57 protein-coding genes, 1 tRNA gene and 1 pseudogene (2 of these 59 only partly in view) are annotated in these 54,590 nt (G+C 66.0%); 26 read left to right on the top strand and 33 right to left on the bottom strand.

From position 1 onward, the window contains the following. The 4 genes from EH209_RS01125 to EH209_RS01110 form a co-directional block, all read right to left on the bottom strand. Positions 1–590: the 5' portion of a potassium channel family protein gene (locus tag EH209_RS01125; protein ID WP_126661162.1), read on the bottom strand. The gene continues 82 nt to the left of window position 1, outside the view; only the first 590 of its 672 coding nucleotides appear in the window; it begins with the start codon at positions 588–590; its stop codon lies beyond the left edge, outside the window. 8 nt (positions 591–598) lie between these two features. After that, a complete protein-coding gene (locus EH209_RS24360) occupies positions 599–877 on the bottom strand; it encodes a hypothetical protein (protein WP_204747529.1) in 279 nt (92 codons plus the stop codon). A gap of 315 nt (positions 878–1,192) precedes the next feature. Then, positions 1,193–2,740, bottom strand: a complete 1,548-nt coding sequence (locus EH209_RS01115) for a TrkH family potassium uptake protein (protein ID WP_126661161.1) — start codon at positions 2,738–2,740, stop codon at positions 1,193–1,195. Continuing rightward, positions 2,737–3,408 carry a potassium channel family protein gene (locus EH209_RS01110; RefSeq protein ID WP_126661160.1) on the bottom strand — a complete coding sequence of 224 codons (672 nt, stop codon included), beginning with the start codon at positions 3,406–3,408 and terminating at the stop codon, positions 2,737–2,739. The genes EH209_RS01115 and EH209_RS01110 overlap by 4 nt, the downstream gene beginning before the upstream one ends. A 299-nt stretch (positions 3,409–3,707) precedes the next feature. Between EH209_RS01110 and EH209_RS01105 the strand changes: the two genes are divergently transcribed. After that, positions 3,708–4,451, top strand: a complete 744-nt coding sequence (locus EH209_RS01105) for an Lrp/AsnC family transcriptional regulator (RefSeq protein WP_126661159.1) — start codon at positions 3,708–3,710, stop codon at positions 4,449–4,451. Positions 4,452–4,504: 53 nt separating this feature from the next. Here EH209_RS01105 and EH209_RS01100 read toward each other — a convergent pair whose 3' ends face one another. Further along, on the bottom strand, positions 4,505–4,744 hold the full coding sequence (locus EH209_RS01100) for a hypothetical protein (RefSeq protein WP_126661158.1): 240 nt from the start codon (positions 4,742–4,744) through the stop codon (positions 4,505–4,507). A 197-nt stretch (positions 4,745–4,941) separates the two neighbouring features. On the opposite strand from EH209_RS01100, the gene EH209_RS01095 reads away from it, so the two are divergent. Further along, the gene (locus EH209_RS01095; protein ID WP_126661157.1) at positions 4,942–6,480 is read left to right on the top strand and encodes a TrkH family potassium uptake protein; all 1,539 of its coding nucleotides are present in this window, start codon (positions 4,942–4,944) and stop codon (positions 6,478–6,480) included. 22 nt (positions 6,481–6,502) lie between these two features. Here EH209_RS01095 and EH209_RS01090 read toward each other — a convergent pair whose 3' ends face one another. The 3 genes from EH209_RS01090 to EH209_RS01080 form a co-directional block, all read right to left on the bottom strand. Continuing rightward, a complete protein-coding gene (locus tag EH209_RS01090) occupies positions 6,503–7,447 on the bottom strand; it encodes a glycoside hydrolase family 43 protein (protein ID WP_126661156.1) in 945 nt (314 codons plus the stop codon). Positions 7,448–7,533: 86 nt separating this feature from the next. After that, positions 7,534–8,658, bottom strand: coding sequence for a DUF63 family protein (locus tag EH209_RS01085; protein WP_126661155.1), 1,125 nt, complete (start codon positions 8,656–8,658; stop codon positions 7,534–7,536). A 76-nt stretch (positions 8,659–8,734) separates the two neighbouring features. Beyond that, entirely contained in the window at positions 8,735–9,547 is an 813-nt protein-coding gene (locus EH209_RS01080; RefSeq protein ID WP_126661154.1) for an inositol monophosphatase family protein, read from the bottom strand. A 180-nt stretch (positions 9,548–9,727) separates the two neighbouring features. Here EH209_RS01080 and EH209_RS01075 point away from each other — a divergent pair. Next, a pseudogene (locus EH209_RS01075) lies at positions 9,728–10,687 on the top strand (formate/nitrite transporter family protein); the annotation flags it as partial. 135 nt (positions 10,688–10,822) lie between these two features. Here the strand turns inward: EH209_RS01075 and EH209_RS01070 are convergent. From EH209_RS01070 to EH209_RS01055, 4 genes are all read right to left on the bottom strand, one after another. Then, a complete protein-coding gene (locus EH209_RS01070) occupies positions 10,823–11,038 on the bottom strand; it encodes a dodecin family protein (protein WP_126661152.1) in 216 nt (71 codons plus the stop codon). A gap of 257 nt (positions 11,039–11,295) precedes the next feature. Beyond that, complete coding sequence (locus EH209_RS01065) at positions 11,296–12,645, bottom strand: ribonuclease J (protein ID WP_126661151.1); 1,350 nt, start codon at positions 12,643–12,645, stop codon at positions 11,296–11,298. Between the two features lie 200 nt (positions 12,646–12,845). After that, positions 12,846–13,256 (bottom strand): universal stress protein, encoded by a 411-nt coding sequence (locus EH209_RS01060; protein ID WP_126661150.1) that lies wholly within the window; start codon positions 13,254–13,256, stop codon positions 12,846–12,848. 170 nt (positions 13,257–13,426) lie between these two features. After that, positions 13,427–13,509, bottom strand: a tRNA-Leu gene (locus EH209_RS01055). A 105-nt stretch (positions 13,510–13,614) separates the two neighbouring features. On the opposite strand from EH209_RS01055, the gene EH209_RS01050 reads away from it, so the two are divergent. Next, positions 13,615–13,842: a DUF5795 family protein gene (locus EH209_RS01050; protein WP_126661149.1), complete on the top strand. Its 228-nt coding sequence runs from the start codon at positions 13,615–13,617 to the stop codon at positions 13,840–13,842. 133 nt (positions 13,843–13,975) lie between these two features. On the opposite strand, the gene EH209_RS01045 is transcribed toward EH209_RS01050, so the two are convergent. The 3 genes from EH209_RS01045 to EH209_RS01035 all read right to left on the bottom strand — a co-directional run bounded on the left by EH209_RS01045 (position 13,976) and on the right by EH209_RS01035 (position 15,792). After that, positions 13,976–14,437, bottom strand: a complete 462-nt coding sequence (locus EH209_RS01045) for a hypothetical protein (RefSeq protein WP_249038723.1) — start codon at positions 14,435–14,437, stop codon at positions 13,976–13,978. A 130-nt stretch (positions 14,438–14,567) separates the two neighbouring features. Next, positions 14,568–14,879: a DUF4242 domain-containing protein gene (locus tag EH209_RS01040; RefSeq protein WP_126661148.1), complete on the bottom strand. Its 312-nt coding sequence runs from the start codon at positions 14,877–14,879 to the stop codon at positions 14,568–14,570. Between the two features lie 79 nt (positions 14,880–14,958). After that, complete coding sequence (locus EH209_RS01035; protein WP_249038722.1) at positions 14,959–15,792, bottom strand: UbiA family prenyltransferase; 834 nt, start codon at positions 15,790–15,792, stop codon at positions 14,959–14,961. A 210-nt stretch (positions 15,793–16,002) separates the two neighbouring features. Between EH209_RS01035 and EH209_RS01030 the strand changes: the two genes are divergently transcribed. The 3 genes from EH209_RS01030 (at position 16,003) to sucD (ending at position 18,829) form a co-directional block, all read left to right on the top strand. After that, positions 16,003–16,587: an Rrf2 family transcriptional regulator gene (locus EH209_RS01030; RefSeq protein WP_126661146.1), complete on the top strand. Its 585-nt coding sequence runs from the start codon at positions 16,003–16,005 to the stop codon at positions 16,585–16,587. 221 nt (positions 16,588–16,808) lie between these two features. After that, entirely contained in the window at positions 16,809–17,957 is a 1,149-nt protein-coding gene (gene sucC / locus EH209_RS01025; protein ID WP_008895037.1) for an ADP-forming succinate--CoA ligase subunit beta, read from the top strand. Beyond that, positions 17,957–18,829 (top strand): succinate--CoA ligase subunit alpha, encoded by an 873-nt coding sequence (gene sucD, locus EH209_RS01020; protein WP_126661145.1) that lies wholly within the window; start codon positions 17,957–17,959, stop codon positions 18,827–18,829. The genes sucC and sucD overlap by 1 nt, the downstream gene beginning before the upstream one ends. Positions 18,830–19,320: 491 nt before the next feature. On the opposite strand, the gene EH209_RS01015 is transcribed toward sucD, so the two are convergent. Then, on the bottom strand, positions 19,321–20,178 hold the full coding sequence (locus tag EH209_RS01015) for a hypothetical protein (RefSeq protein ID WP_126661144.1): 858 nt from the start codon (positions 20,176–20,178) through the stop codon (positions 19,321–19,323). Positions 20,179–20,543: 365 nt separating this feature from the next. After that, on the bottom strand, positions 20,544–21,233 hold the full coding sequence (locus tag EH209_RS01010) for a J domain-containing protein (protein WP_126661143.1): 690 nt from the start codon (positions 21,231–21,233) through the stop codon (positions 20,544–20,546). A gap of 186 nt (positions 21,234–21,419) precedes the next feature. Here EH209_RS01010 and EH209_RS01005 point away from each other — a divergent pair, with 186 nt between their 5' ends. Together EH209_RS01005 and EH209_RS01000 are read left to right on the top strand one after the other, a co-directional pair. Continuing rightward, positions 21,420–21,851, top strand: a complete 432-nt coding sequence (locus EH209_RS01005) for a DUF3054 domain-containing protein (protein WP_126661142.1) — start codon at positions 21,420–21,422, stop codon at positions 21,849–21,851. 117 nt (positions 21,852–21,968) lie between these two features. Then, the gene (locus EH209_RS01000; protein WP_126661141.1) at positions 21,969–22,679 is read left to right on the top strand and encodes a helix-turn-helix domain-containing protein; all 711 of its coding nucleotides are present in this window, start codon (positions 21,969–21,971) and stop codon (positions 22,677–22,679) included. Positions 22,680–22,762: 83 nt separating this feature from the next. Here the strand turns inward: EH209_RS01000 and gcvH are convergent, their stop codons facing one another. Together gcvH and gcvT are read right to left on the bottom strand one after the other, a co-directional pair. Further along, on the bottom strand, positions 22,763–23,146 hold the full coding sequence (gcvH, locus tag EH209_RS00995; RefSeq protein ID WP_126661140.1) for a glycine cleavage system protein GcvH: 384 nt from the start codon (positions 23,144–23,146) through the stop codon (positions 22,763–22,765). A 2-nt stretch (positions 23,147–23,148) separates the two neighbouring features. Beyond that, a complete protein-coding gene (gene gcvT, locus EH209_RS00990; protein WP_126661139.1) occupies positions 23,149–24,273 on the bottom strand; it encodes a glycine cleavage system aminomethyltransferase GcvT in 1,125 nt (374 codons plus the stop codon). A gap of 466 nt (positions 24,274–24,739) precedes the next feature. Between gcvT and EH209_RS00985 the strand changes: the two genes are divergently transcribed. Beyond that, on the top strand, positions 24,740–25,684 hold the full coding sequence (locus tag EH209_RS00985) for a DMT family transporter (RefSeq protein WP_164721979.1): 945 nt from the start codon (positions 24,740–24,742) through the stop codon (positions 25,682–25,684). Between the two features lie 126 nt (positions 25,685–25,810). On the opposite strand, the gene EH209_RS00980 is transcribed toward EH209_RS00985, so the two are convergent. After that, positions 25,811–27,430 (bottom strand): S8 family serine peptidase, encoded by a 1,620-nt coding sequence (locus EH209_RS00980; RefSeq protein WP_126661137.1) that lies wholly within the window; start codon positions 27,428–27,430, stop codon positions 25,811–25,813. Positions 27,431–27,711: 281 nt separating this feature from the next. Further along, positions 27,712–28,983: a S8 family serine peptidase gene (locus EH209_RS00975; protein ID WP_126661136.1), complete on the bottom strand. Its 1,272-nt coding sequence runs from the start codon at positions 28,981–28,983 to the stop codon at positions 27,712–27,714. Positions 28,984–29,237: 254 nt separating this feature from the next. Between EH209_RS00975 and EH209_RS00970 the strand changes: the two genes are divergently transcribed. The 6 genes from EH209_RS00970 to EH209_RS00945 all read left to right on the top strand — a co-directional run bounded on the left by EH209_RS00970 (position 29,238) and on the right by EH209_RS00945 (position 34,614). Continuing rightward, positions 29,238–29,708 carry an NYN domain-containing protein gene (locus EH209_RS00970; protein WP_126661135.1) on the top strand — a complete coding sequence of 157 codons (471 nt, stop codon included), beginning with the start codon at positions 29,238–29,240 and terminating at the stop codon, positions 29,706–29,708. A gap of 74 nt (positions 29,709–29,782) precedes the next feature. After that, complete coding sequence (locus EH209_RS00965; protein WP_126661134.1) at positions 29,783–31,267, top strand: sensor histidine kinase; 1,485 nt, start codon at positions 29,783–29,785, stop codon at positions 31,265–31,267. Positions 31,268–31,364: 97 nt separating this feature from the next. After that, on the top strand, positions 31,365–31,586 hold the full coding sequence (locus EH209_RS00960; RefSeq protein WP_126661133.1) for a hypothetical protein: 222 nt from the start codon (positions 31,365–31,367) through the stop codon (positions 31,584–31,586). Between the two features lie 68 nt (positions 31,587–31,654). Next, entirely contained in the window at positions 31,655–32,506 is an 852-nt protein-coding gene (locus EH209_RS00955) for a TatD family hydrolase (RefSeq protein ID WP_126661132.1), read from the top strand. A 74-nt stretch (positions 32,507–32,580) separates the two neighbouring features. Continuing rightward, positions 32,581–33,162: a DUF2150 family protein gene (locus EH209_RS00950; protein WP_008895054.1), complete on the top strand. Its 582-nt coding sequence runs from the start codon at positions 32,581–32,583 to the stop codon at positions 33,160–33,162. A 480-nt stretch (positions 33,163–33,642) separates the two neighbouring features. Beyond that, positions 33,643–34,614 (top strand): phosphoadenosine phosphosulfate reductase family protein, encoded by a 972-nt coding sequence (locus tag EH209_RS00945; protein ID WP_126661131.1) that lies wholly within the window; start codon positions 33,643–33,645, stop codon positions 34,612–34,614. 137 nt (positions 34,615–34,751) lie between these two features. Here EH209_RS00945 and EH209_RS00940 read toward each other — a convergent pair whose 3' ends face one another. The 3 genes from EH209_RS00940 to EH209_RS00930 form a co-directional block, all read right to left on the bottom strand. Then, positions 34,752–34,946 carry a DUF7333 family protein gene (locus EH209_RS00940; protein ID WP_126661130.1) on the bottom strand — a complete coding sequence of 65 codons (195 nt, stop codon included), beginning with the start codon at positions 34,944–34,946 and terminating at the stop codon, positions 34,752–34,754. A gap of 81 nt (positions 34,947–35,027) precedes the next feature. Next, complete coding sequence (locus EH209_RS00935) at positions 35,028–35,798, bottom strand: hypothetical protein (protein ID WP_126661129.1); 771 nt, start codon at positions 35,796–35,798, stop codon at positions 35,028–35,030. 124 nt (positions 35,799–35,922) lie between these two features. After that, the gene (locus EH209_RS00930) at positions 35,923–36,765 is read right to left on the bottom strand and encodes an aldo/keto reductase (RefSeq protein ID WP_126661128.1); all 843 of its coding nucleotides are present in this window, start codon (positions 36,763–36,765) and stop codon (positions 35,923–35,925) included. 195 nt (positions 36,766–36,960) lie between these two features. Between EH209_RS00930 and EH209_RS00925 the strand changes: the two genes are divergently transcribed. The 4 genes from EH209_RS00925 to EH209_RS00910 are packed head-to-tail and all read left to right on the top strand — an operon-like array spanning position 36,961 to position 40,553. After that, positions 36,961–37,935, top strand: a complete 975-nt coding sequence (locus tag EH209_RS00925; protein WP_126661127.1) for a DUF4129 domain-containing protein — start codon at positions 36,961–36,963, stop codon at positions 37,933–37,935. 10 nt (positions 37,936–37,945) lie between these two features. Continuing rightward, complete coding sequence (locus tag EH209_RS00920) at positions 37,946–38,494, top strand: DUF7269 family protein (RefSeq protein WP_126661126.1); 549 nt, start codon at positions 37,946–37,948, stop codon at positions 38,492–38,494. Beyond that, entirely contained in the window at positions 38,491–40,041 is a 1,551-nt protein-coding gene (locus EH209_RS00915) for a DUF58 domain-containing protein (RefSeq protein ID WP_126661125.1), read from the top strand. Before EH209_RS00920 ends, EH209_RS00915 begins: the two co-directional genes overlap by 4 nt. Beyond that, the gene (locus EH209_RS00910; RefSeq protein WP_249038721.1) at positions 40,038–40,553 is read left to right on the top strand and encodes a DUF7519 family protein; all 516 of its coding nucleotides are present in this window, start codon (positions 40,038–40,040) and stop codon (positions 40,551–40,553) included. Before EH209_RS00915 ends, EH209_RS00910 begins: the two co-directional genes overlap by 4 nt. A gap of 59 nt (positions 40,554–40,612) precedes the next feature. Here EH209_RS00910 and EH209_RS00905 read toward each other — a convergent pair whose 3' ends face one another. Then, on the bottom strand, positions 40,613–41,563 hold the full coding sequence (locus EH209_RS00905; RefSeq protein ID WP_126661123.1) for an AAA family ATPase: 951 nt from the start codon (positions 41,561–41,563) through the stop codon (positions 40,613–40,615). 415 nt (positions 41,564–41,978) lie between these two features. On the opposite strand from EH209_RS00905, the gene EH209_RS00900 reads away from it, so the two are divergent. Next, positions 41,979–42,746 (top strand): class I SAM-dependent methyltransferase, encoded by a 768-nt coding sequence (locus tag EH209_RS00900; protein WP_126661122.1) that lies wholly within the window; start codon positions 41,979–41,981, stop codon positions 42,744–42,746. Positions 42,747–42,772: 26 nt separating this feature from the next. On the opposite strand, the gene ric is transcribed toward EH209_RS00900, so the two are convergent. From ric to EH209_RS00885, 3 genes are all read right to left on the bottom strand, one after another. Further along, positions 42,773–43,489 carry an iron-sulfur cluster repair di-iron protein gene (ric, locus tag EH209_RS00895; RefSeq protein ID WP_126661121.1) on the bottom strand — a complete coding sequence of 239 codons (717 nt, stop codon included), beginning with the start codon at positions 43,487–43,489 and terminating at the stop codon, positions 42,773–42,775. Between the two features lie 320 nt (positions 43,490–43,809). Then, the gene (locus EH209_RS00890; RefSeq protein ID WP_126661120.1) at positions 43,810–44,556 is read right to left on the bottom strand and encodes a proteasome assembly chaperone family protein; all 747 of its coding nucleotides are present in this window, start codon (positions 44,554–44,556) and stop codon (positions 43,810–43,812) included. Between the two features lie 64 nt (positions 44,557–44,620). Continuing rightward, complete coding sequence (locus EH209_RS00885) at positions 44,621–45,328, bottom strand: hypothetical protein (protein ID WP_126661119.1); 708 nt, start codon at positions 45,326–45,328, stop codon at positions 44,621–44,623. A gap of 149 nt (positions 45,329–45,477) precedes the next feature. Here EH209_RS00885 and EH209_RS00880 point away from each other — a divergent pair, with 149 nt between their 5' ends. From EH209_RS00880 to EH209_RS00865, 4 genes are all read left to right on the top strand, one after another. Next, positions 45,478–46,386: an RsmB/NOP family class I SAM-dependent RNA methyltransferase gene (locus EH209_RS00880; protein ID WP_126661118.1), complete on the top strand. Its 909-nt coding sequence runs from the start codon at positions 45,478–45,480 to the stop codon at positions 46,384–46,386. Continuing rightward, on the top strand, positions 46,386–46,916 hold the full coding sequence (locus EH209_RS00875; RefSeq protein ID WP_126661117.1) for a DUF7122 family protein: 531 nt from the start codon (positions 46,386–46,388) through the stop codon (positions 46,914–46,916). The genes EH209_RS00880 and EH209_RS00875 overlap by 1 nt, the downstream gene beginning before the upstream one ends. Positions 46,917–47,004: 88 nt before the next feature. After that, a complete protein-coding gene (locus tag EH209_RS00870) occupies positions 47,005–48,045 on the top strand; it encodes a hypothetical protein (RefSeq protein WP_126661116.1) in 1,041 nt (346 codons plus the stop codon). Between the two features lie 310 nt (positions 48,046–48,355). Further along, positions 48,356–49,378 (top strand): DMT family transporter, encoded by a 1,023-nt coding sequence (locus EH209_RS00865; protein WP_126661115.1) that lies wholly within the window; start codon positions 48,356–48,358, stop codon positions 49,376–49,378. Between the two features lie 24 nt (positions 49,379–49,402). On the opposite strand, the gene EH209_RS00860 is transcribed toward EH209_RS00865, so the two are convergent. From EH209_RS00860 to EH209_RS00840, 5 genes are all read right to left on the bottom strand, one after another. Continuing rightward, a complete protein-coding gene (locus EH209_RS00860) occupies positions 49,403–50,251 on the bottom strand; it encodes an alpha/beta fold hydrolase (RefSeq protein ID WP_126661114.1) in 849 nt (282 codons plus the stop codon). 181 nt (positions 50,252–50,432) lie between these two features. Next, positions 50,433–50,639: an HVO_0649 family zinc finger protein gene (locus EH209_RS25005; protein ID WP_126661113.1), complete on the bottom strand. Its 207-nt coding sequence runs from the start codon at positions 50,637–50,639 to the stop codon at positions 50,433–50,435. Positions 50,640–50,719: 80 nt separating this feature from the next. Continuing rightward, positions 50,720–51,646, bottom strand: a complete 927-nt coding sequence (locus tag EH209_RS00850) for a VOC family protein (protein WP_126661112.1) — start codon at positions 51,644–51,646, stop codon at positions 50,720–50,722. Between the two features lie 86 nt (positions 51,647–51,732). Then, on the bottom strand, positions 51,733–52,185 hold the full coding sequence (locus EH209_RS00845; protein WP_204747566.1) for a response regulator: 453 nt from the start codon (positions 52,183–52,185) through the stop codon (positions 51,733–51,735). A 284-nt stretch (positions 52,186–52,469) separates the two neighbouring features. Then, positions 52,470–54,056: a DUF790 family protein gene (locus EH209_RS00840; protein ID WP_126661111.1), complete on the bottom strand. Its 1,587-nt coding sequence runs from the start codon at positions 54,054–54,056 to the stop codon at positions 52,470–52,472. Between the two features lie 111 nt (positions 54,057–54,167). Here EH209_RS00840 and EH209_RS00835 point away from each other — a divergent pair, with 111 nt between their 5' ends. Then, a protein-coding gene (locus EH209_RS00835; protein WP_126661110.1) for a diadenylate cyclase crosses the window boundary here: on the top strand, positions 54,168–54,590 show its 5' portion. It continues 150 nt past the right edge of the window; the window shows 423 of its 573 coding nt (coding positions 1–423); its start codon is at positions 54,168–54,170; the stop codon falls past the right edge of the window.

The raw sequence follows: 54,590 nt of genomic DNA, 5'->3' as shown, positions 1-54,590 counted from the left end.
CGGACGGTCGTCCCGCCGCGAGGCGCGCGAATGTCGCCGTCGCGCTGGAGGGCGACGACGAGACAGCCCTCGGGGAGCGCGCCGGCTTCCTTCGCCGAGGAGAGCGGTTGGCCGGCCATCGGGGCATTCTCGGTGACGGTGAGTTCGACGAGTTCGGTGTGATCGTCGAGGTCGATGAAGTCGGTGACGCCCGGATACCGCACGGAGTGATAGAGGTAGTCGGCGATCAGCCGCTGGGGGTTCTCGATTAAGTTGACGCCGATCTTCTCGAAGACGGGCAGGTTTTCGGGGTCGTGGACGACGCTGACGAGGTTCGGGACGTCGTGTTCCTGGGCGAGCAACATCACCATGATGTTGACCGCGTCGACGTCGGTCGTCGAGATGACCGCGTCCGCCCGGTCGATGTCCGCGTCTCGGAGCGTGTCGTGGTTGGTCGCGTCGTCGTTGAGTACGAGACAGTCGTACGTCGAAGCCACGTCGTTCGCTCGCTGTTCGTCGGTCTCGATGACGACGACGTCGTTGCCGTCGCGGACCGCGAGATCGATCAGGTTCGAACCGATACTTCCGGCGCCGATAATGACAATATACATCGTTGAATCTAGGTCTCCTGCGAACCCGGTCGCGAGAAAACGACGACCGGACGTTCGCTCTCGGTGAACAGTCTGTACGAATCGGATCCCGACAGCAGTCGGCGGCGGTGACCGCCGGGCCGTGGTCGAATCCCGACGGCCGCGGCGACGCTTTCGTCGACGGCGTCCTCGAGCGCGAGAACGTCCGCGTGCCTCGTGCTCGAGTCAGTCGTCGGGTCACCGCCGCGACCGGACCGGGCGCCCGCGGCGCCGCAGTCCCGTCGTCGCTGTCGACATCGGTGCATCATTGACCTCGTTTCGGATTCGATAATATAAACCTAGCACATTTACGCATTCCGGACCTGGGTTAAGAGCATGAATTTCGATGAGCGTCCCCGGCGTCGACCGTCGCCTCGAGCGTCCACACTCCGCCGGTCGCGGTCGACGGACCCGCCGCTCGTCGCGTTCGTGATGGGCCAGATCGATCGAATTCCGCCAAACGCGGCCGACGACGATACCGCACGACGCAGGAATGAGCGGCCGTCGGCGGGGTCTCCCCTCGGCTCGAGGGCGAGTGTCCGTCGACATCGTCGACCGGTCGATTCGAAGACGACCGGATGCTGCTACCGGTAGAGATCGAGTTGCTGGAAGAACGCACCCAGCAACACGGCGACGGGGATGATCTCGAGGCGGCCGATCCACATGTTGAAGATCAGTACCGTCTTGGCGGCGATCGGCATCGCCGGGCCGGTAATTCCCGCGTCCAAACCGACGGTACTCTGTGCGCTCATCACCTCGAAAATGACGTACTCGAGGGGGTACTCGGGCGGCAGCGTCCAGAGAAAGACCGCGACACCGACCGCGAGGCCGACGATCCAGAGAACGAAGACGACGGTCGCCTCGGTGTACTCGCGCTGGGCCTGGGACTGATCGAGGCTCCGCTCGCCGATCCGGAGCCGTCGGATCGCGCTGGCGGGCGTAAAGACGCTCCGGATCTGCCAGACCGTCCCCTTGATGAGCGTGATGACGCGGATGATCTTGAGCCCGCCGACGGTCGACCCGGCCGCGGCGCCGGTAAGCATACCCACACAGAGCAACAGCGTCGGGCCGGCCGTCCAGACGCGTTCGGTACCGCTTCCGATCGCCACCGTACCGAACCCGGCGTTGGACGTCGCGGAGACGAACTGGAACAGCGCGACTCGGAACGTCTCCTCGAGCGCCTCGTACTGGTCTCCAATCAAGAGCAGCGCCATCAGGACGAGCGAGCCGACGGCAAACCAGATGAACACCCAGCGGGTCTGGACGTCTTTGTAGAAGTTCTTGAGTTCCCCTTTGAGTAGCAGGTAGTGAACGGGGAAGGCGATGCTGCCCGCGACCATCATCGGGATGACTGCGTACTCGATAACGGGACTGCCGTAGTGGCCGATCGAGTCGGCGTGGACGGAGAACCCACCGGTCGCGATGGCCGTCATCGCGTGGTTGATCGCGTCCCACAGGGGCATCCCGGCGAGGAGGAACAGGACGATGCCGGCGAGGGTGAATCCGACGTAGATCTTCCAGATCTCCATCACCGTCGAGACGATACTGGGGTGGATCTTCTCCGACCGGGCCTCGCTCTTATAGAGAGTGAGCGAGCCGCTGCCCGGCCGCGCCAGGATGGCGACCGTCAACACGATGACGCCGACGCCGCCGATCCACTCGGTAAAGGAGCGCCACCAGTGCAGCGACCGGGGCAGTTGCTCCTCGACGACGGCCATCGTCAGTCCGGTGCTGGTGAAGCCGCTCACGCTCTCGAAGATTCCGTTCAACGGATACCGGAAGACGGCGACTGTTTCGGACATCTCGGGCGTGTTCGCCCATGCCGGATACGGGTCGACCGCGATCGTCCACGCGATCAGCAGGAAGGGGAGGCTGCCGAACACGCCGACAGTCCCCCACGCGGCCGCGGCCGTGACCATCGCCTCGAGTCGACCGGTGTCGGACACGTCCTGGTATCGCCGCGTGAGACCGAGCCCGATTCCGCCCATCAGAAGGGCGGAGCCGACGAAGGCGGGGATCGCGTAGAACTCGCGGTGAATGGCGGCGATCGGGATCGAGACGAGCAACATCAGGGAGACGACCTGCACGATTCGGCCGAGGTCTCGCCCCACCGCCGAATACCGGACTCTCATGGATGGTCGCCGGTGAACGCCGCGACCGCGTCGGCCAGCGTGGCGTCGTCGGTGAACACCGTCACCTTGTCGCCGGCTCGGATCGTCGTCTCGCCCCTCGGGGCCCGGATCTCACCGTTCCGCTGGAGGGCGACGACGAGACAGCCCTCGGGAAGCGTGCCGGCTTCCTTCGCCGTCGAAAGCAGTTGGTTGTGCATCGGGGCGTCCTTAGTGACGGTGAGTTCGACGAGTTCGGTCTCGTCGTCGAGGTCGATGAAGTCGCTGACGTCGGGGTATCGCACGGAGTGATAGAGGTAGTCGGCGATCAGCCGCTGGGGGTTCTCGATTAAGTTGACGCCAATCTTCTCGAAGACGGGCAGGTTTTCGGGATCGTGGACGACGCTGACGAGGTTCGGGACGTCGTGTTCCTGGGCGAGCAACATCACCATGATGTTGACCGCGTCAATGTCGGTCGTCGAGATGACCGCGTCCGCTCGGTCGATGTCCGCGTCTCGGAGCGTGTCGTGGTTGGTCGCGTCGGCGTTGAGAACGAGACAGTCGTACGTCGAAGCCACGTCGTTCGCTCGCTGTTCGTCGGTCTCGATAACGACGACGTCGTTGCCGTCGCGGACCGCGAGATCGATCAGATTCGAGCCGATGCTTCCGGCGCCGATGATGACGATATACATCTTCAGTATCCCTCGGGGAATCGTTCGTGACGCAATTCGAGAGTATGACAACAGCTTGTTCGTTCTCGGTTATAGTCTGTCCGACTCGGTTCCGAACAGAGCCCGGCCGACTCGAGCGGTTTGTCCTTCACCAGTGCAGTGTTCACGGACACCACGGGGCCGCCGGCGATCAGGGATCGGACGGTCCCCCTCGATAGCGCTACCTCCCGACTCGGCCGGAGTGCAGTCACGTCACTAGTAGTGTCCGGGCGAGCGATCAAAAAGCAGGAGCCTTCAGTCCCGTGGCCGTAGTCGGGGGTATGAGCGTTCGTCTCGACGAAGTGAACAAACGGATCATCCACGCGCTGATGGACGACGCGCGGAACACGTCCGCCCCGATGATCGCCGAGGAGGTGGGCGTCTCGCCGGCGACGATTCGAAACCGGATCAATCAGCTCGAGGACGCCGGAATCATCAGCGGCTATCACGCGAACGTGAACTTCGACGCCGCCGACGGCATGCTCACGACGCTGTACGTGGCGACGGCGCCCGTCGAAGAGCGCGCACGCCTCGCCCAGCAGTCGCGGACGATCGCCGGCGTCGTCAACGTTCGGGAGTTCGTCGCCGGCCAGGAGAACCTCCACGTCCTCGCCGTCGGCGACGACGTCGACGCGATCAACGACGTCGGCCGGGAGCTCGCGGCTCTGGGCCTCGAGATCGACGACGAGAAGATGGTCCGAACGGACCAGTTTCAGTCCTACCAGCCCTTCGGCCCGGCCGAGACTCACCAGCAGTTCTCGGACTACGTCAGCCTCACCGGCGGCAACGAGGTCGTCGAACTGACCGTCGACGACGACGCGCCGGTCGCCGGCATGACCCTGGAACGCGCTGGGGAGGAGGACGTCCTCGAGGACGGCGTGCTCGTCGTCTCGATCGAACGCGACGACGCCGTGCTGACGCCGACCGGCGAAAGCGAGATCCGGGCCGGCGACATCCTGACCGTCCTCTCTCGAGGCGAGTTCACCGATTCCACGTTCGACGCGTTCGAAACCGATCGCCGCTAACGGGGACGGAGCGAGCGCTTCGCCATCGAGCAGCACCGGCGCGTCACGGATCGTTACCGTCTCCAGTTGCGTCGCCGATCCCGCTGGGAACTGTGGACCGATTCCTCGAGGATCCGGTTGATGGCCCAGGCGACCCAGCCGAAGACGAGCACGGTGAAGACGGCCATCTCCGTGCGGACGAACGTCCCGTGCCAGACCGTCAGCACCGCGGCGACGACGACGATCGATACGGCGGTAACGGTAAAGACGTCGAAGAACGAGACCGGGTGCCGGATGCTTGGAAGTCGAGACATGCCGGGTGAACCTACGCGACCCGTGCATATAGATGGTCGGTTGACATAGTCGGCGGCTCGCGTCCCGGTCGCGGCGTCGAGTAGCGACGTCCGGCGACGCCGTCGGTCTCGGCGACGGACCACTTCAGTGGAATTATGTACCGACGTCGAGTTTCCCCGACCACGATTCCGGCTCGAGCGAAGCCAGATCTGAGAGTATGAATATACGTGTCGATTGGCAGGCGAGCGTCGCGCTGACTGGAACCGTTCTCAAGTATCTCGCCCTCACGCTGTTCGTCCCGGTCGTCGTCGCCATCATCTACGGGGAACACTTCCTCGTGTTCGCGGCGACGATCGTGCTCACCGTCGCGATCGGGTTCGGCCTCGAGCGGCTCGATCCGGACCCCGATCTGCAGCCGCGAGAGGCGTTGTTGCTGGTCGCGCTCTCGTGGCTGGCCGTCGCGGTTGTCGGAGCGATCCCGTACGTCATCGCCGGCTACGGAACTGATTCGGCGCTCAGACACCCGGTGAACGCGCTGTTCGAGTCGATGTCCGGGTTCACGACGACCGGGGCGACCGTGATGGCCGAGATTTCCGTCGAGCAACACTCCCACGCCCTCATGATGTGGCGCCAGCTGACCCAGTGGCTCGGTGGGATGGGGATCATCGTGTTGATGATCGCGATCCTGCCGGAGTTGGCGGTCAACGGCGCGCAGCTGATCCGCTCGGAGGCGCCGGGACCGGAGCTCCAGAAGCTGACGCCGAAGATCGCCGAGACGGCCCGCATCCTCTGGCTCGTCTACTTCGGATTCACGATCGTCTACATTGCCCTGCTGTACGGCCTCCACCTGGCGGGGGTGGCGCCGAACATGGGCTTCTACAACGCGGTCGCCCACGGCTTCACGACGCTCCCGACCGGCGGGTTCTCGCCCGAGGCGAACAGCGTCGCCGCGTTCTCCGCCGCCGTGCAGTGGGTCGTCATCCCCTTCATGGCGATCGCCGGCACCAACTTCGCGCTGTTCTGGTACGTGTTAGACGGCGAGCCCGGGCGGCTCTTCCAGAACACCGAGTTTCGAGCCTACGCGGGTGCGATCGCCGTCGTGACCGCGATCGTCGCCGCGTTGCTCTACAGCGGCAGCGCCCCGCCGCTGGGTGAACTCGGCGGCGCGACGGAGGGGTACGGGGAGAGCGCCTTGCGCCACGCGGCCTTCCAGACCGTCTCGCTGTTGAACTCGACGGGGTACGCGACGAGCGACTTCGCGGAGTGGGGACCGGTCGCCCAGACCGTCCTCCTCGTCGCGATGTTCATCGGCGGCTGCGCCGGCTCGACCGGCGGCGGCGTCAAGATCATCCGCTGGCTAGTCGTCCTGAAGGTCACCCGCCGAGAGCTGTTTACCGCGGCCCACCCCGAAGCGGTCAAACCGATCCGCCTCGGCGGCTACGTCGTCGACGAGGACGTCATCCGCGGCGTCCTCGGCTTCACCCTGCTGTACCTATTCATCTTCGTGGTCGCGACAGTGTTCATCGCCGTCGACTCGACCCGCGGCGCGGTCTCGCTTGAACCGATCGACGCGATCAGCGCCAGCATCGCGACGATCGGGAACATCGGACCGGGCTTCGGCGAACTCGGTCCCTTCGGCAGCTACCGCGAGTTCCCTGACTCCTCGAAACTCGTGATGATCTTCCTGATGTGGATCGGCCGCCTCGAAATCATTCCAGCGCTCGTCATCTTCACCGGCGCGTTCTGGCGGCGGTGACAGTGACCGTCGAGGGCGTCGCCTACCGCTCCGACGGATCCTTCTCGTAGGCTTTCAGGCGGTCGTACTCCTCGCCCGTGATCGGAAGCACCGTGCCGTGTTTGAATCCGTAGGGAAACGAGAACTCGTCGTCGGCGCGCACGAACTCGTCCTCCAGCGACTCGGCTACGAACGGAACATAGCCCTGCGTCTCCGGACTGCCGCCGAAGTAATCGACGAACAGACACCACCGGCCGTCCTCGAGTTTTACGGCGGTTGGCGCCTCGTACCGCTCGCCCTCCAGTCCCTCCATGGTGCGGTCGAACGCCGTCACTCGGGTGAACGGTCCGGTCGGACGCTGGGCCTTCAGCAGGATGATCCCGGCGGGGTTCGCTTCGCTTTTCAGGAAGCAGTAGTACGATCCGTTCTCCTCGTACATCGCGGAGTCGATGACGCCGCTGTCCGGTTTCCGGTACAGCAGTTCTGGCTCCGAGAACTCCTCGAACGACTCGGTTCGCGCGTAATAGATCGCCTTCTCCTCGAAATCGTCGCTGCGGTGGGCCGACGACCAGTGGACGACGTACTCGGCGTTCTCGCTGTCGTAGGTGATATCCGGCGCCCAGAGACAGCCGAACGCCTCGCCTCCAAGTTCGACCATCCGCTGTTCGGACCAGTCGGTCAAGTTCTTGGATTCCCACATCACCAGCGAGTTACTCCCGTTGCGCGTGATCTCCTCCCACGAGCCGCCGTACTGATTGGGCATCCCGTAGGCCAGGCTGAGGTCCGTGCCCAGTATCACGAACCGCTCGTCCGCCGTTCTGGTGATCGTACAATCCCTGACCCCCTTATCGCCCTTGTAACTCCAGAGGACGGGGTCGCCGCCGTTTACCGTCTCCCAGTGGAACCCGTCTTCGCTGATTCCGAAGTACACCTGCTCACCGTCCGGCGTCCGCTTCTCCCTGAAGTGGACGAACAAGTAGGCCTGCATCACTACTCGAACTGTTGTCAGGTAGTGCCGTAGCTGTTTCCGTTTCGTCGCTCGTCGAGAAAGGGGTCGAGTCGCCGCCGCGGCGCCTAGACTCCGAACGTCGCTCGGAGCATGTCCCGCGTCCCGGGACCGAGGCCGACGGCGACGACGGTGATCAGCATCAGGACGGCGAATCGCGGCTGTTCGTCGAAGATCTCCTCGTTGAAGACCCAGACGACGAACGTGGCCGCGACGAGTTTCACGAGCAGGAACGGCCAGGCAGCGCCGATCGTGTCGACGACGTTGGGAGGCAACACCGAGCCGGTGATGTCGACGATCGCCCCGTTGATGGGGTGTTTCGGCGAGAGGTTGTGTTCGAGGCCGAAGGCGGTCGCCCAGTCGAGGCCGATGACGTTCGCGACGCCGTCGACCGCATGGGCCCAGATGACGACCACTCCCATGTACTCCGTTCCTCGGTTGATCTCGGGAACGAACGTCCCGATGAGGAGCCAGGTGACGGCCGTGGCGAGGGTCGCGCCGACGAGCGTCGTCAGCAGGAGCAGCGGATGGAAGTCCGCGTACGGTTGCGTCGACGCGTACACCAGATAGGCGAGCGTGACCGTCAGGTAGGTCGTGCCGATCGCCGCGAGCGGGTACTCGTAGCCCGAGACGCGGTCGGTTCGGTCGAGCCAGACCGACACGACGACGGCGATCACCGTGAGGAGGGCGACGGTGAAGTAGATCAGCGGACTAATCAGGAAGCCGATCCACGGCAACTCCATCATGAGTTCGCCCGTCTGTCGGTAGGCGGCGACGCTCGTGTCCTCAACGACCCGCAGGGCGCCGCCGAAGAGCATGAACGGGAACAGCGCGAAGAAGCCCGCGCGGTAGCGCTCGATCTCGAGGCGGCGAACCAGGAAGAGGATCCCGATCGCCATCAGAACGAGCGTCGGAATGTAGCCCGCGTAGGAGACGAACGTGTAGCCGGGCTCGGCGGTCGGTCCGGCGTTCGGACCGACCTCGCTACAGTGGACCGGATTCCCGTCCGCCCAGGCGACACAGCTCCAGCCGTGAGCGTCTGCGACCACTGGCCCCCAATAGTACTGCCAGATCAGATCGACGTAGACGGGCTGATAAAAGAGGGAGGCAGCGAGCGCCACGCCGGCGGCGAGGAGAACGACGGTCGCGGCCCAGACTCGCTCGGCCCCGTACCGTTCGATGAACTCGTCCATGCGAGAGTAGCTGTACGGGGGCCGCTTACCGTTTCCGATTTTTTTGCATCGGCGGTCGGTCGGATCCCGACCGCCGTCAGTCGCCGCCTTCGTCGATCGTCCGCGCGGCGGCGCGGAGTTCGTCGTGGAGCGCTCCGTTCGAGGCGACCAGCCCCTCGCTGTCGTGGCACCAATGGTTCCCCTCGAGGTCCGTCACGGTCCCGCCGGCCGCCCGGATCAGCGCGACGCCCGCGACGGTGTCCCACGGGTTGGCCCGCAGGTTCGTGATCGTCCCTTCGAGCGCGCCCGACGCGACCATCGCGAGCTCGAGCTGGGCGCAGCCGAAGCGGCGAACGTCGCCGAAGCGGTCGGTGAGGCCGCTGACCGCCGCGGCGTACTGGTCGCGCTGGTCGAAGTTCCACCAGTAGGTGGGGCAGACGGTCGCAGCCTCGGGATCGGCGCAGTCGCTGACCGAGAGGGGCTCGTCGTTGCGAACGGCGCCCGTCGGCCCGACGCGGTAGGTGTCCCCCAGCGCGGGACAGACGGTGGCCGCGGCGACGGGGTCGCCGTCGCGGACCGCCGCGACGGCCGTCCCGAACGCGCGGATCCCGTTGACGTAGTTGTTCGTTCCGTCGATGGGGTCGACGATCCAGGCCGGCCCCGTCTCGGGAACCGCCTTCAGCGCGTCGTCCTCCTCGCCGACGATCGGATCGTCCGGGTAGGAGGCCTCGATCACGTCGATCACACGTTGCTGGGCCTCGCGGTCGGCCTGCGTGACGACGTCGGTCTTGCCGTCCTTCCGGTCGACCTCGAGTTCGCCGCGAAAGGAGCCCGCGGCGACATCTGCCCCGGCGCGGGCGGCGTGGACCGCGACGCTCGCGCGCCCGGCAGCCCCGTCGTGTTTGCTCATGGTGTTCGTCGGGGCGACGGCGTCAAAAGGCGTTGCCCTTTGGGTCTGGCTCGAGCCGCCGGCGCCACGACGAGCGCGCCGCCTCGGTGACCGACTCGAGTTCGCCGCTCTCGATGGACAGGACTGTTCATTTCACCCGTGTGACGACAGCTTTATTCGGTCCATCGCGTACTCGCCACCATGAGCGCCGATGAGCGGTCCCGCGAGAAGCGGGGGCGAGACGAGTCGGAAGCGCAGGAGGCACTCGACGACGAGACGATCCGAGAGGCCGTCGAGCAGTCCTCGCGCGGGGTTCCAGCCGCCGGAGCCGTCGTCCGCGACCGATTCTCGGCGGACGAGATCTTCCACCGGATCGTCGCCGCGGCCGACGACGAGATCACGACCGGGATCCGGGAGCTGTTCTTCAGTGCGCTGGCGGCGGGCTTTGCGATCACGCTGACGTTCATGCTCTACGCGTCGCTGACCGACGGGACCGGCGGCGCGCCGATTGTCGGCGCGCTCCTCTATCCGCTGGGCTTCGTCTACATCATCATCGGCGACTACCAGCTGTTCACCGAGAACACGCTGCCGCCGGTCGCGCTCGTCCTCGAGCGACTGGCGAGTGTGCCGGCGTTGCTGACCGTCTGGACGATCGTGCTGTTCGGCAACCTGCTCGGCGGCGCGCTGGGCGCGTACGTGCTGGCGAACACGGGAGTCTTCTCCCCGTCCGTCATGTCCACCGCGGTCGGTATCGCCGAACAGGGGGTCGCAATGCCGTGGTCGAGCCTGTTTTTCAAGGGGGTGTTCGCCGGCCTGATCGTCGCGGGCGTCGTCTGGCTCGACTACGCGTCCCAGGACACGACCGCGCGGCTGGTGCTGGTGTACGTCGCCTTCCTCGCGATCCCGCTGGGGAACCTCTACCACGGCGTGGTCTCGGCGACCGAAGTGCTGTTTCTCGTCTTCCGCGATGAACTGGCGCTCGCGACCGGCGCGATCGACTTCGCCCTCCCCGTGCTCCTCGGAAACGCCGTCGGCGGCGTGTTGCTCGTGACGGTCGTCAACTACTTTCAGGCGGTCGAACGCGAGTACCAGGAGCAACACTATCAGCTCACGTTCCGCGAACTATGCTTCGGCAGGTTCGCCCGCGGCGATTACTCGCCGCCGCCGCGGGACGATTAAACGCGGTCGCGGAGCCGCCCACGGTCGGTCCGAACCGGTTTCCGCGCTCCGAAGCGATCGAAAACGAGCCGACGGCGCACGGAACGCGGCGACGCCGAGCGACCGACGACGACGCCTTCAGCTCCCCTCCGGGTCGAACGAGGCCTCGAGCGTGACCACGTACCGTTCGGTCTCCCCGCCCTCGCGACCGGTCTCGGTCGGCTCCGAGTCGATCTCGACCCCGCTGATGTGGCCGATCGTTCCGTCGGCGGCGTCCATCGCGTTCTGTACGGCGTCCTCCCACGATTCGGTCGAGCTCCCGACCAGCTCGACGATTTCGGCTCTCTCACCCATTGCCCTCCCGATTGACGCCACCAACTGGTAAATGATACGGCCCGTCCGACCGACAGAGAAGACGCTCTTGAGTCGTGTAATTTCGAAGACAAACCGGCGTTGTACCGACCGACTGCCGGTAGAACCCGGTGTTTACATCCGCGATGGAGGGGGTCGCTACGGCGGCTCGTCCGAGCGGACGAGTTCGCGTCGCTCGAGCGGGAGGTTCCGAAGCGCGATTCGAGAACGTCTCGCGATCGAGAGCGCGGCGGCCCTGATCAGACGAGCTGGATGAGGTTGCCGTTACACGTGACGTGGAGGTCCCGTCCGAGTTTGTACCCCTGGTTCGAGGCGAGGTCGACGTACCCCGAGAACCCCTTCATGTTCTGGTGAGCCGGGATGACGTGCTGGGGCTGGAGGGCATCGAGCATCTCGTAGTGGCCCTCCTGGCGGAGGTGGCCCGACACGTGGATATCGGAGTAGATCCGCGCGCCCTGCATGCCGAGCAGCTTCTCGGCCTGGTAGCGCTGGCCCTCGTTGGTCGGCTCCGGAATGATTCCGGCCGAGAAGACGACCTTGTCGCCGTCGTCCAGTTCGTAGGGCGTCTCGCCGCGGCCCATCCGAGTGAGCATCGCGCGGGGTTCGCCCTGGTGGCCGGTGACGACCGGCAGGTAGTCCTCCTTCCCCTCGTTCATGATACGCTCGAACGTGCGGTCGACGGAGTTTCGGTGGCCGAACATGCCGAGGTCGTCCGGGAACTCGGCGAAGCCCATGCGTTCGGCGGTGCCCGAGTACTGTTCCATCGAGCGGCCCAGCAGGACGGGCTGGCGGCCGATATCCTTGGCGAACTCGACGAGGCTCTTCACGCGGGCGATGTGACTCGAGAACGTGGTGGCGACGATGCCGCCGTCGTAGTCCTCGACGCTGTAGAGGACGTCCCGGAGGTGCTCCCGGGCGACCCGCTCGGACTGGGTGCGGCCCTTCTTGTTGGCGTTGGTGCAGTCCTCGATGTAACAGAGGACGCCCTCGCCTTCGCGACCGATCTCGCGGAACCGCTTCATGTCGATCGGATCGCCGATGACGGGCGTGTGGTCCATCCGCTTGTCCAGCCCGTAGACGATTGCGCCCTCGGGCGTGTGGAGGACCGGATTGATCGCGTCGATGATCGAGTGGGTGACGTTGACGAACTCGAGTTCGACCTTACCGGAGTCGCCGATCGACATCGTCTCGCCGGCCTCCATCTTCACGAGGTCATTCCCGCTGTCGAACTTCTGTTCGTCCGCGAGTTCGCCCTTGACGAGTTCGATCGTGAACGGCGACGCGACGACCGGCGCGTCGTACCGGTGGGCCAGCTTCGAGATGGCGCCGATGTGGTCCAAGTGGCCGTGGGTCGGGACGATCGCTTTCACGTCGCCCTCGAGGTCGCTCATGATCCGATCGTCGGGGATCGCCCCCATGTCGATCAGGTCCAGGCTGTGCATCCCCTCCGTGCGGAGGTTGTCGTGGATCAGTACCTTCGACAGGTTCAGCCCCATGTCGAAGATGACGATGTCGGTTCCCGCGCGGACGGCAGTCATCTGCCGTCCGACTTCCTCGTAGCCGCCGATTGTTGCGATTTCGATTTCCATAGGAAACGCCGATCATAGCGGCCTGTCACAGATGCGGTAGTCGAACTCGACTGCCGTGCGACTCCGTCGGCGAGCGCGAACGACGCGTTCGTTCCCGCTCCCGACGCAGTGTGTGAAAGACAGCGCGTCTTTCGGTCGTCCGTACAGTCGACCCTTGGACGTATATACCCGCGGTTCGCTCGAGGCCGAGCGTCGAACCGCTACTTGACGGCCGTGACGGGCGACGAACTCTGCCGGACGACGGTTTCGGCAACGCTCCCGACGACGATTCTGGCGATCCCCGTTCGGCCGTGGGTCCCGATAACGACGTGATCGACGTCCGCGGTCTCCGCGTACTCGGTGATCGTTTCGCAGGTCGGGCCGATATCGGCGACGCGGCGGATCGAACCGCCACACTCCTCGGCGATCGCGTCGGCGGTTTCCAGCCGCCGCTTCGCGCTCGCGAACAGTTGCCCCGTCTCTTCGGCCTCCGCGTACTCCGACTCGTGCCCGACCTCGTCGATGACCGTCAGCACCGTGATCTCCGCGCCCGGAAAGTTCTCGAGCGCGTGTTCCAGCGCGTGACGGGCGGGCGCCGATCCGTCGAACGGGACGAGAACGTGGTCGCTCATGAGTGAGCTACGTTACCAATAGACATATCTATTCCGAAGAGGCACGTCGGACGAGTCCCTACAGTCAGAGTCGCGGCTGGTCGTTTCGAGCGACGCGGAGAAGTTTGCGAGGGAAGATCGCTCCGTGTTGATCTTCCGCATCTTTATCGGTGCTTTCGCACCGCATACGATGCGAGGGAAGGGAATCGAACCCTTGAACGTCTACACGAGCGGATCTTGAGTCCGCCGCCGTTGGCCGCTTGGCTACCCTCGCACGCAGTGGCGGATTGTCCCCTCTCCGGGTTAAATCGTCCGATTCGCACGCGGAGCGCGACCGGCGTTGAAAACGCTTAGGGTCCCGCACCCGGTAGCGCCGACCGTGAGCGAGAACCGCGTCGTTCAGGGGCGAATGGTTACGGCCGAGAAACTCGCAGAGCTGGTCGAGGGCGACTCCGTCATGGAGGTCGACTCCATCCAAGAAGCCGACCGAGAGTGTCCGGACTGCGGCGGCAACGTCCTCGAGGTGACCTACATGCCGTCGGTCACCGAGCTCGTCACCGGCTGGAAGTGCCAGGACTGCGACTGGAGCGAAGCCGACCGAGACTGAGCGGTCCGTCGTCGGTCGCAGGCGGCTCGAGCAGCGACCGCGTTTTCGATCGATGAGCGGTAGCTAGTAGCACCGTTTACTTCCGCGGAACGTCCCTGAGAACGTGTGGCGGTTCGACCATCGCGTGCTCGAATTACCCGATTCGTGGGTCACGGCCGTGATCCGTACCGGATTCGAGGCGTCGCTTGAGAACGCCACCGGCGCCGACGAGAACGAAGAGGAACCCGCTGGCGAGCAGCAAGTACAATCCGATTTCGACTGTATACTGCTCGACCGTCCAGTAGTTTCGAAAGATGGTGCCGAACACCCAGAGCAACAGTCCGCCGACACCGACGAGTGCGATATCCGGTCGCCAGGATCGGTATCGGGCTAGTACGGCGACGCCGACAACGATCACGACGAGCAAAATGACGAACGGGTCGATACCGCGAAGGCCGGTCTCCATGCCCGACACGTATTCTGTGGTGTAGATCGCCCCGCCGTCCCTGTAGCCGGCCGGACGCTTCCGAACCCACGGGAGCCACACTCCGAGAACCCCCAAGACCGCCGCGACGATCGTCGCGACGAGAGACGCCGGTGATGGGTTGTTCGCCATACGATATCCTTCCCCGACCGCTGGTAAGTGTCTTCCCGTGCTAAACGCGCGTATCGCACCCTGCGCCAGACAAAGAAGACGACGATTGGCGTGGGCGCGTCACCGGCGGTTCTCCCGCGATCGGTGCGGGTTATTCACCCTCGAGCGGCTCCCCGCGCCGATCGATGTGCGTCGCTGGCAGCCCGGCTCGATCCGCGTGTTCGCGGATGGCATCCTCGCTCTCGGCTCGGTAGTGACAGAACGTCCCGGTGACGTCGCCCTCCTCGTTCGTCAGGACTTCGGATTCGACCCACCGGATGTCGACGCCCTCGTCCCGGAGGTTTGACAGCGTCTTCCCGGATTGCTCGCCGGCCGCCTCCAGTTCCGCCCCGGTGATCGGTTCGTCCAGCTCGCGGAGGATGAGGAAGTCCTCCAGCTCTTGCTCGCGATCGTGTTCGGACATGGTGATACAAGAGTTAGCATACACCACGATAGATCATAAACCCGGAGGAGTCGGTCCGCGCCAGCGGCCAGGCCACCGCTTACCAGACCAGCCAGTCGAGTCCCACTACGACGGCCGCCAGAAAGACGTGCTCGCCGTCGACGACGAACCCGTAGTACAGCGGTCCGCGTTCGGGCGTCGCGAAGGGGATGTAACAGGCGACGTAGCCGTTCATCGCGAGCAGGGAAAGGAACTCGAGGGAGAGGTCGCTCCCGGCGACGACGGCGACGACGGCCGCGGCGATCGCGAGGTTCGCGGCCTGGGAGTACCGACGGGTCGCGGCCGTCCCGAACCGGTTCGGAACGGTCGCGATCCCCTCCTGCCGGTCGCCCTCGATGTCCTTGATGTCGAAGATGGCGGCCGCGACGGTGATCATCGCGGTCAGATACACCGCGAACGCGAGGATCTCAAGCGTCCAGAGTCGGCCGTAGTAGTAGCCGACGCCGAGCGGGACGATGCCCCAGGCAAACCCGACGAACAGGTTCTTCACGAGGAACACCTGCTTGATCCCGCCGACCGAGTAGAGAAGGATGGCGACCGGCGGGAGGAGGAGGTAGACTGCGCCGGGGAGCCCGAGGATAACAGCGACGCCGATGGCGGTGACGTACAGGCCGACGCCCGCGGCGAGCAGCAGTCGGCCGTACCGTTTCGTAAACGAGGCGCGCTCCGGAACGTTTTCCTCGTCCTCCTCGAGGTCGGTGAACCGGTTGACGGTATAGACGAACAGCGTGGCCGCGAAGACGATAAAGAGTGGAAGCGGCTCGAGGGGCAGATTCGCGAGCAGGATCGTCGTGACGACGACGCTCGTCGTCGCCAGCGAGATGAAGAGGTTGCTGTGGACGAACAGGCGGAGGGCCGACTCGAGCGACGACATCCAGCGTCGGGTCCGGTGCGATGCGATCGAGTTGCTCACGAGTTCGGCCACGACCGTGGGAAAACGTGGGGTGGAAGACGCTTGAATGCTGCGTTGGTACGGGCTGAACGACCCTCGAGATGGGATTGATCGGCGCGACTCGAGGGGGTCGTTCCACTCGATATCCCGGTACACCCGCAGGGATAAGTAGCGGCGTTGACTACTCCCGGTATGGCAGAGATTACGTTGACGACGGCGCAGCGGCGGGCGGTGACTGCGCTGGTCAACGAGTATCAGTCGGACGAGTCTCCCGTTCGGGCGAAAACTATCGCGGCGGAGCTCGGACTCGAAACCGAGAGCGTCCGCCGACAGATGGGTCACCTTCGAGAGCTGGATCTGGTCGAGGGGGTCAGGGGGCCGAAGGGTGGCTACCGGCCGACCGATATCGCGTACTCGGTGCTCGGTCGACAACCGGACGAGGATCCCGAACCGAGTGTGCTGGCCCGCGACTTCGACCGCGCCGACGCGGTCGTCGACGAGGTCCGCTTTACGAACGTCCATCACCCAGACCTGTGTCGGGCGCACCTCCAATTCCAGCAGTCCCTCCAGGAGTTCGACGAGGGCGATACGATCGCGGTCGGGATCTCCCCCGGAACGGAGCTGCTGCTGGCGGGCGTGATCGACGCCATCCAGCCGACCGACAACGTGTTGATCGTCGACGTCGCGCGGCTGGAGACGCCGGAGGCGGACGCGAACGGAGACGGCCGGAATCACAGCGCGTCCCCGGTCGACGAGTCCACGTCCGCCGACGATTGATCGGATTACAAAATCGGGTACTCGAGGGAGGAAAGTGCCGGTAAGTTCGGACGAGTGGAAAGCAGTTTACCGACCCTAGTTGAAAATCTCCACAAAGGAGTCGGCTGGAAACACGTTCGGCCCGGACGAACGCGATGGAGTTTCCGGTCATCGATCGATTTTCCGTCGCGAGTGGAAACTAACAGGATTTAAGCAAGGTCGGAACGGCCGTTCGAATGGCTATGAAATTGCACGAGTACCAGGCGAAGCAGGTCTTCGCCGACGCCGGCATTCCGACGCCGGCATCAGAACTCGCCTCCGATGTCGACGGCGCGGTCGCCGCGGCCGAGGAGATCGGGTATCCAGTCGCGATCAAGGCGCAGGTACAAGTCGGCGGCCGCGGCAAGGCCGGCGGGATCAAACTCGTCGAGGACGAGGACGAAGCGCGCGAGGCGGCCGACGAGATTCTGGGGATGGATCTCAAGGGCTACCACGTCGATCGCGTCCTCGTCGAGGAAGCGGTCGATTTCACTAACGAACTCTACGTGGGGATCACGATGGACCGCGGCGAGGGCAAACCCGTCGCGATGGTCTCGACGAAAGGCGGCGTCAACATCGAGGAGGTCGCCGAGGAGGACCCCGACGCCATCGCGCGCGAGCACATCGATCCCGCCTTCGGAATGCACCCGTACCAGGCCCGCAAGGCGGTCTACGACGCGGGCGTCGACCAGTCGATCGCACGCGACGTCTCGAGCGTCCTCACTACGCTCTACCAGCTCTGGGACGACCGCGACGGCTCCGATGCCGAGATCAACCCGCTGATGGTCACCAGCGACGACGAGGTCATCGCGGCCGACGCCGTGATGAACATCGACGAGGACGCGCTGTTCCGCCAGCCCGAACTCGCCGAGATGGAAGAGGAGGCTGCGGGCGGCGACGAACTCGAGCAGAAGGCCGACGAGTATGACTTTGACTACGTCCGTCTGGACGGTAACGTCGGCATCATCGGCAACGGCGCCGGTCTCGTGATGACGACGCTCGACCTCGTCGATCACTACGGCGGCGAGCCCGCCAACTTCCTCGACGTCGGCGGCGGCGCGAAGGCCGAGCGCATCGCGAACGCGCTCGATATGGTGTTCTCGGACGACAACGTCGACAGCGTCGTCTTCAACATCTTCGGCGGGATCACGCGCGGCGACGAGGTCGCCCGCGGGATCAACGAGGCGTTAGAGCAGTTCGACGAGATCCCCAAGCCGGTCGTCGTCCGCCTGGCCGGCACCAACTGGGAGGAAGGTATGGAAATTCTCAACGAGGACCTCGTGACGGTCGAACAGACCCTCGAGGATGCGGTACAGCGTGCCGTCGAGTACGCTGGGGAGGTGAACGAATAATGAGCGTTCTAGTCGACGACGACACGCGCGTCGTGGTACAGGGCATCACTGGCGGGGAAGGCAAGTTCCACGCCCAGCAGATGATGGAGTACGGCACCAACGTCGTTGCCGGCGCGGTCCCCGGCAAGGGCGGCCAGGAAGTCGAGGGCGTCCCCGTCTACGATACGGTCCACGAGGCCGTCGAGGAGGAGAACGCCGACACCTCGGTGATCTTCGTCCCGCCAGCGTTCGCCGGCGACGCCGTCTTCGAGTCGCTCGACGCCGATCTCGACCTCGCGGTCGCGATCACGGAGGGCATTCCGACCCAGGACATGGCCCGCGTCAACAAGCGCCTCACCGAGACCGACACCCGACTCATCGGTCCGAACTGTCCGGGTCTCATCACCCCCGGCGAGGCCAAACTGGGCATTCTCCCCGGCAACATCTTCGCCGAAGGGAACGTCGGGCTCGTCTCCCGCTCGGGGACGCTGACCTACCAGGTCGTCGACAGCCTCACGAACCGCGGCATCGGCCAGACCACCGCCATCGGTATCGGTGGCGACCCGATTATCGGCACCGACTTCGTCGACGCCCTCGAACTGTTCGAGGACGACCCCGACACCGACGCCATCGTCATGTGCGGCGAGATCGGCGGCGAGGACGAGGAGGAGGCCGCCGCGTTCATCGACGACTACGTCGACACGCCGGTCGCCGGCTTCATCGCCGGCCGCACGGCGCCGCCAGGCAAGCGGATGGGTCACGCCGGCGCCATCGTCTCCGGCTCCGGGACCGGCACCGCCGAGAGCAAAATTAGCGCCCTCAACGACGCGGGCGTCCCCGTCGGCGACACGCCCGAGGAAGTCGCCGACCACATCGAAGAGTTCCTCGCGTAACGCCGCGACCGGTCGGACGCCTCTCGAGTCGCGACTCGAGGACCGACCGTCGTCGGTTTCGGCCGTCGTTTTTTCGAGCGTTCCGCCGCGTGTCGACCGAGCAGTCGCGCAGTTGCAGCGCAGTCTCCCCGTCGGAACGCGCAGATCCCGGCAGCACTCCCTTGCGGGAGCCGACCGTCCGTTCTGGCATGCCCGTCAGCATCGTGTGTGACGAGTGTGGAACCGCGCATACGATCCCCGAACGACCGGATATGGACCGCGGCGGGACCGGCTGTCCCGAGTGCGGGAGTCGCCCGTTCACGGTCCGCCGGGAGGATGTCGTGTGGCATCCGGAGTGTTAACGGCGCGTCCGCGGTCGTTGAAACTCGAACGAAGCGTCCGGAGCGATCGACTCGAGAGCGAATCACGTCGAGAACGAAGCACCGACCGGATCGAAGAGCACGCCCCGTACTGCCAGCGTCGTGGGGGGAAGCCGGCCGAGCAAATCGGACTTAGAACAGGCCACCGAGCTTCGATCGCAGCCAGCCGAGCAGGCCGCCGGAGCCGCCGTCCTCGTCCGTCGTCGCGGGAACGTCCGTGTTCTCGTCGGAGTCGAGCGAGGTCTCCTCGACGTCCGCCTCGTCGTCCGCTTCATCCGCGGCCGTCGACTCGGCGGGTTCGGCCGCCGTCTCGGTCTCGGTCTCGGTATCCGCCGATGCTGCGGCCTCGTCGGCCGTCGTCTCGTCGGCGTCGACGGCCAACGACGTCGAGCCCGAAACGGTAGCTCGAGCGTCGTCAGCGTCGCTCCCGTTGCCGTCGCCGTTGTCGGCCGAAACCGAGGAACTGTCGTCCGCCTCGAAGGACCGGTCGGCGTCGGTCGCCGCGGCCGACGCTTTGGCGTCCGAAGCATCGCCGCCGTCGGCTTCGGTCTCGGACGACGACTCGTCGGTTTCGTCGTCGGTCTCGACCCAGAGGAACTCCTCGTCTTTCGTCCGATCGGTCAACAGGAGATCCGCGAGTTCGCTCTCGTCGACGAGCAGGTCGTCGTCGACCGATTCAGCCTCGGGCTCCGGCTCGTCCGCGCTCGCGATGATGTCGTCGGGACTCTCGTCCTCGAGCACGTCATCGATATCGTCGGCGTCGGTCGCGGAGTTCTGTAGTTCTCCGAAAACCGCGGCAGCCGTCCGATCTTCGACGGTCTCGGATTCGTCCGCCCCGTTCGACGACTCCTCGGCCGTCTCGTCGGTCGCCTCCCCGTCGTTGGCTCCCTCCTCGAGCGATTCCTCCTCGAGGTCGCCGAATAACTCGTCGGCTTCCCCGACGTCGAGCGCGCCCTCACCCGAATTTGCGTTCATCGTACTATCAGTCATGAAGTTCTTCCCTACACGTAGATAATAGCACGACTTTAACTTTCGGAATTTTTTCGCTCCTACCGAGGCGGGTCGAAAGCGTATTAGCGTAACGGCCGCTGTCGGTCAATTCACGATAGGAGTTTGGTGAATATACAGTTATAACACGGTAGGGGAGACAGATGAAAAAATCACGACGTAAGACAGATCACAGGGCCGGCACGAACGCTGTCGGAAACGCTTCGTGCAGTGTGTTATCACGATCAAACCGAGAACGGCTTGCTCGAGCCAGATACTGAGGTCCAGTGATGCGAGTCGAGACGCGAAAAGTGGGACGCTGAGACGCCGGATAACGCGACCGACCGCGCCGCTCGGGTCGACGGTCGTCAGTCGTCTTCCGTCAATCGCTCGTAGGCCTCTCGGACCAGTTTGAACGCCGACTTGCTGCCGCTTTCCCGGTCGGGATGGGCGCGTTTGACTTGTCGGTGGAAGGCCGTCTTGATCTCGTCGTCGGTCGCGTCGGCCTCGACGCCGAGGACCTCCCGGGCTTTCGTCTTCCGCATATCGACGTCCTTGACGATGCCGTCCGCTTCGGCGCGTTCCTTACAGGTCAGACAGAACTTCTCGGTTCGGTCGTCGATGGTCGTCACGCGGAACAGTTCGGCGGTAACCCACTCGTTGCACTGCAGACAGAGGGTTTCCTCGCCGCTCCCCTCGGCCTCGTCACCGCGGTCGGCGGCCGCGCGCTCCCCGTCTTCCGCGCTTGCCGCGCCGGCGTCCCCCTCCGGCTCCGGTGCCTCCCTCGCACAGGACGGACAGCACACGAGCACGGTTCCGTCCTCGAGGACGACGTCCTCGAGTTCGGTCTCGAGGTAGGTTCCGGTACAGCCGTCGCAGGCGGCCCGCCGCTGATCCAGTGACGAGCACTTCCGCGCGGCCTCGCGTGCGTGTGGCTCACAGCGGGGACAGCACGCGACCCGCTCCCCGTCGGGCATCGTCACCGTCGTCAGGTCCTCAAGTGGCACCGTTCGGCCACACCCCTCGCAGCCAGCCTGACGGTCGTCGGCCACAGCCATTGGCGCAACCTTTGTATTCATCCTTAATTAGTTTTCTTTTGACAGACCGCCGGCGAACGGGCCGATCGGCGTCAGTGACGCCGCCGAATCCGTCGCTCCCGTGTAGCTGGGCAGAGTGCGAGACCCGTTTCGCGACGGCGCACCGCAACCGGGAAATCAATAGTGGTTCGGCCGCGAGAGGGACGTATGGACACCGCAGTTCGAACGGACGGTCGGACTGAGTCGGTCGACCGAACGACGCTCGCCCTCGGCGTCGGCGACGTCGGCCTGGTCACCGGATTGCTGGTCTACGGCCAACTCAGCCACGAGGCGAATCCGCTCGCACAGCCCCTCGCGACGCTCGAGACGATCGTCCCGTTCGTGATCGGTTGGCTCGTCGTCGCGGCGCTGGCCGGACTCTACACGCGGTCGGCCGCCGCGGCGCCGTTTCGAGCGGCCCGGCTGACGGCGGTAGTGTGGCTCGGCGCGGCGAACGTCGGGTTGCTCCTCCGGCAAGGGCTGTTCGGCGACTCGGCGACCTGGCCGTTCCCGCTCGTGATCACGGGGTTCGGGTTCCTCCTGCTGGTCGGCTGGCGCGTCGGATACGCGACCGTCACGGGCCGGAGCGGGACCGCGTAATCGCGCGCTGGACTCACTTTTCGGGACGCGGTACCGTGGGAACCAACGGCGTGAGATAGGGTTACGGGCCGCGGCGTCTCCAGTAGCTACTTGAGTCGACCGCGCGACCCCTCGCGTATGGGCGGACGTGGGCCAAAACGGGAACTCGCGGAGAAGATCGCCGGGGAAATCACGCTGAGCGACGACCCCGGCGCGACCTTGCGGAAGTGGCGCACCGATTTCGACATCTCGCAGACGGATCTCGCCACCGAGTTGGACGTCTCGTCGTCGGTAATCTCCGACTACGAGAGCGGGCGCCGGGAGAGCCCCGGCATCGGCGTCGTCCGCCGGCTCGTCGACGGACTGCTCTCGATCGACGAACGGCGTGGCGGCGACCGCATCCGGCAGTACGGACGGGTCCTCTCGGCCGGCTTCGACAGCGACGTCGTCCACGATCTGCGGGAGTATGCGACCTCCATCCCGCTCGAGAAACTGTACGACGACATCGACGCGACCCGGATCACCACCGGGAGCACCGACCGCATCAGCGGCCACACGGTCATCGACAGCATCCAAGCGATCACGCGCCTCTCGAGCGAGGAGTTCTTCCGGCTCTACGGGCAGAGCACGAACCGCGTGCTGGTGTTTACGGGTGTCTCCCGCGGCGAGTCGCCGCTGGTCGCCCTGCGGGTCGTCAATCCGACGCCCAACGCGGTCGTCCTCCACGGGATCGAGGAGGAGGAACTCTGGGATCACGCCGCTGATCTGGCTCGCATCGACGGCTACTCGCTGGCCGTGACGAACACCGATCTCGACGGGATGCTCGAGTATCTCGTCGGTCTCGAGTGATCGCGTCAGTTTGACGCGCTACGGAGAGAAGAGAGACTGCGGTGGCGACCGGAGACGGAACGCTACAGCCTTCGGCGCGCTTCTCAGGCGATCTGGTCTTCGTACTCGTCTGCGGTGAGCAGGTCGTCGAGTTCGCTCGCGTCGTCGGCCTCGATCTCGAGCATCCAGCCGTCGCCGAAGGGATCGTCGTTGACCAGTTCCGGCGCGTCGAACAGGTCGTCGTTGACGGCCGTGACCTCGCCGCTGACCGGCGCGTAGAGGTCGGAGACGGCCTTGATGGACTCGACTACGCCAAACTCCGTTTCCTGCGTGACGGTGTCGCCCTCGTCGGGGAGTTCGACGAAGACCACGTCGCCGAGTTCGTCCTGTGCGAAGTCGGAGATGCCGACCCGAACGGTGCCGTCGGTCTCGAGTGCCCACTCGTGCGATTCCAGATAGCGTCTGTCGTCGGGAATTTCGAAGCTCATGGTTATACGGTGTCGATGAACGGTGTCGTTTCAACTCTTGCCTTTTTGGACTGGCCGCGGACGACGACTTGCAGGGTCGTCCCCGGTTCAGCGTACTCGACGGGCACGTAGCCCAGTCCGATTGGGTGCTCGAGCGAGGGACTCATCGTGCCGCTGGTGACGGTGCCGATCACGCGGCTGTCGGTGTTCGTGATGTCGTAGCCGTGTCGCGGGACGCCCCGATCAATCAACTGGAAGCCAACCAGTTTCTCCTCGACGCCCTCCCGCTCGAGTTCGGCGAGGGCGTCCCGACCGACGAACTCGGTCTCGAGGGCGACCGTGAAGCCGATGCCGGCCTCGTAGGGCGTTCGCGGATCGGACTCGCGATCAAAGTCCTGTCCGGCCAACAGGAGACCGGCTTCGATCCGGAGGGTGTCCCGAGCGCCCAGTCCGCAGGGCTGGCAGTCGAACAGCGACCAGACGTGCTCGGCCTCCGACCACGGAACGATCAGTTCGAAGCCGTCCTCGCCGGTGTACCCGGTGCGGGCGATCCAGCAGTCGACGCCGTCGACCGTCGCGTACTGGGCCTCGAACCGATCCAGCGCGGTGATCGACTCCGCGGTGGCGTCGTCGACCAGTTCGGCGGCGTCGGGCCCCTGCACGGCGAACATGGCGTACTCGTCGGTCCGGTTGTCGACGGTCGCCTCGAGGTCCCACTCGTTGCGGTAGGTGATCCAGCGCTCGTGGGTCGACTCGTCGGTGCCGGCGTTGGGGACGAAGAGGTAGGTCGGCTCGCCGTCCTCGTCCGTGCGGGCCCCCTCGTCGGTCTCGTTGGGGAGCCGGTAGACGACCGTGTCGTCGATGATGAGGCCGTCCTCGTCGGTGATCGCGGCGTACTGGGAGTCGCCGACGGCGAGTCGGCTGACGTCGTTGGTCGTAAGTCGTTGCATCAGTTCGGTCGCGTCCGGTCCGGTAACGTGGATCTGTCCCATGTGGGAGACGTCGAAGATCCCGACGGCCTCGCGGACGGCCGCGTGTTCCGTCCGGATTGAATCGAACTCGACCGGCATATCCCAGCCGCCAAACTCCGTGAACTTCGCGCCACGCTCGTCGTGGAGCCCACGCAACGGCGGCGTCTGAAGCGGCATGCTCGAGTGATTCGCCGGCGGAGTAGTAATGTCTTTTCGTCGCTCGGAGCGGGAGCAACCTGCGATAGCGATCCGGCGACGAGTACTCCTGAATCGGCTCGACTCGAGTCCGGAACCGGAACGTCCGATTCACCTTGGTTCGGTACGTGTGTACACGCACCTTTTTTCGCCTCGGTCGCTCGCTGTGCTCACTCACCTCTCGGTGCAAAAACCTACGCTAAAAAGCCGCTCGCTCCCTGACTCACAGGATCGCGCCCGTTCGTCTTTCGTGAAACAATTTCACCGACGTGAATAGCGTCCAGAAATGAGATAACTTCGAGCGGGATCGAAATCGCTACCGTGCAACAGATTGAATGGAAGTTATACAGGACTGATGAGGGGACCCCTCTCGCGGATTTGATAGGATATTTCTGCCCGAAGACGAATCCGGTATGAGAGAACTGTCCCAGTTCGTTGAACACCCGGTATGAATCAGTGGATAACAGCTCTAGAACAGCGGGTTGACCCGATGGTCGGCGTCGTGGTCGCAGTCATCGCCATCAGTACGAGTGCGATCCTCGTTCGGTGGAGCGGAGCGCCGAGCGTCGTGAAGGCGTTCTACCGGGTGCTGTTCATGGCGGTCGCCGTCGCGCCGTTTGCGCTCCGCGACGTCAACGCCCTCCGAGCGATCTCGAGGCGTGACCTCGTCTTTGCGATCGTCTCGGGGCTGGCGCTGGCCGCCCACTTCGCGAGCTTTTTCGAGAGCCTGGAGCTGACCACGGTGGCCGCGTCGGTGACGCTGATCACCACCCAGCCGATATTCGTCGGCGTCGCTGCGGCGGCGCTCCTCAACGAGCGGCTCACGCCGCGGATGATCGGCGGGATGACCGTCGCGCTCGCGGGTGCGTTCGCGATGTCGGTAGGACCGCTCGTCGTCGACCCGCTGCTCGGCGGCGGTGACATCGTCTCGGCGCTCGAGACCGCGTTCGCGGGGAGTACTACCCAACTGTACGGCAACGCCCTCGCGCTCGCCGGCGCGGTCGTCGGCGCCGTCTACACGCTCTCGGGCCGCTCGCTCCGCCAGCGGCTCCCACTGTTCACCTACACGTTCGTCGTCTACGCCGTGTGTGCCGTCGCCCTCGGCTTCCTTGCCGTCGGGAGCGATGCGCCGCTTCTCGGCTACCCGCAGACGGAGTGGATGCTCTTCCTCGCGATGGCCTTGTTCCCGGGCATGTTCGGCCACACGGTCATCAACTGGGCGCTGAAGTACGTCGAGTCGAGCGTTGTGAGCGTCTCGTTACTGGGCGAGCCCGTCGGGAGTACGATCCTCGCGCTCGTCTTGCTCGGTGAGGTTCCGGAAGCCGTGACGATTCTCGGTGGCGCCGTCGTGCTGGTGGGAATCTCCCTCACGAATCGTGCACGGGTAACATAAGTCGTCGCAGCTGTTCCGTACACCGATAGTTTCGGATTGGTACAACGATATCGATAGGCAAGCGGGCTGTACTGAACGCGATTTACACTGCCCGGACTGAATAAAAAGCCGCGCTACTAGCTACTGCTACCGACCCAGTTCTTCGATCCGCATCGTGTACGACCCGCTGCCGGCGTTCGCGTGGATCTGGATCCGCAGATCCTCGTCGCCCGAGAGTTCGAGGTCGATCGCCTCGCTGGCGCCGTCGCCTGCGGACGACTCGTCGTGGTTCCACCGCGTCGGCGACTCGCCGTCGACGTTGAGATAGAGGTCGAAATCGGCGCCGGCGGGCCCCTCGAGCGAGATCGTCGCCGAACACGGATCGCTCGTGCGGGGCGCGTACACGTACCGATCGCTCTCGCCCCACCAGCCGCCGGAGAGGGAGCCGTCGGCCCTCGCACGAACGGTCTCGTCGCCGCACTGACCGGCGTCGTCCTCGTCGGTTCCGTCGACGTTCTCGTTCGCGTTTGAATCCGCCTCGACGGCTGCAGCCGCGTCCACCCGGCCGGCGCCCTGTGCGGTCGCCTCGAGGCCGAGGTCGGTCGCCGTCGTCGTGAGGTGCTCGCGGAGTTCCAGTGGCGAGAGGTCGGGATGAGCCGATAGCGCGAGCCCCGCGACGCCGGCGACGACGGGGGTCGCCATCGACGTTCCGGTCATGCGACCGTAGTCGCCCCACGGGACCGTCGAGACGAGGCCGGTCCCCGGCGCGGCGAGGTCGATCTCCGGCCCCGTGTTGGAGAAGTCGGCCACCGACTCGCCCTCGAGGGCCGAGACGCCGATGACGTCCTCGTAGGCGGCGGGGTAGGCGACGCCGTCGGCGCCCGCGTTGCCTGCGGCCCCGACGATCAAGGCGCCCTGCTCGAGGGCGTACTCGCAGGCCGCGGCCAGCGTCCGGTAGTCGTCGGCGACGCCCAGCGAGAGGTTGATCACGTCGGCGCCGGCGTCGGCGGCCCACTGGATCCCGTCGGCGATGTCCGAGAGCGACCCTTGCCCGCTCGCGTCGAGAGCGCGCACGGCCAGCAGCGAACAGTCGCTGATCCCCGCCGTTCCCCGGCCGTTGTCCGTCTCGGCGACGGCGATGCCGGCGACGTGGGTCCCGTGCTGTTCGTCGCCGGCCGACGGGTACGGATCGCTCCCGCGCCCGGCGATATTCTCGCCCGGTCGGTCGTCGACGGCGCCCTCGAGGTCGGGGTGGTCGTACTGGACGCCCTGGTCGACGGTGGCGATGAGAACGTCCGCACTCCCGGTCGTGGTCTCCCAGGCCGCCTCGCAGTTGATCTGCTGGGGGGCGCTCTGGTAGCCGTAGTACGTGTCGTCGGGTTCGCCGAACGACTGGACTGTCGCGTTCCGTTCGACGTACTCGACGTGCTCGGCCCGCTCGATCGCCTCGATGAACTGCTCGCGGGCGTGGGCCGGCGCTTCGGAGGGGAAGCTGACGGTCGCGTACCCGATCGTCTCGTTGGCGTGGACGACATCCGCGTCGCCGGGAACGACCGCGCGCGCCTCGCGGGCGACGTCCGGCGCCGACGCCGAGATACCGACGACGAGTTCCTCTTTCTTCGGCCCCGGTTCGCGCTCCGGGGTCGCGCTGGCCACCCCGCTCGCACCGAGTAACCCGCCCGCGGCGAGCGCGCCGGCACCGGTCAGAATCCGTCGTCTCTCGTAGCCGCCGTCCGTGTCTCTGTCTCGGGGACCGTTTTGTGTCATGGGGTGACAGTCAACAAAACCTGAAATTAGTAAACTCTTATCGAACTGAAGATTGTTTATTCGAGATTGTTCCGGCTCGGGTGAGCGAGAACGGAACCGAGTCGGTTATTAAAACGTGAACTGGTAGAGGCGGCCATTCAGGCGGCCGTCGCCGGCCGAAAACAACGCCCCGGCAGTTGATGCTCGATCGGCACCGATCGCAATACCGCGATTGTCAGCGGGTCGGAACGGTGCCCCGACTCGAGGCGGCACTCGGCGCTAACACGAACAGGTTCGTCGCTTTACTCGCCTGTCGCGTCCCCGTTGGCACCGTCAGGAGACGGCGCCGTCTCGACGGCCGCGGCCGCGTCGACCCGGCCCGCGCCCTGACGGGTTTCGTCGAGGCCGAGATCGGTCGCCGTCGCCAGGAGGTGCTCGCGGAGTTCCAGCGGCGAGAGGTCGGGATGGGCCGACAGCGCGAGGCCCGCGACGCCGGCGACGACCGGTGCCGCCATCGACGTGCCCGAGATCCGCGCGTAGTCGTCCCAGGGGACCGTCGAGAGGAGGTCGGTCCCCGGCGCGGCGACGTCGATCGCCTGGCCGACGTTGGAGTACGACGCGATCCCGTCGCCGTCGAGGGCCGCGACGGCGACGACGTCCTCGTAGGCCGCGGGAAAGTCGACGGTCTCGCTCCCCTTGTTGCCGGCGGCGCCGACGAGCAGGGCTCCCTGCTCGAGGGCGTACTCGCAGGCCGAGGACAGCGTCTCGTAGTGTTGGGGCGCGCCGAACGAGACGTTGATGACGTCGGCGCCGGCGTCGGCGGCCCACTGGATCCCGTCGACGATGTTCGAGAGCGAGCCCTGTCCGTTCCCGCCGAGCGCGCGGGCGGTCAGCAGCGAACAGTCGCTGATCCCGGCCGTCCCGACGCCGTTGTCCGTCGCGCCGGCGGCGATGCCGGCGACGTGGGTGCCATGGCGCTCGTCGGCATCAGCTGGGGAGGGATCGTCGCCGCTCCCGACGAAGTTCGCGCCCGCCTCGCCCGTCGCGCCCTCGAGGTCGGGATGGTCGTACTGGACGCCCTGATCGACGACGGCGACGGACACGTCCTCGCTCCCGACGGTCGTCTCCCAGGCCGTCTCGCAACCGACCTGCTGGGGCGCGCTCTGTCGGTCGTACTCGCTGTCGTTCGGAACGACCGACGCGTGGAGGGACGCGTTCGGTTCGACGTACTCGACGACGTCCGCCGCCGCGATCGCCTCGAGGGCTCCGTCTCGGACTCGCTCCGACACCGACGGAAGCGACACGGTCGCGTACCCGATCGTCTCGTTCGAGTGACGGACGTCGACGGCGTCGGGAACCGCGGCGTGCGCCGCCGCCGCGACGTCCGAAACCGTCGACGAGAAGCCAACGACGAATTCCTCGGTCTCCGGCCACGGACCGCGATCCGACGGCGTGCCGAGGGCGTTCGAGCCCAGCAGTCCGCCCAGCGCGAGCGCTCCGCCGCCGACCAGGAACGTTCGTCGATCGCAGGCGATACCGCTCTCGTCGTCGTCACGGGGACCAATCCGTTTCATCTGACGGAAAGCACAACTAACGGCCCGTAGTAAACGCTTCTCGAACGAACGGAGATTTATTCAACATCGTATCCGGGTGAGTGTATCAGACAGAAATACGGTATCCAAGTAAGTGCTGAACCTGTGAAGGTAGCCGTTTAGAGCCCGGTCGAACTCCTGGGACAACTCGGTCGACGTTGGATCAACCGACCGACGCGTTTTCCCCTCGAGTCGATCCGTCACACCTATCTCGGGGCCGCTGAAACGGCCAGTGTATGTTCGACCGCGTTCGCGCCCGTCTCGCTCGCCGCGCAGGCACGCTACCCGAAACCGAGCCGACGGTGGGGCTGCTGGTTGACGGGCCGAACGTCTTCCGCGACGAGTTCGACGTCGACCTGAACGACCTCCGGGACGCCGCGCGTGAACTCGGTCGCGTCGGCGTCATCCGGCTCTATCTCGACGAACACGCGACGCCGGGGCTCATCCAGGCCGCCGAGGCCCGCGGGTTCGAGGTGATCGTCACCAGCGGCGACGTCGACGTCAAACTCGCCGTCGACGCAACCGCCCTCTGTGGCGACGGCACGATCGATCGGCTGGCGATCGGCTCCCGTGACACCGACTTCAAGCCCGTCCTCGAGTACGCGGGCACCGTCGGCGTCGAGACGGTCGCCATCGCGCCGGGCACGTACGGCCGCTCGGACGCCCTGCGGAACGCAGCCGACGAAGCGATCACGCTCGGTGACTGACGCGAAACGACCGTCTCGACGGTTGATACGCCGTGCCGAAGCGTTCATGCTCGCCCCTCTTTTAAGAGATCAGCATGTGTTCCTTCGGCCACGACGAGCAGACCGCGGGTGACGTCCGGAGCGGCGAGTCCAGCGGCCCGCTCGGACTGGAGAGCGGACTCGACGCCCTGCGCTCGAGTCCGGAGTTTCGCGGTCCCGTCGAGTCCCTCGGCGAGCACGAGCCGAACGAACACCTCGCGGTGATCTACGAGGACCGGGACGAGCAGCTCGCGGCCGTCGTCCCGTTCGTGCGCCAGGGCCTCGAGCGGGGCGAACGCTGCATGTACGTGGTCAACGAGAACACGAGAGCCGAGATGACGGCGGCGATGGAAGACGGCGGCATCGACGTCGACGCGGCGACGGAATCCGGCGCGCTCACCTTCCATACGATCGGGGATACCTACCTCCGAACCGGCCGGTTCGATCCCGACAACATGCTCGAGTGCTACCGGGACGCCATCGAGGCGGCTCGCGACGACTACGCGGGACTGCGCATCAGCGCCGAGACGACCTGGATCGTAGACAAGGGAACGAGCCTCGAGCAGTTCATGGAGTATGAGAGTCGGGTCAACGACCTCTTCGACGGCGAGGACTGCATCGCGCTCTGCCAGTACGACCGAAACGTGATCCCGGCGGAGGTCCTCTGCGACATCGTCCGCACCCACCCCCACCTCGTCTACGACGGCGCCGTCTGTCACAACTTCTACTACATCCCGCCCGCGGAGTTCTTCGGCCCTAACCGTCCGGACCGCGAGGTCGATCGCATGCTAGGCACGCTCTACGAGCGAACGACGGCGAAAGTCGAGCGCGACGAGACAATCGAGGCCTTGGAAGAGTCGAACGAACAGCTCCAGCGGTTCGCCTACATCGCCTCCCACGATCTCCAGGAACCGCTGCGGATGGTCTCGAGTTACCTCCAGTTGCTCGAGCGAACCTATCGCGACGACCTCGACGCGGACGCGTGCGAGTATATCGACTTCGCCGTCGGCGGCGCCGACCGCATGCGCGAGATGATCGACGGGCTGCTCGAGTTCTCCCGGATCGAGACGGGCGAGACGACCCTCGAGCCGGTCGACTGCGAGGCCGTCGTCGAGACCGTCGTCACGGACCACCAGGTACAGATCGAGGAGAGCGGGGCGACGGTCGAGATCGGCGCGCTCCCGACGGTCAGGGGCGATCGGACCCAACTCGAGCAGCTCTTTTCAAACCTGATCGGAAACGCGATCAAGTACCGCGGCGACGAATTGCCGCGCATCGAGGTCGACGCGACGAAGTGCGGCCCTAAGTGGCGACTCGCCGTGGCGGACGACGGGATCGGGATCGATCCCGACTACCACGACCAGATCTTCGACGTCTTCAACCGCCTCCACGCGATCGGGGAGTTTCCCGGCACCGGAATCGGCCTCGCGCTCTGCCGGCGGATCGTCACCAACCACGGCGGGGAGATCGGCGTCGACTCCGAGCCGGGCGAGGGGACGACGTTCACCGTGACGCTCCCGGCGACAGCGTCCGACGCGTAGCCACTGTACTTCGCTTGCCAGTTACCCCCATACGCTTAATCGCTCGCGAGTCGTTACTCAGTCCATGGATCACAGAAGCCGGTCCAGCCCTACCCCCATGAGAGGACGCCACCTGCACTCTCGACGGCTCCGCGAACTCGAGGAGCGACTCGACGATGCCGAACGGGACATCGACCGGCTGGAGAACACGTTGCGAGGGATCGTCCGGGAAACCAACGATATCTCCGTCGGCGGCCTGTGCAAATGCGGGAAGTCGCTCCTGATCGTTCGCCAGCGGACGGTTTACTGCCCGCACTGCAAGTATCGCCGGGCGATTTAGCCTCGAGGGAGCCCGGCGACTCGAGCGAAGTCGGAGATTTTTCACGCCCGGTCGGCCCACTAGCGCACATGCTCGACGACGAGACGCCGGTCCTCGACAACCACCTCCACCTCGATCCGGACAACCACCGCGGCATCGACGCTGTCCGCGACTTCGCTCGCCTCGGTGGCACCCACCTGCTGGTCGTAAACAAACCCTCCTGGCACCTCGGCGTCGAGGCCGAGACCGGCGAGGACTTCCGTGCGGTCTTCGAGCGGACGATCGAGATCGTCGACGAGGCCTCGAGCGAACTCGACGGGCGGGCCTGGCCCGTCCTGGGGGTCCACCCCGGACTGATCACGCGGCTCGTCGACGACCGCGGCTTCAGTCCTGACGACGCGCGGGACCTGATGCAGGCGGGGATCGACGTCGCCGCGGAGTACGTCGAGTCCGGCGAGGCGCTGGCGCTGAAGTCTGGTCGCCCCCACTACGAGGTCGACGACGACGTGTGGGCGGCCTCGAACGCGGTCATGCGCCGGGCCTTCGAGCGCGGCGCCGAACTGGACTGCGCCGTCCAGTTACACGCCGAAGCCAGCGAGGACATGACCGAGGTGGCCGACTGGGCCGAGGAAGCCGGCCTCCCGGCGCACAAGGTAGTCAAACACTACGCGAGCGGTCGCCTCGAGGGCCCGATCCCGAGCGTGATGAGCGAGAAGGATCGCCTCGAGACCGCCGCCGAGCGCGGCGAGCCGTTCCTGATGGAGACCGACTACATCGATGATCCGGACCGCCCCGGCGCCGTCCTCGGCCCGAAGACGGTGCCCCGGCGAGTCCGCTGGCTGCTCGAGGACGGCCACGAGGATGCGGTCCGTATCGCCCACGTCGAGACGCCGGAACGCGTGTACGGAATTGACACGGAAGGGACACTCGAGCGGGCCTAAAGCCGACGTTTCGGTTCAGTAAGCTCGGCGTAGAGTAGAGAAAGGCATTTCAAGCGGCCGGTGTAGGTGTCTGTATGAGCAATCCCCCGACCGAGTTCTACTCGGAGGAACGCTGGCAGAACTGGATCGGCCGCATCAAGGACGAAGACATCGATCCGGAGGACGAAGACTCGGCCCGGCTCCTGTTGAACCTGCAGGACGACACGGCGATCGCGATCGCCAAGATCGTCGCCGCCTACGACGACGGGGAACTCGGCGAGGAGGAAGCGCTCGAGGAGATCAACGACGTACGCGAGATCGTTCTCGGCGAGGTCGACATCGAGGACGAGGAGAAACTGATCCTCGTCGACGGCGTCCAGACGAGCCTCGTCTGCGTCTTCTTCGCCGCCGAGGAGTACATCGCGGGCGGCCCCGCCGAAGAGGGCAGCGTCGGCGACTACCTCGGCGCCGCGGCCGACGCCGAGGCCGAGGAGGATCTCGACGCCGCGCTCGGCTACGCCGCACAAGCGGGTACGCTCATCATCGACGGCGAGGAACTTGACATGTCCGTCGCCGAGGACCTCGAGTACGGTCTCGTCACGGAGTGGATCAACGGGCTCGACAGCCTCCAGAGCGCGATGAGCGATCCCGAAGTCGTCGAGGAAGACGAGGAGTAACCGCGACGACGCCGTCCAGTTCGCCGTCCGGTCCGGCCGCGCGCCGCTACTGTACAGCCCGGCCGACCCGGGGGCCGAATCCGTATCGTCGACGAACGATTCTACGACCTACGTTCGGAGGTCCGCGTACCGAACAGCGTCGGCTTTCGTCGGTGTCGACGGCGGTCCCGACGGCCACCGGTTGCGGCAAGTATTGCGCCACCCCGTCGGACGAACGGCGACGCGATCACGCCGCCATCCCGGCCCTCGAGTGAACACACCACACGGATCGGTAGGGTTGACCCGCCGCTCATCGATCACGGCGGGAAGCCGTCGTTCGCACAGGAAAGCGCCTGAAAGTCCAGTTCCTGACTCACTCCGTCGAACGAGATCCGCGTCGACGCGCGATACCGTCATCGCCGACCGATCGTCGCAGATTCCGACAGACGTTTCCGCTCCCCCAAAGCGTTTATCCCTCCTAATTATATCTAATTACACCACATGAGCGAGAACTTCCCCGACTACGTCGACGTCGACTACGAGGACGGCGACGGTGAGGATCCCGAGGACTATCCCCAGATTCAGGACAAGATCGAGAAGGCCATCGAGGTCACTCGCGAGGGTCTCGAGGCGTACGAGAACCCGGCCGTGATGTGGACCGGCGGCAAGGACTCCACGCTCACGCTGTACTTCATCAAAGAGGTCGCCGACCGCTTCGACCTCGAGGTACCGCCGGCGGTCTTCATCGACCACTACCAGCACTTCGACGAGATCCACGACTTCGTCGACCACTGGGCCGACGAGTGGGACCTCGAAGTCATCTACGCGCGCAACGAGGACGTCGGCGAGTACGTCGACGAGCACGGCCTCGAGCCGGGCGACGACATCGAGATCGACGAACTCTCCGAGCACAACCAGCACCACGTCGAGAACATCCTCGAGTACGAGGAAGACGAGTTCCCGTTCCTGCTCGACACCTACGTCGGCAACCACCTGCTGAAGACGGTCGCGCTTAACGACGCGCTCGAAGAACACGACATCGACGGCGTTATCTCCGGCGTCCGCTGGGACGAGCAGGAGGCCCGCGCCGACGAGACGTTCTTCTCGCCGCGTCACGACCCCGACATCTACCCGCCCCACGACCGCATCCAGCCCATCCTGCAGTTCGACGAGGCCGCCGTCTGGGACGCCTTCTGGAACTTCGTGGTGCCGGACACGGTCGAGAACTTCCCCGAGGAGGGCTACGTCCCCGAGGCCGACGACGACCTCCCCGAGGGCGTCGAACAGGCGGACATCCCGATCTCGCCGAAGTACTTCGCCGGCTTCCGCTCGCTGGGTAGCGAGGTCAGCACCGAGAAGAGCGACGAGGACCCCGCGTGGCTGCAGGACCTCGAGGGAACGACCGAGCGCGCGGGCCGCGCCCAGGACAAGGAGGACCTGATGGAGCGTCTGCGCGACCTCGGCTACATGTAGGCCGCTCGCGGTCGATCGTTGACTGACTGCTCACCGCCGATTTTTTCGGTTTCGTTCGCTCGAGCGGCGGCGCTGGCGCGGTCGAAATCGTAACGGTTGCGATGAACCAGTAGCGATAGCGCCGATCCCAACCGTCGTTATCGGCCTGTAACACGATGCTCGCCGTATTTAATCCCGATACCGAGCATGATCAGCCCGAACACGATCATCGACGGCGCGACCCTCATCAACACGGTGTCCATGGTCATCATCGGTGCGGCAATCAGGCCGACGACGCCGATCGCGATGACGGCGATAAACGCAGCCGCGGTCGTGGGAAGGTCGAATTCCATGTGCGGCTCTTGGGAACCGGACGCCTAATGGTATCGGGAATCGGCAGTCCGTTCGCGAAGAGGTATCGAAAACGAAACCGGTTACTGCGACGGCCGAACCAGGTTCGCCAGCGCGACGACGACCCCGAGGAACCAGCCCAGCGGGATCGAGATGCCGAGCCACATCGCCGCGTAGGCTGCGCCTTCGAGTTGGTAGTTCGAGCGCAGGTACTCGTTGACGCCGCCGACGGCGAGCACGTTGTCGAGCGCCCAGGCGGCGAACTCGTAGCTGGGGTCTAAGATGTACGGGTGCAGCGACGGCGTCACGAGTGCCGCGACGACCGGCGGGAGGAACAGCGCCGTCATCGCGAACGGGTAGGCGAAGATCACCGTCACCGCGCGACCGCCGGCCTTGGTACACGCCGCTGCGAGCGCGGTCGATACCGTCGCGACCGCGCTCGCCGCCGCGACGGCGAGGACCGAATTCATCGGGATGTCGACCTGTTCCATGTACGACATCGCGCCCCAGGCGACGGTCAGGAGCCCCCAGCCGAGCAGCGCGACACCCGTGACGCCGACGATGCCGAGGCGGGTGCGCGTCGAGTCGAGTTTCGCCGCGTAGTAGCGGGTTGCGAGTCCGATGACGGTCAGCGGGTAGAGGAGCAGTAAGCCGAATAGCCCGAGGATACTCCAGCCGTTGTAACCGATCTTCTGTGGGAGCGTCTCCGGCTTCCACTTCCCCATGACGGAGTGGCCGCGGCCACGCTGACGTGGAAAGACGAGCTCCATCCACGCACCGTGTAACCGCTGTACGTCGGCCTTGATCGCGCCGACAAACCCACCACCGCCACGTTGTCGTGAGCGGGTAGACATACGCGAGCCATAAAGCCGGTGTACCGTAAGCTTTCCTGAATTTCACGCAAAAGAAACATGTCTCGATCGACCACCGTACCGGCGTCGGCGGCGTCTCTCGCCGGTGTCGGCTGCTCGAGAGGTCTCAGTTCCAGGGCGCGAAGCTGGGGTCGACCTGCCGCTGCGTCTCGTCGATACTATCGATTTTGTTGATGTCCTCTCGATCCAGCTCGAGGGTCAGGGATGCCCAGTTATCGCGGATGTGCTCCTCGCCGGTCGCCTTCGGAATCGCGGTGACGCCCTTCTCGCGCAGCCAGGCGAGGCTGGCCTGCGCCTCACTGACGCCGTGTTTCTCCGCGACGTCCTGAACCTCGGGCTGGTCAAAGATCTCGCCGCGGGCGATCGGCGAGTAGGCGACGACCTCGACACCGGCGTTCTCGCAGGCTTCCCGGAGGTCAGGCTGGGGGAGCAGCGGATGGAGTTCGACCTGGTTGGCCAGGATCGGCGCGTCGCAGACGTCGACGGCCTCCTGGACCTGCTCGGGGAGGAAGTTGCTGATGCCGACGTTCTCGATCAGTCCCTCGTCATACAGCTCCGAGAGCGCCGACAGCGTTCCCTCGGGGTCGTACTCGCCGGTCGGCCAGTGGATGTACAGCATGTCGAGGGAGTCGACGCCGAGCCGGTCGATGCTCTCGCGAGCCGTCTCGAGGACGTCGTCGTGTGCGAGGTTCGAGCGCCAGACCTTGGTCGCGAGGAAGACCTCGTCGCGATCGACATCGGCCGCCGCGATACCCTCGCCGACGGCCGCCTCGTTCTCGTAGGCCTGGGCGGTGTCGATGTGGCGGTAGCCCGCTTCGAGGGCCGTTCGGACGCTCTCGACGCACCGATCCGGATCGTCGTGTTGCCAGGTACCGAACCCGAGCATCGGAATGCCGTTTGCGGTCGGACACGTTCCGGGCGCAACAGTTTCGGCGTCTTCCGTTTCCATGTGCGCAGGGAGGAACAGGGCGCGAAAAGGAGTTGTGTTTGCAGTAGTGTCTACCGGAAGCCGTCGTGCAATTTGACACTGGGGAGTAGCTGCGACGAGCCGTCCGCACCGAGCCCCGGCACCGCGAATTCGACGCGAGTTCGCGTCGATCTGGTCGGGAGTAAAACATTTCACGTATTACAAGAAAGAAAGGGCGTGGATAGAGATACGGGTCGCGTCGTGGTGATCGCCGTCCTGTGCTGTCTCGCCGTCGTGCTCGCGGCGGCGACGTTGCCGTCGATGGTCGAGAACGGCGGGAGCGGCGGCGGGTTCGGCGGCGCCGACGGCGGCGCCAGCGACGTCGAGGAACAGGGTGAACCCCCGGCGGCCGATTCCGGCCCCGAGGGAGACGAGGCGTTCGAATTCACGGGACTGTGCGTCGCGTTCCTCGACTCGGAGCTCGGGTTCCTCGCGCTCGTGTTGGGCGCGGTCGGAATCGCCGCGCTGGCGACCCGATCGTACGATACCAGAATAACGCTCATGCTCTCGGTCGCCTTGCTCCCGCTGGTCGTGCTCGTCTTCGTCGTCCTCACCGGCGGCTGCGGGACGCAGACCCTCGAGCCGCCGGCTCCGCCGGCCGATCTGCAGCCGCCCGCGGAGAACGGCTCCGGCGGTCCGTTCGGCGGCGGCGACGGCGACGGTTCCGTTTCCGGGCCGACTCTGCCCTCGCTGCTCGTGTTGACCGTTCTGCTGGTGACCGTCGTCGGGGCGTTCGCGGCGCTGTTCTACAGCGGCGACGACGAGGGCCGGGAATCGACGGATCCCGTCGCGGAACCGGACGACGCCGTGCAGCGGGGCGAACTCGGCCGCGCGGCCGGCGACGCCGCCGATCGGATCGAGAAAGGCGACGATTTCGAGAACGACGTCTACCGGGCCTGGCGCGAGATGACGGAGCCGATCGAGGTCGATCGACCTGACTCGAGTACGCCCGGCGAGTTCGCGGCCGCGGCGCGGGACGCGGGGCTGGATCCGTCCCACGTCGACGAGTTGCGGACGATGTTCGAGGACGTCCGCTACGGCGATCGCTCGGTCACGGACGACCGCGAGCGCCGCGCCGTCGAGTTACTCAGACAGATCGAAGCGACCTACGCCGACGACGATCGCGACCGCGAGAACGGAGCGACACGATGAACGGATACCCATGAACAAGTACGCGATAGTCGGCGCCGGACTGGTCCTGCTCGGTCTGGCGTTCGTGGCGGTCCCGGAACTGACCGGCCCCTTCAGCCTCGGCGAGTCGATCGTGACCGTGATCGGCGTGATCGCGCTCCTCCAGGGGCTTCGAACGGCGCAAGCTCGCCGACACGCCGACGTCGGGCAGACGGAACTGCCGACGCCGGAGCGGCCACAGGAGCTGCCGACCCCCGGCGAGGAGATCGACGCGGCGATCGAATCGGGCGTCGTGACGTTCGGACGGCAGGGACGAAAGCTCAACGAACGACTCGAGCGGGCGGCCGTCGACGCGCTGGTGCTCGGGGAGGGGCTGACCGAGGACGAGGCCCGACAGGCCCTCGAGAACGGAACCTGGACGGACGATCCGCTGGCGGCGGCCCAGTTCATGAATACGGTCCCCGACTGGGCGCCGTGGCGCGTCCGGGTCCGGACGGTGGTGCGTCGCGACCGCCCCCGCCGCGCCAGACGCGCCGCGGCCGAGATCGCGCGAATTTCGGGGGTGCACGACGACGAATGACGGACGGAGACGAGGACGGACGATCGGCTGACGACGGGCGACCGACGGACGGCCGGAGCGAGCGAACCGACGGCGGCGAGGCTGCCGGAATCGATACGGAAACTCGCTCCGAACCCGGTTCCGATGCCGACGCCGGTGGTCGGACGGACGCCGAGACTGAGCCTGGTACTGCCACCAAGACGGACTCCAGCACTGACGTCGCTACTGAACCCGACAACGATGTGCCCGAAGACGCGGATGGCAAGACCGCAGACGCCGCGGAATCGGTCGTCGTCGACTCGAGCGTCCGAGAGACGAAGCGCTGGACCGGCGTTGCCGCCGTCGCCTCTGTGTTCGGCGGCGCCGGCGTCGTCGTCACGTCGCCGGCGCTGTTGCTGGCGGCGGTCGTCGGCATCGCGTACGCGGCCTACGCCCGGGCTGGTCGGCCGCCGACCCCGACGCTCTCGATCGATCGCGAACTCGAGGATGGCGAGCTCGAGCCCGGCGAACCCGTTCGCGTGACGGTACACGTCCGCAACGACGGGGACGAACTCCTTCCGGATCTCCGGCTCGTCGACGGCGTGCCGGCGGAACTCGTCGTCACCGACGGCTCCCCGAGACACGGGACCGCGCTCCGGCCGGGCGAGACGGAGACGTTCTCCTACGCGGTGACCGCTCGCCAGGGCGCCCACGCGTTCGAACCGGTCGCCGTCGTCGCGCGAGGGTTCACCGGCGCCGTCGAGCGCGTCCAGCGGATCCGCGTCGACGCCGAACTCCGCTGTCCGCCCGCCGAGATTGAGACCGACCTCCCGCTGCGGTCGCTGACGCTGCCCCTGACCGGCCGCGTCGAGACCGACGTCGGCGGCGAGGGCCTCGAGTTTCACTCGACGCGGGAGTACCGCCGCGGCGACCCGCTCTCGCGGATCGACTGGAACCGCCGGGCTCGCGGCCAGGAGCTGACGACCGTGACGTTTCGCGAGGAGCGGTCGGCGACGGTGATGCTCGCCGTCGACACGCGCACGGACGCGTACCGTCGACCCGACGAAACGGGCCGTCACGCGGTCGACCGCAGTATCGAGGCGGCCGTCGCCGCGCTCGACGCGCTGGATGCGGGCGGCAACAACGTCGGCCTCGCCAGTTTCGGCCCGCACCCGCAGTGGCTGGCGCCGGGCTCGGGGGCCGACCACCGGGCGTCGGCCCGCCGACTGCTCGCGACCGATTCCGCGTTCGATCTGTCTCCGCCGGAGTCGTCGACGTCGATGCTGTACGTCCAGCAAAAGCGGTTCCGCTCGCGGATGCCGCCCGATTCGCAGGTGATCCTGTTCACGCCGCTGTGCGACGACGACATCGTGCGGACCGCGCAGTTGCTCGAGGCCGACGGCCACCTCGTGACGATCGTGAGTCCCGATCCGACGGGCGAGGATACGCCCGGCGAACGGCTCGGAGCGGTCGAACGAGCGGTCCGCATCTCGACGCTCAGGGGGACGGGCATCAGGGTCGTCGACTGGCCGGCGGACGAATCGCTGGCGGCGACGCTCGAGCGCAGTCGACGGCGGTGGTCGGCGTGAGCACCGAAGCCGACGCGGTCGACCCCGACCACCGGCCCGCGGTCCTGACGAGCGGACTCTCGATCGTCGCGTTACTTCTCGGAGTGCTCTCGAGCGCCCTCTACTCGCCGTTCGTGCTCGTCGGCGGCGCCGCCGCGCTGGTGATCCTCGGCGGCGGGCTCTGGACGGGGTCCCGTCGGGCCGTCACGATCGGTACCGCCGTCGCGCTCGCGGGGCTACTCACGGGCGGCATTCAGGGGGTTCCGTCGGTCCCGATGCTCGCGAGCGTCACCGCGACCGTGCTGGCCTGGGACGCCGGCCACCACGCAGTCGGGATCGGCGAGCAGCTCGGCCGGGAGGCGACGACGGCGCGGGCGGAGCTCCCGCACGTCGGCGCCACGGTCGTCGTTGGGCTGGTCGCCGCCGTCGGGAGCTACGCGGTCTTTATCGCCGGCCCCAGCGGCCAGCCGGTCGCGGCCGTGATCGCCATGCTGTTTGGGGCGATACTCCTGTTGGCGGCGTTGCAGCGGTAATCAGTTCCGCGGCGACGCGATTCCGTTGGTCGCGCGAGTCCCGGTAGAAACGGTTGCTCCTACTCGAGCGTCGGGACGGAGACGGAATCGAGCACCTGCTCGACGATGGCCGCCTTCGAGGCCCCGTCGACCGAGGCGTCGGGTGTGAGCACCAGCCGGTGGGCCAACACGGGGCGGGCCACCCGCTTGACGTCGTCGGGCGTCACGTAGTCACGGCCGACGATGACGGCGCGGGCCCGCGCCGCCTCGAGCAGGCGCTGGGTGCCCCGCGGCGAGACGCCGATGTCGACCTGGTTTCGCGTGCGCGTCCCGCGGGTGATATCGGCGATGTAGGAGACGAGGTCGTCGTCGACCCGGACCGACTCGGGGACCTCCCGGAGCGCTCGGACGCGGTCCCCGTCCAGCACCGGATCGATGCTCGGACTCCGTTCGGTGCGGCCGAGTCGGCGCTGCAACAGCTCCCGTTCGCCGTCCGCGTCGGGGTAGCCGATCGACTGTTTCACCAGGAAGCGGTCGACCTGGGCTTCCGGCAGCGGGAAGGTGCCGGCCTGTTCGACGGGGTTCTGCGTCGCGATCACGAAAAACGGCTGCGGAAGCTGGTGCGTGTCCCCGTCGACGGTGACCTGGCCTTCCGCCATCGCCTCGAGCAGGGCGGCCTGGGTCTTCGGCGGTGCACGGTTGATCTCGTCGGCCAGCACGACGTTCGCGAAGATCGGTCCCTCGGTGAAGTCGAAGGTGCCCTCGGACTCGTCAAACACGTGGGTCCCGGTCACGTCGGCCGGCAGCAGATCCGGCGTGAACTGGATCCGGGAAAACGACAGCCCCAGCGCCGACGCCAGACTGTTCGCGGTCAGGGTCTTTCCGGTTCCGGGTACGTCCTCCAGAAGAACGTGTCCCCGCCCGAGGACGCCGAGCAGCACGGTCTCGAGGAATTCCTGGTCCGCGATAACGCTCCGACTGACGGCATCGAGGACGGCGTTACACTCCGCGCGCGCGTCAGTAATATCCATGTCGTACTCGTAGTGATACTTACATATAAACGACCGTGGTCGAACGAGGAAGTCAGGACACCCGAACGGAACTACCGGTGCGTTCACGGCGCCCGGGCCTTCGAACTCTCCCTTGGCCGATCCGTTACAGTTGCCGGACAAACTGCTCGTGCCGACGGAGAGCGCGATGATATTTGGGGATAGCTTGGTCTGCGTCCCCCGACAATCGTCGCGTGTCCACGCGGAGACGAGCCCGACCGGCACGAGGAGGGGAGACGAACCGGCGGTTCCGTCTCGCGTTCCGGGCGACTGACCCGAACCGACCGATGCCATCGATTTCCCACCGTTCGACGCTCGGTGTAGTGCTGTCCGTGACCGGTGCAACGATTCCGGTCGTCGAAGAACCGCGGACCGAACGAAACGGCGACCGGCGACGATGACGGACCGGCCGATGCACGGGGTTCTCGCTGCGCTGGGCAAGCGGGTGCTCCGTCCCGGCGGTCGAGCGTTGACTCAGCAGTTCCTCGAGGCGCTGGCTATCACGCCGGCCGACGACGTCGTCGAATTCGCGCCCGGCGCCGGAGCGACGGCGCGACGCGCGCTGGCGGACGAGCCGAACTCGTACACCGGGATCGAACTGGACCGCGCGGCGGCGCGGGCGCTCCGGGACGACCTGGGCGGGACCGGTCGCGAGATCGTCGTCGGTAACGCGGCCGACACTGACCTCGCGGACGGCGTCGCGGACGTCGTCTACGGCGAAGCGATGTTGTCGATGCAGCCGGACGAGGGAAAGGCCGCACTCGTCGGCGAGGCCCATCGGCTTCTGCGGACCACCGGCGTCTACGGAATTCACGAACTGGCGATCGATCCCGACGGACCAGACGCAGCGACCGAATCGGCCGTTCGGGACGACCTCTCGCGTGCGTCGAGGGTGAACGCGTGGCCGCTGACGGAATCGGAGTGGGTGGCGCTGCTCGAAGACGCGGGATTCACCGTTCGGTGGCGAGCGACCGCTCCGATGCGCCTCCTCGAACCGCGGCGGGTCGTCGCCGACGAGGGACTCGTCCGGACGCTGCAAATCGCGTACAACGTTCTCACCGATCCGGAGGCCCAGAACCGCGTCCGATCGATGCGGCGTGTCTTCAATGCGTACAACGACCAACTACGCGCGATCGCGATCGTCGCCGAAAAGACCGACGCATGACGGACCGACTCGGGCGGTGCGGTCGATCACTCCGCGACCGCCGCCGCGAGTCGATCCTGCGCGTCGGGAAACAGGACGTTGTTTTCCTTGTGGATGTGCAGGTGCATGTCCTCCTCGAGGAGCTGCAGTCGATCGAGCATGTTTCGGTAGCTGGTACACGCGCCCTCCGGGACCGCGTAGTCGTCGGTCAGCGAGCGGAGCCGCTCGAGGTGGGCGGCGGCCGCGTCGTGTTCGTCCTCGAGGTGGTCAATCGCCTTGCGGACCTGCGCCTCCTCGTCACCGGTCAGCGCCGTCTCGTCCTCGAGGCGTTCGAGTTCGGGGAAGACGTTCTCCTCCTCGTCCTCGATATGGTGGGTGACCTCGTCTTCGAGGTCGAGAAACGTCGATTCGACGTCGTGGAGTTCCGGGTGGTCGTCCCCGTGGACGCGGACGACCTTCCGGACCGTTCGCTCGAGCGGCGGCAACTCGGCCCGAAGATAGTCGTGGTGGTTCTCGACAATGTCGTCGACGAGCGCCGACAGCGAGTCCCAGTCGTCGGTTCCGTCGCCGCCGTCCGACCGCGCGTCACGGAGTCGATCGACGACGGCCCCGACCTCGAGGTCGGCGTCGGCACAGGCCCGCTCGAGCGAGTCGTCGCCACCGCAGCAGTAGTCGATGCCGACGGACTCGAACACCGACGCGAATTCGGGGTTGTCTCTGACGAGCGCTCCGAGTCGTCGCTCCGGGTCAATTTCGGCGGTCATCGGTTCTGAACGGCAGCGGTGTGGGGTTCAACTACGATACCGCTTCGGTTGAGATTTCGCCGAAGGAATCGGTCGTCATCGTCGTCTGCCGTCTGTTTAGGCTCGCCTAATCTCATACAGTCGGAGAAAGCAACGCCGCGTCGAAGGTGGTTCCCCCGAACATGATCGAATAGGTCGGCGCGTTCTCGAGACGCTCATTCCGAACGCGGACGCGTCGAGCGATCGGCACGGCGTCACCGATCGACGGCACGGTTCCGGAATCGAGAGTTCGGTCCCGGTGACGACGCTCGAGAGCACGAACCGCGATCGAGCGGAGATCGCTACTGGTACATCCGCAGCGGCTGGGCCTGCGAACTCTCCTCCTGGCCGATCTGTTGCATCTGCTGAGCGAACTGCTCGCGCTTCTCGCGGATCTCCGCCGCGCGGTCGAGGAGTTCCTGGACCTCGACCTCGACGTCGGCGATCGGGCAGACGCCGTCCTCGAGGAGGACGCTTGCGGCCTCGGGGTCGGGGAACTGCGGGCTCGATTCGACGACGAGTCCGACGCTGTCGTAGTCGCGCTGTGCGGCGCGGTTGATGAGCGCCCCCGTCGGCCCCGTGACGACGCCGTCCTCGGGCGGCACGGCGATTCCGCGCTCCTCGAGGCGCTCGGCGGCGTTCCCGGTTCCGACGCCGTAGATGTCGGGTTCGTCCTCGCCCTCGCGTTCGGCCGGCAACCCGCTGAGGTAGAGCGGCAGCGCGTCCTGGCCGACGATCCACTCGGTGAGACACTCGGCGACGGAGCCGACGGCGTCGGATTTGATCGGCGCGTCGCTCCGGAGGGCGAGGAGGTCGTGCTCCTCGCTGGCGTAGATCCGGACCGGCGGCCGGGCCGTGTGGTCGCCGCCACGGTAGACGCCGACCCGGGGCAGCCTGCCGCAGTCGACGCTGGCGTAATAGCGCATGTCGAGTTCCTCGATGAGGTGGTCGGTCGCGATCTTGCCGACGAGTCCGAGCCCCGGGAAGCCCTCGACGAGAACCGGTTCCTCGAGGTCCATCTCGGGCCCCTGCTGGCGGATCTGTGCCATGTTCGAGACGTCTGTCGGCGTACCCATAAAATCGAGGGCGGCAGATATTCGGACGGCCCGAATCTCACGGCGAGAGGACGAGCATCTCGGTCGAACCGGGCTGGAACTCGAACGGGACCGTCTCCCGCGTCGCCTCGTACCCCTCGTCGGCGAGCGTCGCGAGGACGTCCTCGAGGCGATCGTAGGGCGTCGCGTCCAGTCCCTGCAGTGGGTAGATCCGAACCTCGTCGGCCGCGACGCGGGCGAGTTCCCGCAGCGCCTCGCAGTGGAACTCGTAGTCGAACCGGTCACCGTAGAGGAACAGGAAGTGCGCGGAGAGGACCAGCGAGAACGCGTCGCGCTCGAAGGGCAACGCCGGCAGCGCGGCGGCGACGTACCGATCCCTCGACTGGCCGGCCGCGTAGTCCTTGCGGAACCGCTCCGAAGCCCGTCGCAGGTAGCGTCGGCGCTCAGCGACGGAGTCGTAGAACGACCAGTCGAACATGTCCCTCTTCTCCGAGAGCTGGTCGATCACCGCCTCGCGGTCCTCGCGACATCGTCGTGCGAGGTCCTCGCGAGACCGTTCGTACACCACATCGGCGCCGACGACATCGATTCCCCGGTCGGTCGCGGTCGCGACGAACGACGCGACGCCGGACGGGCAATCGAGCACCCGTCGCCCCTCGAGTGCAGCCGGCTCGAGATCGAACATGGCCGCGTACTCCTCGAACGTGCGGCCGATGACGGCGCAGTCAGTCACCTCGAATTTCGTCGGCTCGGTCGCATCCCCCACGTCTGTTTTTGACCTCTATTGAACAGATATAGACCTTAATGTATATATCTGTCTCCAGTATGTCGTTTGGTCGGAGCGGTCGCATCCGGCACTGCCGGGAGTCGACCGCTTCGAAACCCACAAACGCGGCGCGTGCAAATCCGGGTCCAATGGAGCCACTCGAGCGGTATCGACCGATTATCGACGATTTCGACGCGTTCCTCGAGGCCTGCGAGCGGCCGCTGGGCAACGCCGCCCGCGTCAACACCATCAAGGCCTCGGTCGAGCGGACGCTCGAGGCCCTCGAGGAGGAGGGTCTCGCGTACGAGCAGGCCGACTGGAACCCCCGCGTGCTGCGCCTCGAGACGGGGTCGCCGGGGTCGACGTGGACCTCGTTCCACGGCTTTACCCACGGCCAGGAGGAGGTCTCGGCGGTGCCGCCGGTCGTCCTCGATCCCCAGTCCGGCGAGCGGGTCTGGGACAGCTGTGCCGCACCCGGCGGGAAAGCGACCCAGATCGCGGCGCTGATGGGCGACGAGGGGACCGTCGTGGCCAACGACAACAACCTCGGGCGCATCTCAGCGCTGCGCTTTAACGCCGAGCGCCTCGGCGCGACGAGCCTCGCCGTCACGAACGCCGACGCGCGTAACTACTCCCTGAACCGGTTCGACTTCAACGAGTTCGACCGCGCGCTCGTCGACGCGCCCTGTACCTGCGAGGGGACGATCCGGAAGAACCCCGACGCGCTGGACAACTGGTCGGAGGGGGCCATCGCGTCGGTCTCGGGCGTCCAGAAGGGCATCCTCCGGCGGGCGATACAGGCCACCCGCGAGGGCGGCACCGTCGTCTACTCGACGTGTACCTTCGCCCCCGAGGAGAACGAGGCGGTCGTCCAGCACGCCCTCGAAGAGGAGGACTGTCGCGTCGTCGACTTCGATATCGGCCTCGAGCACTCGCCCGGCCTGACCGAGTGGGACGGCGAGGAATTCGACTCGAGCCTCGAGCGGGCGGCGCGGATCTACCCCCATCAGAACGACACCGGCGGCTTCTTCGTGGCGAAACTGGAGGTGACCGCGTAATGGCGGACGAATCGACCAGGGACCTCGAGCAAAACGACGGCCAGCGATTCGATCGCCTGCCCGCGACGCCGGCCGAACAGACTGTCGAGGGTCGGGTCAGCCGCGAGGAGGTCGTCGACTACTTCTGTGATCGGTTCGGCATGCCACCGGAAACGTTCGACGACTACACGTTCTGGGAGAAGGGCGCCGGCAAGATCTGGATCTACGGCGGCGAGGCGCCAACGCCCCTCGAGATCGAGGCCATCGGGATGACCTGTCTGCGGACGCGCCAGGAACACTGGAAGCCGACGACGGACTTCGTCCAGCGCTTTGGCGGTCGCGCGACCGACTGCGTGATCGAACTCGACCCCGAGGAGGCGCGGGCCTTTGCAACCGGCGAGGATCAGGAAATCGAGCGCTGGGAGGGCGACTGGGGGTACCTGATCGGCGCTCACGAAATCGCCGGCGACCTCGAGCCGATCGGAATCGGCCTCTACGTCCACGGCGAACTGCGCTCGATGGTGCCGAAGGGGCGCCAGCGAGAGCTGTAAGTCGGCCTCGAGCCGCGGAGCGACCCTGCGGGGTTCACAGGCTGAAGGTCCATCTAGCTACTAAGTGAGCGGTGCTGGTAGCGCCCGTATGAGCGACGAAGACGCCCCGACGGCGTCCCAGCCCGACGCCGGGCTCGCCGAGCGCCTCGAGGCCGGCGAACTCGTTCGCTGGATCTACCTCTACGGCGATCGGCGCCGCCTGTCAGCGATCCTCCTCGCGGCCGTTTTCGGCGTCTCGTTGCTGCTCATTCGGGCCGGACTGATCACGCCCGCCGAGGCGGGCGACGTGACGACGCTCTCGGGCGCGCTGATCGGCGGGATGCTCCCCTTCATCACCGTCGTCCTCGCGATCAACCAGCTGATCCTCTCCGAGGAGTTCGGCTCGACGGGCGCGTTCTTCAGGCGCCTAGAGGAGACCGATGACTATCGCCGCCGCATCGAGGATCACACCGGCTACCGACCGTCGCCGGCCGAGCCGTCGGAGTTCCTCCGCATCCTCATCGAGGCCAAGCGACGGACGGCGCTGGGATTGCAGACGATCTGTCGCGACGGGCCGGACGACGTCCGGACGCGGGTCGACTCGTTCGTTTCCCAGACCGATCCGCAGGATCGGGACGCCATCGAAACGCTCGCCGACGTCAGGTTCGGGTCGTTCGACGTCATCTCCGTGATCCTCCACTACAACGATCCGTGGCAGCTCCAGCTCGTCCGCCAGCTTCGGGAGACCCATCGGTCGGAGCTCTCGGAGGCCGCCGACGGGCAGTTAGAGCGACTCGAGGAACTGCTGGGGGACATTCACATCGCCCGACAGTACTTCAAGAGCGTCTACATGCAACAGGAACTGGCCGATCTCTCGAAGATTCTGCTCTACGTCGGCTTCCCGACGCTGCTCGGCGGCGCGTTCGTCATCATCGCGTACGGAAATCTGCTGGCGCTCGGCCTTCACCCGTACGTGTACGTCCTCGTCGTGAGCGCGACGATCACGGCCCTGTTCAGCCCCTTCGTCGTCCTGTTGCTCTACGTACTCCGAATCGCGACTATCGCCCGGCGCACGGCGGCGGACTTCGGGCCGTTCGTCCTGCAGCAGGAACTCCCCGAGGAGGAGACCGAGACACTCGAGTTCTCGTGACGCCAGCCGACGTCGCGACCGCTCGCGCAACGGTCCTCCGAGAGGTATCCGAATCATCGGCGGCGAGCCCACTCGGCACTACAGTTGTCGCCGTTGATCGGTCACGGTCGTTCGGTCGGAGCCGACACGCCGTCGGCAGTCCGCGGTGCAGCTTAGCTTCGATACCCTCGGTCGTTTTGATCTATCAATGATTATCATGGCGTTCGAACACCGCGTTGGTTGTTAACATATATCGGCGAATACTGTGGTTTCAGACCCTATATCGAGAGATTAGCAACATACAAGTGTCCAGAAACCGTTTCGATATGAAATGACTGAAAAGGGATATCTAACGCTCTTCGTTCTCCTCGCTATCGCTTGGGGGACCGCCTTCGCGGCGATCGAGGTCGGGCTGGCGACGCTGCCGCCGATCCTCTTTGCGGCCTTCCGGCTCGACGTCGCGGCACTATTGTTTGCCGGCGCCATCGTCGGCCTCGGACGGGAGTGGCGACCCCGGACGCGCACCGACTGGATAACGATCGGCGTCGCGGGCGGGCTGATGGTCGGCGCTCATTACGGGCTGTTGTTCATCGGTCAGTCGTACGTCTCGAGCGCCGTCGCCGCGATCGTCCTGAGTCTGACGCCGATCGCGACGCCGCCGCTCGCACTCGCACTCCTCCCGCAGGAACGGCTCCGTGCACCCGCCGTCGTCGGCCTCTTCGTCGGGCTCGCCGGCGTCGTCGTGATCGCGCTTTCGGGCGGCTCGCTCGGCGGACAGGCGATCGGCGTCGGCCTGCTGTTCGGTTCGGCGTTCGCCTTCGCGGTGGGCTCGGTACTGACCGAACGATTGCAGCGAACGCTGCCGGTACTGTCGTTGCAGACGTGGGCGATGGCTCTCGGCGCGGGGATCCTGCACGGCGTGAGCTACGCTCACCCGGGCGAAACCGTCCCCTCGCTGGCTGCGTGGACGACCGCGACGGTCGCCGCGCTCGCGTACCTGGGGATCGTCGCCACTGCGGGCGGGTTCCTCGCGTACTTCCTCCTGCTCGACCGCATCGGCGCGAGCCAGCTCAGCCTCGTCAATTACGCGTCGCCCGTCGTCGCCGCTCTCGTCGGCTGGGCGCTGCTGGGCGAATCGATCACGCTCGCGACGGTCAGCGGGTTCGGGATGATCGTCCTCGGCTTCGCCCTCTGTCAGCTCCCGTCGCTCTGGCGACTGCTGGCGCCGGTCGCCGGCTACAAACCGCGGCGCCGGCCGGCCGCGGACGATTGTGTCGTCGTCGACGGCAACGTCTACGTCCCCGACGACCGCGATACCGGTCGCGCCTCCTGTGCCGCATCCGCCGCGGACTGACGCGTTCGGTCCGAAGACGCGCTCTTACTGCCGCACTCGAGTCGCTGTTTCGCCGCGGAGAAACCGCACGACCCAGTCGTCGAACCCCGCCTTTCGCTCGAGGAAGGCACCGTGACGGGCGCCGGAGAACATCGCGAGTTGGCCGTCCGGGAGCCCCTCGTAGGTCTCGCGGAGGATCCCCTCGGGGAAGAACGGGTCGTCAGTGCCGCCGATGACCAGCGTTCGGGACTCGAGGTCCGCGAGGCGGTCAGTCCCATCGTAGTCGCGGACCGCCTCGAAGGAGATCGGCACGTCTCGCGGATCGGCGGGGTTCGGCGGGTGGACTCGTCCGACCGTCCGGGAGAGCAACGGCACGGCTCGACGCCAGGCGCCCGTGAACATGGCCTCGTAGAGTCGGGCCCGGATCTCGGTCCACTCGCCCTCGAGGGCTAAGCGATGGAGTTCGCGGACGAGCGGCCGGCCGCTCTCCGCGATCCGACAGCCCGAGACGCCGAGGACGAGTCGGTCGACCAGGTCGGGCCGCTCGCGGGCGAGCTCTTGCCCGATCAGCCCGCCCATCGAGAGCCCCAGCACGGACGCCGTTCCGACGTGGTCCGCGAGGACGCGCTCGTAGTCGCGGGCCATCGCGCCGATCGATTGACGGTCCTCGAGTCCGCGTGGGCGGCTGACCAGATAGACGGTGTAGTCGGCGAGAAATCGGCGGAATGTGGCGGCGGTCGTCACCGCGTCGGTGCGGCCGTACGCCCCGTCGAACATCGCGTCGCCGATACCGGGGATCACGAGCAGCGTCTCCGGACCGTGGCCGACGCGGACGTACGGGTACCGGCCGTCGAACTGTCCGGTGTCGAACCGTTGCGTCAGTGTGGCTCCCATCCGAATCCTCTCGAGGCGTGATGCACCGTCGACGCGTAAAATAGTTGAACCCGTTCGTGCCGTGGCGCCGCGAGTCGCTTGAAAGCGGGACGTCGAACGTGAACGGAGGCTGTTCTATTGCCGGTACTACCGGCCAGAACGTCAGCCCGCGCTGAGTCTCACCGCTTTAGCAGTGGGTGTCTCAGTTACCGAGATCGAATACGTGTTCGTGACTGGCCTCACAACTCGGGCAGACGTGCCGATACACGATCCGCTGGCCGTCCGTATGGCTCGTCCAGTTTCCCTCCTCGTCCACGTAGCCACACTCCGAACATCGCTTCTCGGTGTTCTCGTAGCGCTCACGTATCCATTCGAAATCTGATCGCCCGTGAGCGCGCCGCGGTACCATACATCAATGTTGTCCTGACAAGCAGATAAATCTGTGCCGCTCTCGAGGTCTCGTTCGGATACCGAACCCGCGCTATACTGTTACGGGGACAACTCCGGCAACCTGTCCTCGATCTCCTCGCGTCGGTCCTCGAGCCACTCGGGGAGGACGAGCCGGTCGCCGAGCGCCTCGAGTTCTTCGTCGACCGTGTAGCCGGGGGATTTGGTGGCGTACTCGAAGAGCACGGTGCCGTACTCGCGGGCGTAGACCGATTTGAACCACTTACGGTCGATGATCTCGGTGGGTCGTAGCCCGCAGTCGATCAGGAACTGGCGCCAGTCCTCCTGTTCGTCTTCGGCGACCTGGAACGCGACGTGGTGGACGGTGCCGGCGCCGGGGACCCCGCGTCGCGCCTCCGGATCCTCCACGATATCGACGACGAAACCCAGGTCGCCGTCGGCCGTGTAGCGCTTGCGCGTGCCGTCGCGGTCAGTCTGGCGGTAGCCCATCTCCTTCAGCAGGTCGCCGGTCGGATCGGCGCCGGTCAGCGAGAGGGTCACGCCGAAGAAGCCGCGGATCGCGTGGGCGTGGGGAACGGGACTCTCCGGGAGGTTCGCCGGCGGCGCGTCCGCGCGAGCGACCAGCTCCAGCGGCAATCCGTCGGGGTCGGTAAACGGGAGGACGGTGTCGCCGAACCGCTCGCGCGGTTCCCCCGGTTCGGCGCCGGCGTCGGCGAGTCGCTCGCGCCAGTAGTCGAGCGAGCCGTCGGGAACGAGAAACGAGACCGCGCTAGCCTGGCCCGCGCCGACCCGTCCGTCGCGGGCGTCGGTGTAGGGGAAGAAGGTCATGCTCGTTCCCGGCGTTCCCTCGTGGTCGGCGTAGAAGAGGTGGTAGACCGAGACGTCGTCCTGATTGACGCTTCGCTTGACGAGTCGGAGCCCGAGCGCCTCGGTGTAGAACTCGTAGTTTCGCTGTGGATCGCTCGCGATGGCGGTGACGTGGTGGAGGCCGGGAATTGCCGTCGGCATGAACGATCGTACCACTGCGGGCGGGATAACGCTGGGGACGACGCTCGGCTGGCGGTTGTCTCGTCGGTCGGCGCTCGCAGAAGGGACTACGCGGACGCGGGGGGCAACGTCGCCTCGTCGAACCAGAACGCTTCGACGGCCCGGCCGATCTCGGTGAACTCGTCGGGATCGCTCGGCTTGGTAAGGTAGGCGTTCGCACAGAGCTCGTAGCTCCGGGCGATATCCTCGGCCGCCTCGGAACTCGTGAGCACGAGCACCGGCGGCGCGCACACGTCAGGCTCGGTCTTGATTGCCTCGAGGACGTCGAACCCGCTCGTCCGGGGCAGGTTCAGATCGAGGAGGACCAGACTCAGCTCGGTGGCGTCGACGCCGTCCCGCTGATCGCGAAGGAACTCGAGGGCCGCATCACCGTCGTGGGCCGTGTGAAAGGTCGTCGAGACGCCGGCCTCCCGGAACGCTTCCTCGACTAGCCGAACGTCGCCGGGATTATCTTCGACGAGCAAAATCTGTATCGGCTCGGTCTCACGATTGTTGGTCACGGAGATGCACGTTTTTTCGTTGACACCACTCGTGGTTAAGTCTGCGTACTAAAGAAATTGGATCGAACCCTCTTCGGAGTTCGATAGGTGTGAACGCTTCCCGACGATACCGGCCGAAAAAGCGTATGTAACTAAAGATAGTCCTGATTAGTTTCCCTCGGAATCCTAGCAGGTCTCGGGTTAGGGATCCGAGCTATCGATCCGCGAACAGCTCTCGAACTGCCGTTCCGATGCGATCGCGGGTCCCGTTCGTCGGCGTTCGCACCGACGACGCGACGGTCCGACTACCGCTCGACGAGCGTCCCACCGGCCAGCCCCTCCCACTCGACGCGATAACCGAGTTCCGAGAGGATCGCACTCGAGTCGCTGAACCCGGCCGCTTCGAGGCTCTCCTCGGCGTCGGAAAGCGCCATCCCGGCCTCGATCTCGTCCGCCAGCGACTCGAGGACGGCCGGCCGGACGAGCGTCCGGCCGACCCGCACGTGGTCCGGAAACGCGATATCGGCCAGCGCGTCCTCGCTGACACCTCGTCGGCCGGCCAGCGCCTCGAGGGAGAGCACGTCCTCGTCGGGGCACAGTTCGTCCGGCAGCGCGGCGGCGCTCTCGGCGACGAGTTGGCGCTCGTACTCCCGGAGGACACCGGCGACGTCCTTCAGCCGGACGCTCCCGGAGTAGGGGATCGCCCGGAAGTCTCGAGCCGCGATCTCCTCGCCAACGCCGAGGGACTTGTCGACGGCGACGATCAGTTCGACGTCCTCGAGGTCCGATAGCTGCGCGAGTTTCTTCTCGACGTACTCGGGCGTCCAGAACCCCATAATTTCGAAGTAGACGCGGAACTCGCCGTGCCCGCCGTCGGCTTCGTCAGTCGAGTCCCTGCGGGCGCTGCCCCCGGGACGGTAATCGAACGCGAAATCGGGGATCATTACCCGCGTTCCCGTCGCGAGCGGTTCGGGTTCGCGCACGAGGTCCCACTCGAGATTCAGGTTCGAGAAGCGCGCGGCGAAGTCGGCCTCGACGCCGCTGTCGAAGGACACCTCGGCGACGGGCTCGGCGTCGGGAACGCGGACGGGATCCGCGTCGGAGAGCCGCAGCGTCCGTTCGGTCCCGCGGTCGTCGATCGTCGCCTCGAGGCGCCACTCGTTGGCCTTCGCGACCGTTCGGAGGAGGCGGGCGAACCGAGTGCCGTACCGGCGAGTCGCCCGGAAGAGGTGGGTCGGCCCGGTGACGACCACCTCACGCTCGGCGACGGCGCTATCGGAGGCGTTACCGCCGTCCTCGTCCTCGAGCCGCCGGATCTCGTACATCAGTCGCAGTCGCTTGATCGCCGAAACGAGCGCCTTCGGATCGCTCGAGCGGACCCGGAGTTCGGTGGCGTCGAAGAGCGCGGTCTGGGCCAGCGAAAGGTTGTACTGGGCCACCAGCTCGTCGGGTTCCCACCGCGCGGCCAGTTCGGCGAGGACCTGTCGCTCCTCGAGGTCGGCGTACAGCGCCCCCGCGACGGTGTCGGTCGAGACGCCGAACGACTCGCTGGCGCGATCGAGGGCCACGGCGCGCTCGTCCTCACTCACGACGCCGACCGCTTCGGCGGCCTCGAAGGCGGCCCGGCGCGCTCGTTCGGGGTCGATCTCGGCGTCGGTCTCGAACGTCGCGTCGCGCTCGAGCAGCGCCGACAGCCCCCTGACGAGCTTGAAGTCGTCCGCGCCGCGCTCGAGTTCGGTCAGGGCCTCCTCGAGTTCCGCGCGGGATTCGCCGACATGGCCCTGGTACGTGCCGATCACGCGGGCGGCGAGTGGACGGTGCTCCCGGTCGGCGAACTGGAGGTGGTAGCCGCCTCCGGCCCGCGAGACACGGAGCAGGTCCTTGGTCAGCATTCGGTCGGTATCGGCGCGGCGCGGCAAAAAGTGGTCCGCTCCCGAACCGCCGGACGGTCGACGGGGCCGTTCAGGCACCGGGGTTACGGCACGCCGGGTTCAAACGCCGGTATGGACGACGAGCTTCGGATCGCCTACGAGACCCACGACGGGGTCCAGAAGCTGATCGACTGTCTCCACCACTCCCTCGAGTCGATCAGCCTGAACTTCGATCGGTGGGACGAGCAGTACGTGAAGGGGCCGGGGATGTACATCGCCGTCGTCACGGGGCCGACAGTCGCGGCCTTCGCGGATCCGATGGGGCGGAACACGTGGCCGACGGACCGCTGTCGCGACGTCTGTCTGGATTTAGAGCGCTTCTACGAGACGGCCCGCGAGGTCGCGATGACGCGGGACGGCGCTCTCGTCGTCAGCGTCGACGGCGTCGTCCAGCACCAGATGGTTCGCTTTACCGATCTGCTGCCCGAGGAACTCGAGACCCTCGACGAGCAGAGAGACGAGTACGAGGAGTGGATGGGATCGCGCCACATGAGC

The sequence above is a fragment of the Haloterrigena salifodinae genome (assembly GCF_003977755.1).
Lineage (GTDB): Archaea > Halobacteriota > Halobacteria > Halobacteriales > Natrialbaceae > Haloterrigena > Haloterrigena salifodinae.
The sequence above is the reverse complement of the archived record's forward strand: the minus strand, read 5'-3'. Positions and strand labels throughout refer to the sequence as shown.

What these genes read in the sequence shown, in the direction of transcription:
- EH209_RS01085 (WP_126661155.1), bottom strand. Translation starts at nt 8,658, where the DNA reads ATGGACGAGTTCATCGAACGGTACGGGGCCGAGCGAGTCTGGGCCGCG.
- EH209_RS00915 (WP_126661125.1), top strand. Translation starts at nt 38,491, where the DNA reads ATGACGGACGGAGACGAGGACGGACGATCGGCTGACGACGGGCGACCG.
- EH209_RS00890 (WP_126661120.1), bottom strand. Translation starts at nt 44,556, where the DNA reads ATGGCACAGATCCGCCAGCAGGGGCCCGAGATGGACCTCGAGGAACCG.
- EH209_RS00900 (WP_126661122.1), top strand. Translation starts at nt 41,979, where the DNA reads ATGACGGACCGGCCGATGCACGGGGTTCTCGCTGCGCTGGGCAAGCGG.
- EH209_RS01090 (WP_126661156.1), bottom strand. Translation starts at nt 7,447, where the DNA reads ATGCAGGCCTACTTGTTCGTCCACTTCAGGGAGAAGCGGACGCCGGAC.
- EH209_RS00980 (WP_126661137.1), bottom strand. Translation starts at nt 27,430, where the DNA reads ATGACACAAAACGGTCCCCGAGACAGAGACACGGACGGCGGCTACGAG.
- EH209_RS01045 (WP_249038723.1), bottom strand. Translation starts at nt 14,437, where the DNA reads ATGGCGAACAACCCATCACCGGCGTCTCTCGTCGCGACGATCGTCGCG.
- EH209_RS00860 (WP_126661114.1), bottom strand. Translation starts at nt 50,251, where the DNA reads ATGGGAGCCACACTGACGCAACGGTTCGACACCGGACAGTTCGACGGC.
- EH209_RS00935 (WP_126661129.1), bottom strand. Translation starts at nt 35,798, where the DNA reads ATGTCTACCCGCTCACGACAACGTGGCGGTGGTGGGTTTGTCGGCGCG.
- EH209_RS00870 (WP_126661116.1), top strand. Translation starts at nt 47,005, where the DNA reads ATGAGCGACGAAGACGCCCCGACGGCGTCCCAGCCCGACGCCGGGCTC.
- EH209_RS01040 (WP_126661148.1), bottom strand. Translation starts at nt 14,879, where the DNA reads ATGTCCGAACACGATCGCGAGCAAGAGCTGGAGGACTTCCTCATCCTC.
- EH209_RS00865 (WP_126661115.1), top strand. Translation starts at nt 48,356, where the DNA reads ATGACTGAAAAGGGATATCTAACGCTCTTCGTTCTCCTCGCTATCGCT.
- EH209_RS00840 (WP_126661111.1), bottom strand. Translation starts at nt 54,056, where the DNA reads ATGCTGACCAAGGACCTGCTCCGTGTCTCGCGGGCCGGAGGCGGCTAC.
- EH209_RS00985 (WP_164721979.1), top strand. Translation starts at nt 24,740, where the DNA reads ATGAATCAGTGGATAACAGCTCTAGAACAGCGGGTTGACCCGATGGTC.
- EH209_RS01070 (WP_126661152.1), bottom strand. Translation starts at nt 11,038, where the DNA reads ATGGGTGAGAGAGCCGAAATCGTCGAGCTGGTCGGGAGCTCGACCGAA.
- EH209_RS01005 (WP_126661142.1), top strand. Translation starts at nt 21,420, where the DNA reads ATGGACACCGCAGTTCGAACGGACGGTCGGACTGAGTCGGTCGACCGA.
- gcvH (WP_126661140.1), bottom strand. Translation starts at nt 23,146, where the DNA reads ATGAGCTTCGAAATTCCCGACGACAGACGCTATCTGGAATCGCACGAG.
- EH209_RS25005 (WP_126661113.1), bottom strand. Translation starts at nt 50,639, where the DNA reads ATGGTACCGCGGCGCGCTCACGGGCGATCAGATTTCGAATGGATACGT.
- EH209_RS01030 (WP_126661146.1), top strand. Translation starts at nt 16,003, where the DNA reads ATGGCAGAGATTACGTTGACGACGGCGCAGCGGCGGGCGGTGACTGCG.
- EH209_RS01080 (WP_126661154.1), bottom strand. Translation starts at nt 9,547, where the DNA reads ATGAGCAAACACGACGGGGCTGCCGGGCGCGCGAGCGTCGCGGTCCAC.
- ric (WP_126661121.1), bottom strand. Translation starts at nt 43,489, where the DNA reads ATGACCGCCGAAATTGACCCGGAGCGACGACTCGGAGCGCTCGTCAGA.
- EH209_RS00880 (WP_126661118.1), top strand. Translation starts at nt 45,478, where the DNA reads ATGGAGCCACTCGAGCGGTATCGACCGATTATCGACGATTTCGACGCG.
- EH209_RS01010 (WP_126661143.1), bottom strand. Translation starts at nt 21,233, where the DNA reads ATGGCTGTGGCCGACGACCGTCAGGCTGGCTGCGAGGGGTGTGGCCGA.
- EH209_RS00905 (WP_126661123.1), bottom strand. Translation starts at nt 41,563, where the DNA reads ATGGATATTACTGACGCGCGCGCGGAGTGTAACGCCGTCCTCGATGCC.
- EH209_RS00875 (WP_126661117.1), top strand. Translation starts at nt 46,386, where the DNA reads ATGGCGGACGAATCGACCAGGGACCTCGAGCAAAACGACGGCCAGCGA.
- EH209_RS01015 (WP_126661144.1), bottom strand. Translation starts at nt 20,178, where the DNA reads ATGACTGATAGTACGATGAACGCAAATTCGGGTGAGGGCGCGCTCGAC.
- EH209_RS00955 (WP_126661132.1), top strand. Translation starts at nt 31,655, where the DNA reads ATGCTCGACGACGAGACGCCGGTCCTCGACAACCACCTCCACCTCGAT.
- EH209_RS00920 (WP_126661126.1), top strand. Translation starts at nt 37,946, where the DNA reads ATGAACAAGTACGCGATAGTCGGCGCCGGACTGGTCCTGCTCGGTCTG.
- EH209_RS00970 (WP_126661135.1), top strand. Translation starts at nt 29,238, where the DNA reads ATGTTCGACCGCGTTCGCGCCCGTCTCGCTCGCCGCGCAGGCACGCTA.
- EH209_RS01100 (WP_126661158.1), bottom strand. Translation starts at nt 4,744, where the DNA reads ATGTCTCGACTTCCAAGCATCCGGCACCCGGTCTCGTTCTTCGACGTC.
- EH209_RS01095 (WP_126661157.1), top strand. Translation starts at nt 4,942, where the DNA reads ATGAATATACGTGTCGATTGGCAGGCGAGCGTCGCGCTGACTGGAACC.
- sucC (WP_008895037.1), top strand. Translation starts at nt 16,809, where the DNA reads ATGAAATTGCACGAGTACCAGGCGAAGCAGGTCTTCGCCGACGCCGGC.
- EH209_RS01110 (WP_126661160.1), bottom strand. Translation starts at nt 3,408, where the DNA reads ATGTATATCGTCATCATCGGCGCCGGAAGCATCGGCTCGAATCTGATC.
- EH209_RS01035 (WP_249038722.1), bottom strand. Translation starts at nt 15,792, where the DNA reads ATGTCGTCGCTCGAGTCGGCCCTCCGCCTGTTCGTCCACAGCAACCTC.
- EH209_RS00850 (WP_126661112.1), bottom strand. Translation starts at nt 51,646, where the DNA reads ATGCCGACGGCAATTCCCGGCCTCCACCACGTCACCGCCATCGCGAGC.
- EH209_RS01000 (WP_126661141.1), top strand. Translation starts at nt 21,969, where the DNA reads ATGGGCGGACGTGGGCCAAAACGGGAACTCGCGGAGAAGATCGCCGGG.
- EH209_RS00930 (WP_126661128.1), bottom strand. Translation starts at nt 36,765, where the DNA reads ATGGAAACGGAAGACGCCGAAACTGTTGCGCCCGGAACGTGTCCGACC.
- EH209_RS01105 (WP_126661159.1), top strand. Translation starts at nt 3,708, where the DNA reads ATGAGCGTTCGTCTCGACGAAGTGAACAAACGGATCATCCACGCGCTG.
- EH209_RS00940 (WP_126661130.1), bottom strand. Translation starts at nt 34,946, where the DNA reads ATGGAATTCGACCTTCCCACGACCGCGGCTGCGTTTATCGCCGTCATC.
- EH209_RS01060 (WP_126661150.1), bottom strand. Translation starts at nt 13,256, where the DNA reads ATGAGCGACCACGTTCTCGTCCCGTTCGACGGATCGGCGCCCGCCCGT.
- EH209_RS00950 (WP_008895054.1), top strand. Translation starts at nt 32,581, where the DNA reads ATGAGCAATCCCCCGACCGAGTTCTACTCGGAGGAACGCTGGCAGAAC.
- EH209_RS24360 (WP_204747529.1), bottom strand. Translation starts at nt 877, where the DNA reads ATGATGCACCGATGTCGACAGCGACGACGGGACTGCGGCGCCGCGGGC.
- EH209_RS00945 (WP_126661131.1), top strand. Translation starts at nt 33,643, where the DNA reads ATGAGCGAGAACTTCCCCGACTACGTCGACGTCGACTACGAGGACGGC.
- EH209_RS01065 (WP_126661151.1), bottom strand. Translation starts at nt 12,645, where the DNA reads ATGGAAATCGAAATCGCAACAATCGGCGGCTACGAGGAAGTCGGACGG.
- gcvT (WP_126661139.1), bottom strand. Translation starts at nt 24,273, where the DNA reads ATGCCGCTTCAGACGCCGCCGTTGCGTGGGCTCCACGACGAGCGTGGC.
- sucD (WP_126661145.1), top strand. Translation starts at nt 17,957, where the DNA reads ATGAGCGTTCTAGTCGACGACGACACGCGCGTCGTGGTACAGGGCATC.
- EH209_RS00960 (WP_126661133.1), top strand. Translation starts at nt 31,365, where the DNA reads ATGAGAGGACGCCACCTGCACTCTCGACGGCTCCGCGAACTCGAGGAG.
- EH209_RS00975 (WP_126661136.1), bottom strand. Translation starts at nt 28,983, where the DNA reads ATGAAACGGATTGGTCCCCGTGACGACGACGAGAGCGGTATCGCCTGC.
- EH209_RS00965 (WP_126661134.1), top strand. Translation starts at nt 29,783, where the DNA reads ATGTGTTCCTTCGGCCACGACGAGCAGACCGCGGGTGACGTCCGGAGC.
- EH209_RS01115 (WP_126661161.1), bottom strand. Translation starts at nt 2,740, where the DNA reads ATGAGAGTCCGGTATTCGGCGGTGGGGCGAGACCTCGGCCGAATCGTG.